Source organism: Moraxella osloensis (genome assembly GCF_001553955.1).
GTDB classification, from domain to species: domain Bacteria; phylum Pseudomonadota; class Gammaproteobacteria; order Pseudomonadales; family Moraxellaceae; genus Faucicola; species Faucicola osloensis.
Genome location: NZ_CP014234.1, coordinates 1,727,388 through 1,785,058, shown reverse-complemented (window position 1 = coordinate 1,785,058; position 57,671 = coordinate 1,727,388). Strand labels below are relative to the sequence as shown.

At 42.2% G+C, this 57,671-nt stretch carries 48 protein-coding genes and 1 tRNA gene (2 of these 49 cut by a window edge); 26 read left to right on the top strand and 23 right to left on the bottom strand.

Features of this window, described 5'->3' with window-relative positions; genetic code table 11:
• From AXE82_RS07855 to AXE82_RS07845, 3 genes are all read left to right on the top strand, one after another.
• On the top strand, window positions 1-1,775 hold the 3' portion of the coding sequence (locus tag AXE82_RS07855; RefSeq protein WP_062333348.1) for a hypothetical protein. Its footprint begins 442 nt before the window's first position; only the last 1,775 of its 2,217 coding nucleotides appear in the window; its start codon lies off the left edge, out of view; its stop codon occupies window positions 1,773-1,775.
• A gap of 258 nt (window positions 1,776-2,033) precedes the next feature.
• Window positions 2,034-3,167 (top strand): protein adenylyltransferase Fic, encoded by a 1,134-nt coding sequence (fic, locus tag AXE82_RS07850; RefSeq protein ID WP_062333345.1) that lies wholly within the window; start codon window positions 2,034-2,036, stop codon window positions 3,165-3,167.
• Between the two features lie 37 nt (window positions 3,168-3,204).
• A complete protein-coding gene (locus AXE82_RS07845; protein ID WP_062333341.1) occupies window positions 3,205-6,405 on the top strand; it encodes a site-specific integrase in 3,201 nt (1,066 codons plus the stop codon).
• A 168-nt stretch (window positions 6,406-6,573) separates the two neighbouring features.
• Here AXE82_RS07845 and AXE82_RS07840 read toward each other — a convergent pair whose 3' ends face one another.
• Window positions 6,574-8,070 (bottom strand): esterase-like activity of phytase family protein, encoded by a 1,497-nt coding sequence (locus AXE82_RS07840; RefSeq protein ID WP_227713368.1) that lies wholly within the window; start codon window positions 8,068-8,070, stop codon window positions 6,574-6,576.
• Between the two features lie 485 nt (window positions 8,071-8,555).
• On the opposite strand from AXE82_RS07840, the gene AXE82_RS07830 reads away from it, so the two are divergent.
• A complete protein-coding gene (locus AXE82_RS07830) occupies window positions 8,556-9,737 on the top strand; it encodes an RNA-binding domain-containing protein (protein ID WP_062333335.1) in 1,182 nt (393 codons plus the stop codon).
• A 185-nt stretch (window positions 9,738-9,922) separates the two neighbouring features.
• Here the strand turns inward: AXE82_RS07830 and AXE82_RS07825 are convergent, their stop codons facing one another.
• Entirely contained in the window at window positions 9,923-11,224 is a 1,302-nt protein-coding gene (locus tag AXE82_RS07825; protein ID WP_062333332.1) for an ATP-binding protein, read from the bottom strand.
• 304 nt (window positions 11,225-11,528) lie between these two features.
• Here AXE82_RS07825 and AXE82_RS07820 point away from each other — a divergent pair, with 304 nt between their 5' ends.
• The 3 genes from AXE82_RS07820 (at window position 11,529) to AXE82_RS07810 (ending at window position 15,849) form a co-directional block, all read left to right on the top strand.
• Window positions 11,529-15,104 (top strand): DEAD/DEAH box helicase, encoded by a 3,576-nt coding sequence (locus AXE82_RS07820; protein WP_062333329.1) that lies wholly within the window; start codon window positions 11,529-11,531, stop codon window positions 15,102-15,104.
• A 221-nt stretch (window positions 15,105-15,325) separates the two neighbouring features.
• Complete coding sequence (locus tag AXE82_RS07815) at window positions 15,326-15,547, top strand: hypothetical protein (RefSeq protein ID WP_062333327.1); 222 nt, start codon at window positions 15,326-15,328, stop codon at window positions 15,545-15,547.
• Window positions 15,544-15,849 (top strand): helix-turn-helix domain-containing protein, encoded by a 306-nt coding sequence (locus AXE82_RS07810; RefSeq protein WP_062333324.1) that lies wholly within the window; start codon window positions 15,544-15,546, stop codon window positions 15,847-15,849. Before AXE82_RS07815 ends, AXE82_RS07810 begins: the two co-directional genes overlap by 4 nt.
• A gap of 96 nt (window positions 15,850-15,945) precedes the next feature.
• Here the strand turns inward: AXE82_RS07810 and AXE82_RS07805 are convergent, their stop codons facing one another.
• The 9 genes from AXE82_RS07805 to AXE82_RS07765 all read right to left on the bottom strand — a co-directional run bounded on the left by AXE82_RS07805 (window position 15,946) and on the right by AXE82_RS07765 (window position 23,346).
• The gene (locus AXE82_RS07805) at window positions 15,946-16,191 is read right to left on the bottom strand and encodes a hypothetical protein (RefSeq protein ID WP_062333322.1); all 246 of its coding nucleotides are present in this window, start codon (window positions 16,189-16,191) and stop codon (window positions 15,946-15,948) included.
• Window positions 16,192-16,397: 206 nt separating this feature from the next.
• On the bottom strand, window positions 16,398-17,480 hold the full coding sequence (locus tag AXE82_RS07800; RefSeq protein WP_062333319.1) for a helix-turn-helix transcriptional regulator: 1,083 nt from the start codon (window positions 17,478-17,480) through the stop codon (window positions 16,398-16,400).
• Between the two features lie 16 nt (window positions 17,481-17,496).
• Window positions 17,497-17,757, bottom strand: a complete 261-nt coding sequence (locus AXE82_RS07795) for a hypothetical protein (RefSeq protein WP_062333316.1) — start codon at window positions 17,755-17,757, stop codon at window positions 17,497-17,499.
• The gene (locus AXE82_RS07790) at window positions 17,738-18,055 is read right to left on the bottom strand and encodes a hypothetical protein (RefSeq protein ID WP_237049448.1); all 318 of its coding nucleotides are present in this window, start codon (window positions 18,053-18,055) and stop codon (window positions 17,738-17,740) included. The genes AXE82_RS07795 and AXE82_RS07790 overlap by 20 nt, the downstream gene beginning before the upstream one ends.
• A gap of 196 nt (window positions 18,056-18,251) precedes the next feature.
• Window positions 18,252-19,952: a DUF262 domain-containing protein gene (locus AXE82_RS07785; protein ID WP_062333310.1), complete on the bottom strand. Its 1,701-nt coding sequence runs from the start codon at window positions 19,950-19,952 to the stop codon at window positions 18,252-18,254.
• Window positions 19,953-20,006: 54 nt separating this feature from the next.
• Entirely contained in the window at window positions 20,007-20,867 is an 861-nt protein-coding gene (locus AXE82_RS07780; protein ID WP_062333308.1) for an SIR2 family NAD-dependent protein deacylase, read from the bottom strand.
• 10 nt (window positions 20,868-20,877) lie between these two features.
• Complete coding sequence (locus AXE82_RS07775) at window positions 20,878-21,657, bottom strand: hypothetical protein (protein ID WP_062333305.1); 780 nt, start codon at window positions 21,655-21,657, stop codon at window positions 20,878-20,880.
• Between the two features lie 46 nt (window positions 21,658-21,703).
• On the bottom strand, window positions 21,704-22,480 hold the full coding sequence (locus AXE82_RS07770) for a hypothetical protein (RefSeq protein ID WP_062333302.1): 777 nt from the start codon (window positions 22,478-22,480) through the stop codon (window positions 21,704-21,706).
• A gap of 20 nt (window positions 22,481-22,500) precedes the next feature.
• Complete coding sequence (locus tag AXE82_RS07765) at window positions 22,501-23,346, bottom strand: PP2C family protein-serine/threonine phosphatase (protein WP_065252139.1); 846 nt, start codon at window positions 23,344-23,346, stop codon at window positions 22,501-22,503.
• A gap of 292 nt (window positions 23,347-23,638) precedes the next feature.
• Here AXE82_RS07765 and AXE82_RS07760 point away from each other — a divergent pair, with 292 nt between their 5' ends.
• Both AXE82_RS07760 and AXE82_RS07755 read left to right on the top strand, forming a co-directional pair.
• Window positions 23,639-24,268 (top strand): AAA family ATPase, encoded by a 630-nt coding sequence (locus AXE82_RS07760; protein ID WP_062333297.1) that lies wholly within the window; start codon window positions 23,639-23,641, stop codon window positions 24,266-24,268.
• On the top strand, window positions 24,265-24,510 hold the full coding sequence (locus AXE82_RS07755; RefSeq protein ID WP_062333294.1) for a hypothetical protein: 246 nt from the start codon (window positions 24,265-24,267) through the stop codon (window positions 24,508-24,510). Before AXE82_RS07760 ends, AXE82_RS07755 begins: the two co-directional genes overlap by 4 nt.
• A gap of 62 nt (window positions 24,511-24,572) precedes the next feature.
• Here the strand turns inward: AXE82_RS07755 and AXE82_RS07750 are convergent, their stop codons facing one another.
• The 3 genes from AXE82_RS07750 to AXE82_RS07740 form a co-directional block, all read right to left on the bottom strand.
• A complete protein-coding gene (locus tag AXE82_RS07750) occupies window positions 24,573-25,217 on the bottom strand; it encodes a protein NO VEIN domain-containing protein (RefSeq protein WP_062333292.1) in 645 nt (214 codons plus the stop codon).
• A gap of 79 nt (window positions 25,218-25,296) precedes the next feature.
• Entirely contained in the window at window positions 25,297-25,668 is a 372-nt protein-coding gene (locus AXE82_RS07745) for a hypothetical protein (protein WP_062333290.1), read from the bottom strand.
• Between the two features lie 64 nt (window positions 25,669-25,732).
• Window positions 25,733-26,839, bottom strand: a complete 1,107-nt coding sequence (locus AXE82_RS07740) for a helix-turn-helix transcriptional regulator (protein WP_082741437.1) — start codon at window positions 26,837-26,839, stop codon at window positions 25,733-25,735.
• A 147-nt stretch (window positions 26,840-26,986) separates the two neighbouring features.
• Between AXE82_RS07740 and AXE82_RS07735 the strand changes: the two genes are divergently transcribed.
• Complete coding sequence (locus tag AXE82_RS07735) at window positions 26,987-27,304, top strand: hypothetical protein (protein ID WP_147285571.1); 318 nt, start codon at window positions 26,987-26,989, stop codon at window positions 27,302-27,304.
• Between the two features lie 40 nt (window positions 27,305-27,344).
• Complete coding sequence (locus AXE82_RS07730; protein WP_065252140.1) at window positions 27,345-29,237, top strand: FtsK/SpoIIIE domain-containing protein; 1,893 nt, start codon at window positions 27,345-27,347, stop codon at window positions 29,235-29,237.
• A 350-nt stretch (window positions 29,238-29,587) separates the two neighbouring features.
• Here the strand turns inward: AXE82_RS07730 and AXE82_RS07725 are convergent.
• Window positions 29,588-29,663: transfer RNA gene (locus AXE82_RS07725), tRNA-Gly, on the bottom strand.
• Window positions 29,664-30,019: 356 nt separating this feature from the next.
• On the opposite strand from AXE82_RS07725, the gene AXE82_RS07720 reads away from it, so the two are divergent.
• The 11 genes from AXE82_RS07720 (at window position 30,020) to AXE82_RS07670 (ending at window position 42,168) form a co-directional block, all read left to right on the top strand.
• Window positions 30,020-30,844, top strand: a complete 825-nt coding sequence (locus AXE82_RS07720) for a M48 family metallopeptidase (RefSeq protein ID WP_101964458.1) — start codon at window positions 30,020-30,022, stop codon at window positions 30,842-30,844.
• A 276-nt stretch (window positions 30,845-31,120) separates the two neighbouring features.
• Window positions 31,121-31,576, top strand: coding sequence for a DUF441 domain-containing protein (locus tag AXE82_RS07715; RefSeq protein ID WP_062333282.1), 456 nt, complete (start codon window positions 31,121-31,123; stop codon window positions 31,574-31,576).
• A 203-nt stretch (window positions 31,577-31,779) separates the two neighbouring features.
• Window positions 31,780-32,115 carry a BolA family protein gene (locus AXE82_RS07710; RefSeq protein ID WP_062333279.1) on the top strand — a complete coding sequence of 112 codons (336 nt, stop codon included), beginning with the start codon at window positions 31,780-31,782 and terminating at the stop codon, window positions 32,113-32,115.
• A gap of 100 nt (window positions 32,116-32,215) precedes the next feature.
• Window positions 32,216-32,581, top strand: coding sequence for a SirB2 family protein (locus AXE82_RS07705; RefSeq protein ID WP_062333276.1), 366 nt, complete (start codon window positions 32,216-32,218; stop codon window positions 32,579-32,581).
• A gap of 29 nt (window positions 32,582-32,610) precedes the next feature.
• The gene (locus tag AXE82_RS07700) at window positions 32,611-33,006 is read left to right on the top strand and encodes a hypothetical protein (RefSeq protein ID WP_051499432.1); all 396 of its coding nucleotides are present in this window, start codon (window positions 32,611-32,613) and stop codon (window positions 33,004-33,006) included.
• Between the two features lie 466 nt (window positions 33,007-33,472).
• Window positions 33,473-35,209: an AMP-binding protein gene (locus tag AXE82_RS07695; RefSeq protein WP_062333273.1), complete on the top strand. Its 1,737-nt coding sequence runs from the start codon at window positions 33,473-33,475 to the stop codon at window positions 35,207-35,209.
• A gap of 88 nt (window positions 35,210-35,297) precedes the next feature.
• Window positions 35,298-36,914 carry a carboxyl transferase domain-containing protein gene (locus AXE82_RS07690; protein WP_062333270.1) on the top strand — a complete coding sequence of 539 codons (1,617 nt, stop codon included), beginning with the start codon at window positions 35,298-35,300 and terminating at the stop codon, window positions 36,912-36,914.
• Between the two features lie 103 nt (window positions 36,915-37,017).
• Window positions 37,018-37,812 carry an enoyl-CoA hydratase/isomerase family protein gene (locus AXE82_RS07685; RefSeq protein ID WP_062333267.1) on the top strand — a complete coding sequence of 265 codons (795 nt, stop codon included), beginning with the start codon at window positions 37,018-37,020 and terminating at the stop codon, window positions 37,810-37,812.
• A gap of 138 nt (window positions 37,813-37,950) precedes the next feature.
• Window positions 37,951-40,047 carry an acetyl/propionyl/methylcrotonyl-CoA carboxylase subunit alpha gene (locus AXE82_RS07680; RefSeq protein WP_062333264.1) on the top strand — a complete coding sequence of 699 codons (2,097 nt, stop codon included), beginning with the start codon at window positions 37,951-37,953 and terminating at the stop codon, window positions 40,045-40,047.
• Window positions 40,044-40,976: a hydroxymethylglutaryl-CoA lyase gene (locus AXE82_RS07675; RefSeq protein WP_062333262.1), complete on the top strand. Its 933-nt coding sequence runs from the start codon at window positions 40,044-40,046 to the stop codon at window positions 40,974-40,976. Before AXE82_RS07680 ends, AXE82_RS07675 begins: the two co-directional genes overlap by 4 nt.
• Before the next feature lie 16 nt (window positions 40,977-40,992).
• Entirely contained in the window at window positions 40,993-42,168 is a 1,176-nt protein-coding gene (locus AXE82_RS07670) for an isovaleryl-CoA dehydrogenase (protein WP_062333259.1), read from the top strand.
• Window positions 42,169-42,264: 96 nt separating this feature from the next.
• Here the strand turns inward: AXE82_RS07670 and AXE82_RS07665 are convergent, their stop codons facing one another.
• The gene (locus tag AXE82_RS07665) at window positions 42,265-43,278 is read right to left on the bottom strand and encodes an adenosine kinase (protein WP_062333257.1); all 1,014 of its coding nucleotides are present in this window, start codon (window positions 43,276-43,278) and stop codon (window positions 42,265-42,267) included.
• Window positions 43,279-43,319: 41 nt separating this feature from the next.
• Window positions 43,320-43,859 (bottom strand): DinB family protein, encoded by a 540-nt coding sequence (locus tag AXE82_RS07660; RefSeq protein WP_197931435.1) that lies wholly within the window; start codon window positions 43,857-43,859, stop codon window positions 43,320-43,322.
• Window positions 43,860-44,108: 249 nt separating this feature from the next.
• On the opposite strand from AXE82_RS07660, the gene AXE82_RS07655 reads away from it, so the two are divergent.
• A complete protein-coding gene (locus AXE82_RS07655) occupies window positions 44,109-47,075 on the top strand; it encodes an insulinase family protein (RefSeq protein ID WP_062333254.1) in 2,967 nt (988 codons plus the stop codon).
• Between the two features lie 81 nt (window positions 47,076-47,156).
• On the opposite strand, the gene AXE82_RS07650 is transcribed toward AXE82_RS07655, so the two are convergent.
• Genes AXE82_RS07650 through cysM form a run of 3 tightly spaced genes read right to left on the bottom strand, consistent with a single transcriptional unit; the run spans window position 47,157 to window position 49,699 of the window.
• On the bottom strand, window positions 47,157-47,861 hold the full coding sequence (locus AXE82_RS07650; RefSeq protein WP_062333250.1) for a fumarylacetoacetate hydrolase family protein: 705 nt from the start codon (window positions 47,859-47,861) through the stop codon (window positions 47,157-47,159).
• The gene (locus AXE82_RS07645; RefSeq protein ID WP_062333247.1) at window positions 47,858-48,736 is read right to left on the bottom strand and encodes a 3'-5' exonuclease; all 879 of its coding nucleotides are present in this window, start codon (window positions 48,734-48,736) and stop codon (window positions 47,858-47,860) included. Before AXE82_RS07645 ends, AXE82_RS07650 begins: the two co-directional genes overlap by 4 nt.
• Window positions 48,737-48,775: 39 nt before the next feature.
• Window positions 48,776-49,699, bottom strand: coding sequence for a cysteine synthase CysM (gene cysM / locus AXE82_RS07640; RefSeq protein ID WP_062333244.1), 924 nt, complete (start codon window positions 49,697-49,699; stop codon window positions 48,776-48,778).
• 378 nt (window positions 49,700-50,077) lie between these two features.
• On the opposite strand from cysM, the gene AXE82_RS07635 reads away from it, so the two are divergent.
• The 3 genes from AXE82_RS07635 to AXE82_RS07625 all read left to right on the top strand — a co-directional run bounded on the left by AXE82_RS07635 (window position 50,078) and on the right by AXE82_RS07625 (window position 56,214).
• Window positions 50,078-53,419: an ATP-binding protein gene (locus tag AXE82_RS07635; RefSeq protein WP_062333240.1), complete on the top strand. Its 3,342-nt coding sequence runs from the start codon at window positions 50,078-50,080 to the stop codon at window positions 53,417-53,419.
• A gap of 192 nt (window positions 53,420-53,611) precedes the next feature.
• Entirely contained in the window at window positions 53,612-54,517 is a 906-nt protein-coding gene (locus tag AXE82_RS07630) for a crotonase/enoyl-CoA hydratase family protein (RefSeq protein ID WP_172460500.1), read from the top strand.
• Between the two features lie 38 nt (window positions 54,518-54,555).
• On the top strand, window positions 54,556-56,214 hold the full coding sequence (locus AXE82_RS07625; protein WP_147285572.1) for a phospholipase D family protein: 1,659 nt from the start codon (window positions 54,556-54,558) through the stop codon (window positions 56,212-56,214).
• A gap of 38 nt (window positions 56,215-56,252) precedes the next feature.
• Here the strand turns inward: AXE82_RS07625 and AXE82_RS07620 are convergent, their stop codons facing one another.
• The 3 genes from AXE82_RS07620 to AXE82_RS07610 all read right to left on the bottom strand — a co-directional run.
• Window positions 56,253-56,519 carry a DksA/TraR family C4-type zinc finger protein gene (locus AXE82_RS07620; protein ID WP_062333234.1) on the bottom strand — a complete coding sequence of 89 codons (267 nt, stop codon included), beginning with the start codon at window positions 56,517-56,519 and terminating at the stop codon, window positions 56,253-56,255.
• 89 nt (window positions 56,520-56,608) lie between these two features.
• Window positions 56,609-57,379, bottom strand: coding sequence for a YciK family oxidoreductase (locus AXE82_RS07615; RefSeq protein ID WP_062333231.1), 771 nt, complete (start codon window positions 57,377-57,379; stop codon window positions 56,609-56,611).
• 100 nt (window positions 57,380-57,479) lie between these two features.
• Window positions 57,480-57,671 carry the final stretch of an HAD family hydrolase gene (locus AXE82_RS07610; protein WP_062333227.1) on the bottom strand. The gene runs 531 nt beyond the window's last position, so only the last 192 of its 723 coding nucleotides appear in the window; its start codon lies off the right edge, out of view — the gene reads right to left on this strand; it ends in the stop codon at window positions 57,480-57,482.

The window sequence follows — 57,671 nt, the reverse complement described above, 5'->3', positions numbered from 1 at the left end:
ATACACTGGAACGAACCTATCGAAATGTTCATCAACAACTACAAATTTTTGAAAACGCTAATCACCCAAATTTATCAAAACTACAGTCAATTTATCGTACGCTTGAATTCGCTTATCATCATCGCCAACCCATTACTCGAAAGGCTCAAGGTAGAAAGAGCCGAGCAAAACCAAAAATTGACGAGAGCTATACCCAAACGTTGGCTGTCAATGATATTGATGATGATACCGATAAATTGGTAGAGGTTAGAGAGATTGAATCAACGCAGAATGATATTGATGCGTTGCGCGAGCGTCTTGATAATAATTTGCCTACTTACGTCGTTCTTGAGCAACGTAGCCTAAAAGCAACCGAAAAATTCTCCCCAAAACAAATTCAGCTTCGAACCAAGGCGAAAGTTTCCCATGCTAACCGCAATGAGCTATTTAGTCTGATCAACATTCGTCATTTACCGCCTTTCGTGATACAAAATGTCTGTAGTAAGCTGTGGCAATATTTTCATCAAGCAGACATCAAGAGAGATAAAAAGCGCGCTGTGGCTTATTTACTGCTTTCGTTACACACCGGTTATTCGATACAACAGTTATCCGTCGATATTAATAATAATGAGAAAAAAATTGTTGATGTTAGTAATCGAACTCAACAATTTGATTTTTTTATAAAGCTTGATATTACCCCATTGCGTATTCGGCAGGTAGGTATTGAGAATGTTCTAGCAAATCGCTTGTCATCAATAAAATTACCGCTACCTCCTGAGTTAGCGAGTTTTTTGGCATATAAAGGTGAGCCGATGGCACAATGGATTGAATCGGTCATTGGTGATTTACGTCACGAATTGGATCTACCATACCTGAGCTTAGCCCGTATCGAAAAGTCACTTTATACCTTGCTTATTTATAAAATTACGACCACACAGATTGCTAGTATTATTACAGGCAGAAATGCTCGCAAACGTGCTGACCTATCGTATACCTCTCTTAAACAAATACAAATTTTCGAGGTTTATCAACAAGCGATTGCACTGCTGAATCAACGTAGTTGTTTAGATTTAAGTTATTTCAGCACTAAGCCAGATGCTGATTTTCGTATCGGTAGCCAAAATACGCCTGAATATTTATTGGTAAGACGCTTCTTTGAGCATTTACACAAACAGCTTATTACCCAGACGCATTACATTGATAAGTTTAATGCTTATAGCTTATGGCTCTGGCATGTGTCGCTAATTCTAACTTCTGTTCGTGCGGTGGAAGGTGCACCTGGCTTTTTGAAGCAATTTAATCTAAGCCGAAAAATCGCTTGGATTCAAGACAAAGAAGAACGTGCCACCACCAATGCCCAACGTTTAGTACCAATCTGTGATTTTCTGGTTAAAGCAATACAAGATTACTTAGAATTTTTGTCAGAATTTTCTGCCAAGTTTGGACGATTAAATCCTGCATTAGCTAAACAGATTGAGCAAATTCTACAATCTAAACGTCCTTTAATTAATTGGTTAGATACTAAGGGCAACATGGAAAGTATGCGACCTGGCATTATTCAAAAACAATTAGCAGAGCATTTTAAGTTTAAAGCAGATTGGACACGCCATGTTGGACAACGATTTTTGCTAGAGCAGCAAGTTGATGAAGCCATCATTTCGGCCATATTCGCGCATGAGATGTTTGGACAAGAAACATGGCAAAAACATTCATCAATGAGTGTAGGCGATATCATCGCGGTTCGGCATGTCTACGATGATTTAGCTCGAAAACTCCAATTACAGCAGATTGCGTGATAGCTCATTGGAAGAATTAAGGTATGTGGTAAGCGAGTTTAGTTGAATTTAGGTAATAGACCATCTCCATCAGCAATAACACTCGAATATATGTCGAAATTCTATCAGGAAATCGACATAAGCAGTTTTCATGTCGATAGGATCGACACTAAAATACGATATGTCGATTTTTAGCATGAAAATCGACATATCCATTCTGATATGTTTATACTATCGACATATCAAGCTGATATGTACAAATTAAGGTGTAAAATCGACATGAATGCTTCATCATCTACGTTAAATAATACGGACACTTGGCAAGCAAATCAACCTTATAACCAGTTACCAAATTTGCCCCCAAATATCGACGTTGAAACCAAAGCGGTATTAAAGCAATGTATCGAAGCCCGAGCCAAACTTGCCGAACTTAAACAAGCCAGTATGCTGATACCCAATGACAGCATTCTGATTCATATTATTCCACTACTCGAAGCCAAAGATAGTAGTGAGATTGAGAACATTGTCACGACCACAGATGAGCTATTTCGCTACGCTGAACAATCTCAGAATGCCAATAATGCAACAAAAGAGGCTTTGCGTTATCGTAATGCTTTATATCAAGGCATCACATCGATCAAAGAGCGACCTTTTAGCACCCAAACAGCCATCGAAGTCTGCCGAACCATCAAAGGTGTCAACCTTGATATTCGCTCGATCACAGGTACCTCGTTAACTAATAGCGTAACGGGTGAAACTATCTACACACCACCTGTAGGTGAAACAGTAATTCGAGAAAAACTCGCCAATTGGGAGCAGTTTCTACACTACCATGATGAGCTTGATCCGCTTATCAAAATGGCAATAGCTCATTATCAGTTTGAAGCAATTCACCCCTTTACTGACGGCAATGGACGTACAGGGCGAATCCTTAATATGCTGTATTTGATGCACGAAAACTTGCTTAACTTACCGATTTTGTATTTAAGCCATTATATCATTCAAACCAAAGAAGACTATTACCGCTTACTACTTGGTGTGACCAAAGACCAAGACTGGATAAGCTGGGTCTTATATATCCTTAAAGGCATTATAGAGACGTGTGAATGGACCATTCACAAGATAGAGGCGATCCGGTTGCTACATGTAGATACCAGTGAATACATCAAAGCGAAAGCGCCCAATGTTTATTCTCGAGAGCTTGTCGATGCCATATTTGAACAGCCGTATATTCGTATTGGTACAGTTGTAAATAAGCAAATCGCCAAACGACAAACCGCCAGCAATTATCTAGTTAAGCTAGTTGAGCTTGGTGTGTTACAAGAAGTAGATGCTGGGCGAGAAAAATTGTTTTTACACCAACATTTGATAGATTTACTGGTCGAAAATAAACGCATTTCTTATCATCCATAATCGCACAATTGCTGAAAAACACGTGGGAAACCAACGCATGCCCAATTCTGATTTATTTGGTTATGAACGTCGACAACAAGCGCTTAAAAGCGCTCGAAAAATTGACAATAGACACGCGATGAAGGTTAGCCAAGAAATTTGCGAAAGTGAATGGCACAACTTTCTAGATGACTTGAAAGTTGAGCGTACCGAAGGCTATAGAATTCAAGTCACTGATGAACTTATTGATAAATTGTATGAGAGAATTTTAAAACAATTCAATGAGCAGCTTAAAGCTACTCAAATACCTGCAGCAATGGCTCACCGCTTAAAGTTTTTTAACAATATCAATAAACAACGTAGTAAGGCAAATCTAAAACCGTTTCCAACGCCTGTGATAGCCGACATACCGAAACGTCCCGCTAATACCAATGACCTAGACAATTTTTTATATTTGGAAACGGCCGAGCAAATCGTTAATAATGCCCTACAAATTTGGCAAGTTAAGGATAACTTTACCCTACTCGATAGTGTGACTTGGTTATTGTTTTCCCAGATCGTCTTTGGCGGTTATAACGAAGCGGTGATCATAAAGGCGGTATATCAAGCATTAAAAGACAAAATAACCATTTATCATGTCGGTAAAGAGCAGCTACTACTACCGATTGATTTAACATCAACCGAATATGCCAATCGTATTGTAAGGTTAGATAAAGACAATCCTGATGAGGTTCAGTTATATTATTCAAGATGGGTATTTTTAAATGATGTCAGTCGGCTCTGGCTAGTGTATTTAAATACTCGTTTTGTTGAAAGCAGCAGATTTCCCAGTTATGCAGAATGTATTCGCAGACTGAGCGAGTTGGTTGGAGAGAAGTTTAACGCCGATAACTTCGCAAATTCCCGTTTCCTAACTCATATCAATATCTTTTGGCAAACCCTACCCAACGTGAAGATTGACCAGCAAATGGTTGAAACCCTTGTAGGTCGTCAACGCCATACTGCTATCACCTTTGAGCAAATGCTGCGCTATTTTAGCCCCATAAAAATCGATGCACGTACCAAAGCTTCATTAGCCATCAATAGCAACGAGCGGGCTATAGCGATTGATCAGCTTATAACCTCAAACAGCAGCACTAAAATACATAGCCTAGAAGACAATTTTAAGGATGATATTGTTAAAGTCATTCGCAACATTTTAAATGGTCAGAAAAGTCAAATTCTAAGTCAATTGGAGCGGTTTTACGCTAATAGCCCGTTATTACCTAGTCAACAACGCTTGGTAAGATGGCTCATAGATTTAACTAAAAGAGGTAATAAACCGAGCACCTTACGACGCTATTTATCAGAAATTGGCAACGATTTTTTGGCAGAAACGCGTGATGCAGATTTTATTGGTTGGCAAGATTTTGAATATAAATTTATTTATGACAAGATTATAAGCACAAAAAACACCTTAAAAATAGGTTATACCCGAACTGTGCTTGCCTCATTGCACGACGTACTCGTCAGGGAGTTTAACGCACCCTATCTTAGATTAAACGGTGAAAAAGATCCCTTAGTCGTTAATAGTTGTCTAATTCCTGTCGCGCTATATCAGCATATGCTCACGCAACTAGAGAACCATCCGTCTATTAATGATAAGTTAAGAGATGTGCTAAAACTGATACTGATTCTATTGTATCGTACAGGGATGCGATTTATGGAAGTGCTATCAATTAGGCTTTCAGATATTGAGTATGATAATCAGGGGTTTATTGATTACAATATTGTCTTAAGACCACATGCACAACGCGATTTAAAATCCGATGACGCCACCCGCCGTTTTATGCTCAATGTGCTGTTGCAGCCTACTGAACTGACTGCATTCACAAATTATTTTCATCAGAAATTACAACAGAATGCCCAGTATTTATTTACTCTACCACACCATGCTCAACCTATCGATAGAAACAGTGTAGAATCACCATTTCGTCAAATTTTAACCGATCCAAGCTTAACTGATAGCTATCATGACATCAGTATGCACAGCTTTCGTCACAATGCCATTTCAAATATGGCGTTGATATTACGCTGTGATTATAGTGTTATTGAGTATTTTACCGATTATAGCCGTGAACAGGTACAAGCCATTCGACATGCTGCATTGGGTTCAAAAAGGACAGTCAGCCCAAATTTTTGGCAAGTATTGGAAGATTTTGCCGGGCACGCCGATTTGAACACCACGTTTAGTTCTTACGTTCATACCGCGGATATTATCGCCCATCATCAACTGTCAAAAGCCAAAATTCAATTACCATTAGCCACTATCATCAAATTATCAGGTAAAGCAAGGCGTAGCTTTAACCAATATCACAAGGACGCAGTAGATTTTGATAATGAAGTCGTTAATCTTTGGCATATTCGCAGCTTTATGAACAATGCACTTTCAACGCAAAAATTACAGTCTAGTGCCAAGCAAGCAATAAAATTGGATGCTGTTGATACGCCTCTTCCAACAACATTACAAGATCCGCCATCATCTTCGATTTTTGGTCAATACAAACGTCTGGTCATTGAGAAAATGCTGAGGGATATCGAATCGGGTATGGATTTATCGAGTGCCTGTCAACTTAATATTGACTTTAACGACGCGATGCTAATTTATCAAAATGCCCTAAAACTGATTACCAATGAAGATGGCTCATCCAATTATAAATTTGTCAGTCAAAAGCGGCAGCAAATATCATCCCACCCGATCATTACGCCAACGCCATTGCACTATCACCAAGAGGTTGCCCTAGCAAACCTTTGCTTTGATAATATTGAAAAATTGTGCCAGTCCAAAGCAGGTAAACGTGAATTGGCTGAATTTGTACAAATTTTTTATGAAAAAACCATACCTTCAAAACCAGAAATTCGGTTTCCATTCAAACAAACCAAGCAGTTCTATGGCTATCTTGAAACGGCATTAAAAATACTCCCAAGCGAGTATTGGCGTATCAATATTTGTAAATATACACCGACCACAGTCATTGATGAAGTAACAGGTGAAAAATCTTTTACCATGCCGATTGATAAAAAAGAAACAGGACACGCTATCAAAAAATTTAATGAAAAATTTGCTGACTTCAAAGGAGAGATTATCCAAAAGCCGATTTATAGCGGGTTTAGCCTCAGTATGATTCGCCCAAATGATAAAGGTAAGCCCACAAAAAAACAGCCCAATTCAGTGATGATAAAACACATCGTACATTGGTTAATGATCATGATGTTTTAGCCTATTTCAAGTTTTTGCTCTTAATTGGCAAAGCAACCATCAAAGTGTTGCAAGAGATGGGGACTTTTTTGGATTCGTTTTACTATTGGATTCATCAGGTAATGTGACATTTAAAAAAGGCTTGGCACACTAATTTATGCCAAGCCCTTTTCAATCAAGAGCAGAATTTTAGGGACGGTAGATATACAAGCGATCGCTGTCAATATCGCTGTTGGCTTTGTCGATGTATTTTGGCGTGATAAAGTCTTTGCTGTCTTTGACTTGCGCAGCGATGCCAAAGTCGTCATCATTGATCAGCCCCAATGTACCATTCGGGAATAGGAGCAAACCTTCAAGCTTATCATGCGGGTAGTTTAGCTTCATCACCGCATCGAGATACTCGGTTTTACTCACTGGGCGAATGCCTTTACTAGCAAGCACATTCCAACCATCGGCAGTGAGGGTCAACTGCTCCAAGGTTTTGCCACCGACCATTAAGCCAAGGTTTACATCTTGCACGATGTCGGTAGTATTGGTGATTGATTCTAAATTTGTCGCACTCGCTAGGCCAATTTTATATACTTTTTTAATCGCTGCGGCATTAAACTGTGGCAGTTCACCATCGCGCTCAATGACATAAAATGTGTCTTTATCAATGGCGACAATGCCTGAGTTAGAGTCGGTAGCAGTGTTTTGTTGTTGGTAAATAAATTGCTCGATATTACCCGTTGCCAATTCGATACGCACAATACGGGTCATGGTCGATTTTTTGGTGGTTTTATCAGGGTTATATAGAGCTGATTGCATGATACCAACCAGATATTTTTGATCTGGGGTAACTGTTAAGCCCTCCATACCGCGATTGGCTCGGCGTTTTTTAAATTCCGCCGGTAGGGTAATCAGCTTACCATTTACTTTATAAGTACTCGCACCTTCACCGGTATCAAAGGCATTGATACGGGCAATCTCTCGACCATTGGCATCAAAGTGAACGATGTGTGGGCCATACTCGTCACTCACCCAAAAGGTCCCATCTTTCATCACTGCTAAACCTTCTGGGTCAAAGCCATACGGGTCAGTTTTGGTGGGATTAGTAAGAGCATCATAAGGCTTGGTTTGGTCGACCAACATTAAGCGGTCAAAGGCAGTATCTGTAGTATTTTGTATGTAAGCGACTTCTTTGGTTGCCCCATTGACTGGGTTGGGCAAACCAGTGACTTTGGTGGTACCGTCTGGGCGTTTAAACTCTATCACTTTAACTAAGCTGATTTTGCCGTCATTGCCAAGTTGGAACAAGCCAAGATTAGGCGTATAACTAGGCACAGGGAAAGCTTTGCCTTCCCCTTTATCCAGATTAGGGTCGCCATTCACCACATCAGCATTGGGTCCACGGTCAGTTAAGGCATAAAACTGCGTTGGATTCGCAGGATTAACAAATGCGTCTGAACCATAGCCGCCTTGATAGACGTTGACGGTTTTGCCATCTGCGTCTTTGGTGGTCAGTAATACTTTGCTTGGCAGCGCAGTGCCATTTTTGAAGGTGGTAAGTAAGTTTTCATAACTTGTATTAGGAGTTGAGTTATCAAAAGACACATTAGAATTATTATCATTATTACAGCCGGCTAGCAAGCTAGCTGTAGCAACGGCTAATAGGGTTAGCTTGGTTTTGGTTAACATGGTTGACATAACCTCCCTCTGTCACAATAGTTGTCACCCCCACCTACACAAACCAAATGGAAGAAAAGAAGATAACCATGGCACGATGCAGTTAAAACAAAAATACAACCCCGACCTTGGCAAACTTGGGGCACGAAAAATCCGCCTTATTACCTTAAATGACGTTAACCTAAAATCCCTGCAACCGCAATGGTTTCAGGGATTTTTTTACGATGTCATTTAAAGTCAGTTGATATCAGTTTACTGTTTCAAACTCTGAAATTTGTCACATTAGATGAGCCATTTTTTGCCATGACTATTTTAGCATTTTTTTGGATTTTTTTAAAATTTTTGAATAATTTATCGTACAATATTCATCATAATATTAAAATTATTTAATAATATATGTAAAGATAATTACATATATTTTACTCATTGAAAAAATATCACACCCCTATTTTTTAATTGATACAATATAAAATATATGATGCTTTTAATTCGAATGAGAAGATTTCATGCAAACTGCTAACTTGTTAAACCTAATTGCGTTGGGTGAAGATAGCCAACATCAATTTAAATCCAACGTGACCCGTTCTGATGCCTTAGCTCAAGAAATGGTTGCATTTAGTAATAGTCATGGTGGATACATAATTATTGGGGTAAATGATGATGGTTCTATCGCAGGTTTGAATGCTGAAGATATTGGCCGTATCAATCAATTGGTTTCGAATGCCAGTACCGAGCATATGCGACCACCCATTGCCCCAACGACACAAAATTTTAATCTTCCAGAAGGGATGGTAATGCTCGTTCAGATCCCTGAAGGGATTAGCAAGCCTTATATGGATAAAAACTTGCATGTTTATGTAAAAAGTGGTTCAGATAAACGCAAGGTGACTGCAAGAGAAGAATTACAGCGTATTTTTCAGCAAACGGCATTGATTCATGCCGATGAGTTACCCGTTGCCTTTTCATCGATTAAAGATATCGATATGACCACTTTTTCTCAGTTTTTTGAAAATGAATATAGTGAGAGCCTTGATGAACAATCGCTAACGCCAAGTCAGCTTTTGGAGAATATGAATTTGATGAGAGTTACTCATTCATCGAATGAACCAGTTTTAAATTATGCGGGTGCTTTATTGTTTGCTAAAAAACCGCAAACCAAACTACCTGTTTTTTTGATTAAGGCAGTCGCATTTTATGGTACTGATATCACCGATGAGCAATACATCGATAGTCGAGATATTACAGGCAAATTGTCAGAGATGTTTGCTCAAGCCCTAAGTTTTTGTATGATGAACATCCGTTATCTGCAAAACGATCAAGGTTTTAATTCAATTGGCGAACCTGAAATTCCAAAGATTGTTTTTGAGGAATTGATAGCCAATGCCCTAATCCACCGTGATTACTTTGTCTCTGCCCCAATACGGTTAATTATCTTTAGTGATAGGATTGAAATTATTAGCCCTGGCCGCCTGCCCAATAATTTGACCATTAAAAATATTAAGATGGGGAATTCAAATATTAGAAACCCAATTTTGGCATCTTTTGCCAGTAAGTTATTGCCTTATCGAGGATTAGGTAGTGGCATTTTGCGAGCTTATAAGGCTTATCCAGATATTGAGCTTATCAATGATAGGCAAAATAATTTATTTAAAGCGGTAATTAAAAGAAAAATAATTCAAGTTTCATAGTAGTTCTAACATAGTTTCTTTTTAGTTCTAAAATAATGCTAAAGTATTTGTTTTAGGTTGTATTTTAACCTCATGTGTAGAAGTTGAAAAAAAAAGCTATTTTAAGCACCGGCTTGATTTCGAACCTGATTTATGGATAAAAGCAGAATCATTAGTAAAGCTTTCTAACACATCGTCTATATGTGTTATTCTAGCGACCTAAAATTTGCCAAAGCGTATAATGGCAGATTAACTAGCCAATCTTGTTTACGATAATCTGACATTGAGGTTCTAAAGACTTTATCAGGTTTAAACTTATCATAATACGACCGCAAACTTTTAGCCTTAAGGTTTTCTTCTGCTTTCACCTCTATTGGTATGATTTGACTACTATGTTGTACTACAAAATCTACTTCTGCTACCGCACGTTCAAGGCCCCAATAAAAGATAGGCTCTAAACCGCTCACTAATAACTGCTGCAACACATACTGTTCCGTCAATGCCCCTTTAAATTCAGTAAATAGCCGATTACCCGCTAATAAAACACTGACATCCAACCCTGTTTTAGCAGTCAATAATCCCACATCCACAAAATATAGTTTAAACACATTGTCTTGATAGCCACCTAATGGCAGATTCGGCTTGGTAATTCTAAAGATTTGATGGACCAATCCACTCGCTACTAACCATTGAATAGCGGATTCGAAGTCCTTTAATCTTGCCCCAGACTGTGCTTGAGTGGCGACAAACTTTTTGTTTTCCTTAGCAAGCTGCTCAGGTAAGCTTTGCCATACGGCTCGCACTTTAGAGATGATGCTATTATCCTGAATATGCTTGGAAAAATCATACTCATAAGCGAGTAGTAAATTATTTTGCACATATCTTACTGCCTCAAAATTTTGGCCGTCAACAAAGGTTTTTACCGCTTCAGGCATACCACCAACAAAATAATACTGTCGTAAACGCTCAATATATTTGCTCTTCATAGCGGTGATTAATCCCCAATCTTGGCTTTGTAGCAGTTTTACCAATTTATCATCACCCATCGCCCATAAAAACTCAATGAAATCCATCGGATAAAGGGCTAAGAACTCCACTTTTCCCACAGGAAAGGACAAACCTTGATGAATTGCGATCCCCAGCAATGACCCTGCCGACAGAATTGACATCTGAGGCATATTCTCATAAAAATATTTGAGCGATGATAAGGCTTTCGGTACTTCTTGAATTTCATCAAAAATGAGTAACGTATTTTCTGGCTCAATGTCAACACCTGACTCAATCTGTAAGCCTAGCAACAAACGATGGACATCAAAGTCACCTTCAAAAAGGACTTTCATACGTTCGTTATTATCAAAATTGATATAAGCAACTTTAGCAAAATGTTGCTCGCCAAAATGCTTCATTAGCCAAGTTTTTCCGACTTGTCTAGCACCTTGAATCACCAGAGGTTTGCGAGTGGATTTTTCATACCAAGTTTTTAATTTTGCTAAAATATGACGCTGCATAACGAACTCTAATTCTTAAATTTACTTTTTACAAATGTATTATATATTTATTCTAACATTTTACAAATGAAAAATGTTAGAATAAATATAATCTAAAGAAATTCGACGTACATATAGCCATTGAGTGTATTATCAACATGAAGGCTTTGTTAAGCTTGAAAGTGTTTCTTTGCAGTTAATTTACCCGGTGGCAAGTATTCTTAGTGGCATGATAGCTAATAAAGGTTAAATGTCGAGTGCTTTCTACCATTACTTTAATTAAAAACGCTTGCCTATTTATTTACATCTAAAAATATTCAGTCTTATGTCAAAATCTATCACCACCCTCGCCAATTTACTGCATAAATTTAATAGCCAGACTATCAGTCGTAGCCTTGAATATGTCAGCAGAATCAACCTTGAAAGCCTTGAGCGAACCGAAACGGCTCAAACCACTCAATTACAAGCCGATATTAAAGGCACGAAAAAATACCATACCCAAATTGCCTATCACAAAGCCAGTCAGCGTATCACCCAAAGTGATTGTACCTGCCCTGTCGGCAGTTTTTGTAAGCATGGGGCAGCTTTGGCACGGCTTTTTCGAGACCAAGAAGACGAAAAAAACGACCCAATGAAGAAGTTTTTGGTTCAGAATCAAGAATTTATGCAAGAGTTAATGCAGAAGATTGCTCAGTTTGATAATCCAATAGAGTATCAAGATATCACCGATACATTAGCCAAACGTTTAAATGCATCGCCTATTAATAATTTTAACAGCCCAAATGTTCATAATAGCAAACAACATGACGAAGCCAAACTTTGGCTTAAAAATTTAAACCAAAATTTAAAAGAATTGGCTAAAACCCAAAAAAACCCCAGCGCCACTAGCGAGCCCTCGCCCTTTGTCTATCTAATTGAACATAAATTTGGTCAATTACAGCTTGAGCTTATCAAAGTTCGCCGTATCAAATCAGGCGAAATCCGTGAAGCTAAAACCTATACACAGTACAGCAATGTTTACTACAGCTATTCAATTCCTATTACGACAAAAGCCTTATTTACTCAAATTTATGACCATGTCAAAGACCAAGACCGTGCCGCTTTTGCGCAGCATAGTATGATAGCGAACGACCTCCCGCTAAACTTATTACAGCAGCTTATCAACGATAAAATTTTGTATGATAAAGCCCACTGGGATAAGGATTGGCGAGCAGCGCAATTTCACCCTATCACTTGGACTGATGAGATTTTAACGCTGACCATTGAATGGCAAGAGCCCACCCAATACGGCGAAAAACTGCAATTTAGTTTGCTTGATAGCAACCAATATCGCCATGGGTTTGGGCAAACCGAAAATCTTGATATCCTATTGACTAAGCCTTTGACCTATATCCATCACGCCAACGGCAAAATCGGCTTGGTCAATAGCGAGGCGATTGGCGATATGCCCAATGACGTCTTGTACCGATTGCTGACCATGCCTGTGATTCCCAAAGCCATGGCAAATGACGTAGCAGAGGTTTTATCCAGTCATCAAATGACGCAAAAACTGCCCAAACCTAAAAACCTGCAACCGATTGAAAAAATCTATGGGACGCCACAGCCAATCATTCGCTTTGGTCATATTGATACGCAGCAATTGCCCTACAATATGCGACGAGACTACTGGCAACAGCAATGGATAGACAAACAATATGTCAAAGCCGAGCTTAGCTTTGCCTATGAAACCGGTGAAATCCCTGCCCGAATGGACGCTGAAATCCCATTTTTTACTACCCAAAAAAATGGTAAACGCTATCAGCAATACCGAGATATTAAAGCGGAAAACAAAGCCATACGGGGGTTAAAAAAACAATGTAACACCTTTGAATGGCTCAAAATCGGCTCAACTGTCAGCCGACATCAAGCCACCATTGAGCACAATCAAGCCTTAAGTACTTTATTACCCATCGATAAATTCCATGAAATCGGCTGGCAAGTCGAGCATTTAGCCGATAGCCCAATTAACGCTGACCTTTCCCAAAACCTAGAATTGCTTGTCGAACCTTTGACAGGCGAAAACGGCGATGATGGCAATCATTGGTTTGAAATCGGAGCAACAATCAGTGATAGCGAAGGGCATCGATATGATTTACTCAATATCGTGGCGTATTTGCTTGAGCAATATCCTTATCTGATGCATAAAAATATCGAGCAACTGTTTGACAAAGACCATCTATTTGCCATCAATGTCGGACAAGGTCGTCCTGCATTGGCAGTGGCTTTTAAAGATATTTTGCCAATTTTGCAAAATTTAACCCATCTGTTATCACAAAACGAGCGAAAAATTGATAGGTATGACGCTCAGCAGTTAGTTGACCTTGAACACACGCTTGGCATGGCATGGCAAATGCCAGAAAAACTTAAAACTTTTAGCGAAAAGCTTAAAGCAGGCTATCAGTCAAATTTACCTACGCCACAAGGATTTATTGGGGAATTACGACCCTATCAGCAGCAAGGCTTGGCTTGGCTGCAGTTTTTGGCACAGACTGAACATGGCGGTATATTAGCTGATGACATGGGGCTGGGCAAAACCGCCCAAACGCTGGCTCATATCCTCATGGAAAAACAAGCAGGGCATTTGACCGAGCGACCTGTACTCATCGTTGCACCCACGTCGCTCATGCACAACTGGCAAAAAGAAACCGAAAAATTCACCCCAGAGTTGTCGGTTTTGCTACTGCATGGGGCAAATCGCCATGATGATTTTGACAAAATCAAACAGCATGACATCGTCCTCACTACCTATCCGCTCGTGGTGCGAGATAAAGAGCTGTTGAAAACTCACCAATTCCACCAAATCATTCTTGATGAAGCGCAAAACATCAAAAATCCCCACAGTAAATCGGCGCAAGTGCTACGCTCACTCACCGCCAAACATCGTCTGTGTTTGACAGGCACGCCGATGGAAAATCATCTAGGCGAACTGTGGTCACTGTTTTATTTTCTGATGCCAGGGTTTTTGGGCAGTCAAGACGTGTTTAACAAACACTACCGCCATCCGATTGAGAAAAAAGGCGATAACCGAAAACGGGAACGACTGGTCAATAGAATCAAACCCTTCATGCTTCGACGTTTAAAAACCGACGTTGCGAAAGAACTACCGCCCAAAACCACCATCGAAGTCAATATTGACATGAATGACGAGCAGTCCAAGCTGTATGAAGCGGTGCGAGCCACCATGCAAGACAGTATCAAACAAATCATCGCCCAGCAAGGTTTTAAACGCAGTCAAATTCAGATTTTAGATGCCTTGCTCAAATTACGTCAAGTCTGTTGTCATCCTAGCTTGTTAAATTTAGATAGCTTGCCGAAGGGTAAAAGCGCGGTCAAATCCAAAGCCATGCACTCTGCCAAACTCGATTATCTGATAGAAACCGTCACCGATATGGTGGCTGAGGGACGGAAAGTTCTGATATTTTCTCAATTTACCAGTATGCTTGCCCTAATCGAGCAGCGACTGCAGAGTGAAAACATCGGCTTTAGCAAGCTAACCGGGCAAACCAAAAAACGTAGTGAGGCGATTGAGGCATTCCAATCGGGGCAAGTGCCTGTGTTTTTGATTAGCCTAAAAGCGGGCGGCGTGGGACTAAACTTGACCACCGCTGACACGGTGATTCATTATGACCCTTGGTGGAACCCTGCCGCCGAAGACCAAGCCTCTGATAGGGCATGGCGGATTGGGCAAGACAAACCTGTGTTTGTGTATAAACTCATCACCAACCAAAGCATTGAAGAGAAAATCTTAGATATGCAAAAAAATAAAGCCGAACTAGCTCAATCTATCCTAAGCACTGACCATGAGGGCGATATCAAGCTGAGTGAAGATGAGCTGCTAGGGTTGTTTGAGAAGTTTGTGTGATAAATATTATGTAACCTATATCTTTCATAAACGAGTGAATATTCTTATAATAAGTAATATATCACTCATTAAATTCTCTATGAAACACTCTCTAACCTTCCAGGGTTTTTTAGATCAACAATGGCAGGACATTGCTGAACTCACTTTTGACGAGTATAACTTGATTGAAATCGCTTATCTTGGTGATTACAGCTTTAAGCATTACCTAACCGATAATTGGTATGCTTTTTCAAGGTCGTTATAACTTTATCGCCATCTGTGAGAGCTTGTCAGATTTGATAGAGCCTTCAATTTTACTTGAAGAACTTAAGCAAACTGCCGAGAAATTGGTCGATTTACCGAATCGATTGCAACAACGAGGCGTCAGTGAAAAAATCTTATTGCATCCAGCGATTGCGTTTGATTATTTGCCAAAACGCTTACAAGACTGGGGATTGCTATGAATAACTTACTAAATCGTCAGCGGGCGTCTGATGCCGCACCCGATTTACAAGGATTAAGTCGCACGCAGGCCCGAGACCAAGTGATTGAGCAATTTATGCAAGGTGAATTGACCCAAGGTGAACTGCTAAAGAAACTCCGTATTGATATACTAGGGGTTAAACAAGATGCGTTTGCAACATTGGTCAAGTTCTCTCGTAAAACGATTTCTGACGTGGAAAATGACAATGGCAATTATAGTGTCAATACGATTAATCAGATTTTCCGGCCATTTGGATTAGTACTTAAATTGGGGTATCGTTGAACACTTTTTATCCTATGCGGTGAAATAAGCCTACGCATACTGCCGCTTATCTTGTGCCATCGCCTAGTCAGGCTGTTGCTTTTATTATTTAGCAATTTATTCAGCCCATTGCCAATGAATAGTCAATTGATCCAACACTTTTTCAGCTTGTTGTTGCCGTGACATATTTTGGTTTAGTTTTACCAAAACAATAAACCCATAAGTAGAATCATCTTTGCTGCTGACGGTAGGGTCGATATGATGTTGTTGCAATAACTTATTGACAGCCATCACACTCACTTGACGTTTTAATGTAGGTTTAAATACTTTAACTACCACGATTAAGGATAGTTCATCGATCACGTAGATTGCTTTAGGAATAGCAGCTTTTTCGCCAAGGTTTTGTTGGCTTTACGATTAAATTGGGTAGTTATGGATAATACTTATAAATGACATAAAAAAGCATGTTAATCTTAAATCCTTAACATAAAATTAGTTCTAATTTGGTTTTTAATTATCACTAATTTGACATTGTTTTAATTTTAATCTAAAGCTACTATTTGATAATTTTATTTGGTGTATTGATTCAGTCCATCCGTTAATCTATCAATAATTATTTCTCTAAGCTTAACAGGCTCAATGACTTCTGACATATGCGACATACTGATTAGCCAATCTTCAAGCCTTACGGTATTCATTACGGTCGCTGTAAGTAGTAAGTTTTTTTCATCCATCTTTTCTAAAGTTTGATCGTTTGACAACGGCCGCTCGGTCAGATGTTGGGCAGCAATATGATTAATTTTAAGCCTTAATATAATTGGCTTTCCTCGCTGCGTTAAATGGGTTTCAAGCACGCCTTTTCGACTTAATTCTTCCAAACTTAAATCATTCACCCAATTGGGTATTGGCTCTTCTAAAATCTGTACGGATTGGATGCGTATGATGGCGTAATTGCGGTTAGCATCTAAATAGACTTTTTCAGCCGTCGATATACTCTCCTCTACTTTGTAAAAAGCAGTTAGGTAAATCATATTATCGATAAATATCAATCCTCTGGGATAAACCCACCGCGTAACAGGCTCATTTGCCCATTTTGCTAGATAACGGATTTCTAATTTTTTGCCATCGATAATGGCTTGATGAATCTTATTGATAATAGCGTCATCGTATTTAGGCGCTTGCAATAAACTTGGTATCGTAAATAGGTGGTTTTTCCATTGCCCAAGCTGACTAATGTGATATTGCAGATTCTGATGATTTTTTACATTCGCAATCTTGGCAGTTAGGGTGTTGTGAATATCCTTCGGTAAATAGTTGGCAGTAAATTTATCGAGCATTTCCCAAAAGAATAGGTTTTCGTTGTCAAAGCTGTCTAAGGTAAAGTTGGGGTGAAGGTAATATTTTGGCGTTTTGCCTGCGATACTTTCATTCGTCCATTTTGGAATGCGGCAAATTGAGTTATCGCCAAACAGTAAATATAAAGAAATTAAGTCTTTTTCTAGCAGTTTGGCTCGGCTCTGTGCTTTTTCGCCTATAGGGTTAAAAATGGCTAGAAGCTCGCTTAAGGTTTTGGCATTTTTTTCGCCTTTGGGTAAATTCTGATATAGCAGAATTAAGCGTTCGCCACGGTTTTTTTCCATGATACTAGGCATTATTTTTCCTAAAATGCTAAAGTTTGGCTAAATCAAAATGTTGCACATTGCCATTTAAATCGACTTGATAAATCCTCATTTGACTAACTTCAATCGCTGTCAGATAACCACCGCCATGTGCGAAGGTATCGACACAAATTAAGCCATTTTGATGGTAAACTTTGCCGTTTTTTTGTGCTGAATGTCCGCAAATGATGGTTTTGCCTGAGATGTGATCTTCTTGTCCATCGTGCGGAATAAATCGCCAGCGTAAACTGTCATCGGTTTGTTTGTCCATTGGTAGGTGTGTGTGGCAAGGGTGTGGCATGGGTAAAGATAAAATCATCTGTTTGGTAATAAGGCAGACTCGTTTTTAACAGTTTGTAGTAAACATAAGGAATTTGCAGTAGCCCTTGCAAATCAATGGTTACGCCAAAGGTTACGCCAAAAGATTGTAGGGTTTCGATACCACCAAATTTTAGCCAGTATTTGAGATATTCTCGCTCGTAAACTGCACCTAGCATCATTTCTTCGTGGTTGCCCTTTATCAAAATAACATGACAAAGAATCTGATATTGCATGATAGTATCAAGCACGCCTTTACTATCTGCTCCCCTATCGATGACATCGCCTAAGAAAATCAGCGTGTCATCGGATTAGATATTTAGAGCAGATAGCAAGACGATGAGCTGTTAGTTACAGCCGTATACGTCGCCAATAGTGTAAGTTATGGATACAATGAATATTAGAGCATATATATTTTCAGTTGCTAAAATCTTAATAGCTTGACTACTAAATTTTATTCTTCAACATGTTTATGATTTTATTTTTTCTTTTATTAATTGCCTCAATATCCCAAAGCTTACCATTATCAATAAAATCTCTGATTTCAACTTGTTGATTTAAATACTTATAATCTGCAAGTTTATCTTCAAAAATACTATTGCTAATACTACAGTTATGAGATTGCGATATTAATAAATAGTTGCCGATACAATTTAAGTATTGGTTGATAAATTCTTCAGAATACTCATTATACCCATGTGGTTTTGTGTTAGGTTCAGTAATGGGGGCTATATGTTCTAAATGGGGGAACTCAATATCATCAAATCTACTAATTTTATATCCTGATTTGCCTAGCTTACTTAGTTCCACTTCATACTTCCATAGCAAAAATTTAGCTATTGAACGATGAATATTACCATTTAGTGCTTCATCAAGATTTTCATCATTCCAATATGATGACCACCAATCTTCTTTACGCTTAACATTTTTTAAATAATCAATTTGTTCAATGATTAAATCGATACTAGGCTTTTCAACTGTAAAATTCTCATACACATAACTTATCCTTGAACGTATATCTGCACGAGTACCTATAAGCTTATCTCGTAACATAATAGACTCTAATGCTTCAAATAGTTTTTCTTTATCTTGTATACTAATATTAAATTTATAAGCTTTAATGACGAAAGGTAATGCTATACCAATACCTCCAAGCGTGATTAATGAATGAAACTTCAGATTGTTCTTTTGATCTTGATGAAAAAATGCTGATAAATATTCGAAGCTCATACTAAGAGACTCTGTAAAACTTTTGATAAAGTCTACTGAGCACCCTTTACCTAAAATTTCGTTAAACCTTTTTAAGCTACCATCCTCCCATATAGAGTTAAAATGCACTCTCATCGTATAATTTAATACATCATCTTCATCAACGTAATTTTCAATGTTAGATATCTTAGTGTAAATATTAGTAAATCTCTCCTGCATATCTTCTAAAATTATCTCAACTTCATCTTTTTTAGAATACAGGTGGATATGATACATAAACATGGCTTTGATAATTTCTAAGTTTGACGGTTTCTTACCTCTATTATTTTGAAAAATAAACATCTGAATTGCTTCAGCTTCATTAGAAACTTCGTGAGTTGTGCATTTTGCATTTGTTACCACTTCAATCATGTTAGTGATATATAATTCATCTTTATATTCCAAGCATTTATTAAAATAATCGAAAGCATCGGCTAGCCTCTTACTAGATGCCGTTGTTAAAGACTCTCTGTAAAGCTCACTTTGCTTAATAATATAGGATTTAAAAAAGAAATCGTCATATGCGACAGTACTAAAATGTGCTTTATCACGACGAATAAGTATATCTTCTATTAATTCAAGCTCAGATTCATTTAATTGTCTAATTTCTTTTAACCGCTTAAATAGAGCAGAGAGGAATATAATGATTGTTGTTAATCGTTGTTGTCCATCGATAATGTGGTATTTGTCATTTTCCAAACTCTTGAAGAGAAAATGACCAAAATAGTAAGACGTATTACGACTACTCCTACTATATTCTTCCAAGTCAATTAAAAATGTTTCAACCTGTTTTTTTTCCTCCTTCTTTTTACTGATATCCCAAGAATAGGCTCTCTGATAATTAGGAACCAAGATTTTATTACCCATAATCATTTTATGAATATTAGTCAAAGGTTGCATTTTGATAATTACCTCTTTAAAATGGAATATCGAATTTTATCATTAAAATTTTGTCTATATATCAGATTTTAAAATAACTCCTAAGTTCACTAAAGCAGCCAACGCCCCCAAATCCACCCCAAAACAATTATCCTTCTCAGGCACTTGCGGTTCTCGCAAATTGACACGCAAAAAACTCACCGATTCATTAATCGGGTAACATACTAATCTTTCCCCAAACTTACGAACCGTAGGAATGGCTGTCCCTGCTCCCAGTTCGATAATCGCCAATTTTTTGACATTAAACAGCCATTGTTCAAGTTGATATTCTTTGGGTGATTGATGTTGTTCTTGCCATTTCCAGTCATCAAACATCAAAATATTGGGACGAGCGATTCCGCCGCAGTGTGGACAGCTTGGAAATTCATTGGTTAATTGGCAGTATTCTTCATCAACCATAGGTGTATAATTATCTGCTGACCAGATATCACGGATACAATTATCTAAGCATTGTAGCCAATGAATTGAGCCGTGACATTCAAAAACCTTATCATCGTCAAATCCGACCTTTTGGAACTCACCATCGACATTACTGGTAAACACAAATGAGCCGTTTTTAAGATTGAGTAATGTTTCTGACCATTTTTTAAGTAGATGAAAACCTTGATGCGGTTCTACCGCTCGATATGCATTGAGCCTGAGACCATAAAACCCCCAAGCCAATTTTGGATCGGTGTGGAACAGTTCTGGCGTCGCCATATCGACAAAGCTTTTGCCCAGATGCTTGAGCGGTGGATAGGCTTTCCAAAAGCCTTGATCGCCCCGAAAGTCAGGTAAACCTGAATCCACGCCCATCCCTGCGCCTGCGGTGATGAGTAAGCCATCAGCTTGTTTAAGGTGTTCGGCAAAATCAATTAATTTGCTTTTATTATCCATTTTTATTCCTTTACCATTGTCGTCTGAGATATTCTTTAATTGAATTACCGGTCCCTTCAGTTGGCTTAGTTGGCTGCTTTGGCATATTCTGTTCTATATTGACTGATTCAATATCATTTTCTTCATCCGAATAAACTAGGAACATACAAATACAACAACCTTGCTCACCCTGTTTCCAAGAATCAAATTCCTCAAAAAAATTAACTTGATAAAAAATATCAACCTCATCGACATCAATATTTTCTTGCACTTGATTATTAATAAATTCTTGTTGGTCAAAATTGAAACCAATATCTGTAAAAGTGTTAACCAATACAGCTTTTAACGTATAGTTAGAAGTGTAAGCCTTAAATTTTTTTAACAGTTGTTTGCAAGCAACCGCTATATAATCTTCACCAGTTGCAGAACTATGTAGAAATTGAATATTTTTTCCATATGAAAGTGCCATTTTTACGTCATACCAGTCTATACCGATAAAATTACCATATGCATTCATAAAAGACAGACCATAAATTGCCAACTCTATTTCATCTGAGTCACAATAAATAATGCTGTTTGCAATTTTTAAGCAGTCGTAACTCTTACCAGTGGTATTTAGAGCAATAAGAACTTCAGTTTTTGTGGCTTCTCGATATTGCTGGACTTGTTCGGCATCAACATCGTCATTGGCAATGAAGTAGGTGATGAGATTGAAACTATCCGCTAATTTGTTAGGCTCATATAATTTGTGTTCCCATTTCTTGCCATTGTTTTCTTTAGTAAATGAAGCAAATTTCAGATATTCGAGCATATTACCCCCTTGTTTGATTTATAACTTTTAATGATTTTCACACTGATTATGATTTTTTATTATGTTGTTGTCGTTTAAGATACTCACGAATTGGATTACCTGCTATTTGCGTTGTTTCAAGTGTTTTCTTTGGTATATTCTGTTCTATAGTAACTGGCTCAATATCATCTTCTTTATCGGCATAAACCAAAAACATACAGATGCAGCAACCCTGTTCCTCTTTTTGCCAATAATCAAATTCCTCAAACCAATACAATTGATAAAATATATTAGCTGGATCAATGTTTAAATTTTCTTGAAGGCGTTCGGTAATACACGCCATTTGGTCAAAACCAAAGCTATCGTCAGCAAACGTACTAACCATGACAGCTTTTAAGAAAAAATCACTTTTTATGGTAGGTAATTTTGCTATTAGCTTATCACAAGCGTTTGCCACATAATTTTTATCAGTGGCAAAACCTTGAATGAATTGGACATGCTTTCTCTTGTGAATGGCTGACCTTATGTCATTCCATTCAAAACCCATAAAACTATCATTAAGAACCAATGACTTAAAAGCGAACATAACAATTTCTATTTCATGGGGTAAACAAGTAATTACATTGTCCGCTAGTTTCAAGCACGCCAAATCTTTACCAGTGCCATTAATCGCAATCAAATAATCCGTTTGCGCCTGTATCCGATAGCGTTGCAAATCCGCCAAATCAACCTTATCACTTGCCACAAAAAAAGTGACTTCATTTTTGCCATTGGCAATTTTATGTGGTTCATATTTATCGACTTTTACAATGTCACTATCAAGTACTGACAAATTATTTTCCATTTCACACACGCCTTTTCGCTTTAATGCTTATCAAACCTTACTAAAATTGCTGTTGCGTTATCATAAGCACGACCTTTAGCGGCATAAATCTGCTTACGTAACTGTTTAAGCCATGCTTGTAAATCGGTATGCTTATCGATATTTTGCCATTCTTCACATGGCACTAAGTCATGTACGCCATCGGTACAAACAACCAAGCAATCGTCAGATGACACCGCCAACGTTTGACTGTCATAAGCAGGCATTGGATTGTTGTCTAAATCACTATCGGCAATCAAACAATCGGTTAATGCGTAAAGCGGGCTTGCCATGCCCTCTTGGTTGTATTTGCCAAAGTCGGCTTGGCGATTTTCTGCTGCGGCTTGCTCATCTACTATTTGATTCAGCAAATTATGATCACGAGTGATACATCGCCATGTTTTTGTCATAGCTGAAAAATGATAGACACGACTATCACCAATATGTTTGATAACCACAGATGAATTGGACTGGTTGTCCTTTGCAAACGTTCGATAGACTAAGGCAAGCGTCGCGGATGCGCCATAAAAGCGTTTTGGTAGGGTTGCGACTTTTTCATAAATCTTTGAGATATCCATAACCGGCGATTGATTTGAATTGTCTAAGTAGTTTTGCCACAGTTGTTTGACTGTTTTAACTGTCTTAAGGCTAGCATATTGCGATAGATTAGATTCTGCTACACCATCGGATACCGCAACACAAAACGCATCATCACATTGACGCACAGGTGTAATACCAAGCGCTTCTTGGTAATAATCATCGACAAAGAAAAATGCATCTTGCTGCAAGCCGTTGCTGGCATTGCCTTGAAAGGTCATCGCACAAAGCATAGTAGATAGTCTGGTCATATTACGAGTCGAATAAAAAGGTTAATCTGATTATAACCGTAAAGTTGGAAAAATATATTCTAGGTTTCTTTATTCGATATAGTCTGTATTTTGATACATTTTATAATCAACAAAATATATGAAAAAGCTTACCTGTGCCTTTCTTATTTAATTTCTACTACATGAGAAAAACTACCAAATACGCCTGATTGACTTCAATTATGAATGCACTATAATCAATACTAATAAAAAACTAGTTAACCATTGAATAAGTTATCATTTAGTTCTAAATTGATAGTAAATTAGGGTCATTATGATTATTTTGTTAGGTAGTCAAAAAGGTGGCTGTGGCAAATCCACCATCGCCATTAACATTGCTTGTAGCTTAGCAAACCTTGGCAAAGATGTGGTTTTGGTGGATGCTGATCCACAACAAAGCTCCGCCAATTGGGTCCGAGATCGGGATGAAACTAGTCTAGCAAAGGTACACTGTATCCAGCGATATGGTGATATCAAAAGTACCCTTAAAGATTTAAATCAGCGCTATGCGTATGTCGTGGTCGATGTGGCAGGACATGACAGTAAAGAGCTACGCACCGCGATGTTAGTGGCTAATAAATTAATTGTGCCGTTTAAACCATCGCAGCTGGATTTAGACACCCTACCCCATTTAACCGAAGTGATTGATCAGGCACTTAGCTTTAACGAGCAATTGCAGTGTTTTGGGCTATTAACCTTAGCACCGACCAACCGGGCAAATAAAGAAGTCGTTCAAGCCAAGGAATACTTGAGTGATTTTCCGCTGTTAAACCCATTAACGACCATTATTCACGAGCGTAAAATTTACCGCGATGTACTTGCAGAGGGTAAAGGCGTGATAGAGGCAACTAACGCGAAAGCCATTACTGAGTTTAGTGAATTGATGAAGGAGTTGGCATTATGATTAAACGTCGTACCCAAGCACCCACCTTGACGGAAGATGATTTTGTCAATGGCGTAACTGCTAATTCAGCTGATGAAACGCCAAACCTAGACCCCAAAGCGCCCCGAAAATTTAAGTCACATACCTTGCCTTTAAATGAGTATGAGTATAACTTATTGGTGGCACTGGCGGATAAATATGGGCAGACGCATAGTGGTATCATACGCTATGCGTTGAAGCAGCTAGCATTAAAAGATAACTAAATTAGAACCACATGAGTCTAATTTAGTTTTTTTTAAAATTTAGAGCTATTAATTAATTAAATTTAATTAATTGAGATAATTGCTGCAGTTTTTGGAATAATATCTAGATTATAATCATTATTACCTTCAACTATCCAGTTATCAACCTCTTTACTAAAACGACAAATAGTCATAATTGGTTCAACTAAAGCATTATTTATAATTATGAGTCGATAATTTTCATTCTTTAACTGAAAATAATTATATTCATTAGGTGATAAGCCTATCTGTTTAGTAGTACCAGAAAGTCCTTTAACTTCGATTAATAAATTAATTTTCTTATTAGTAGCAATTAAGTCATATCCTAAATTATCCTTTTCAACACTTTCAACCATATATCCTAGATTTCTATAATAAGCACATACTAGGTTTATTGCAATTTCTTCCACTTTTAATTTGGCAATTGTATCAATATTTTTTCTAATCTTAGGTTTATTATCTAATTCATCCTTAGTTTGTGAAATATATTTTTTAACAGTCTGTTTAAACTCTTGACCTAGAGGTTGATCAGCATACCAAATATTACTTTGACCAATACCTCCTTTTTCACCTCTTGGTAATTTGAATACTCTTTCATCTACCTCAAGAAGATGAGCGTCTTCATATTTGGCTGTTATATAATATCCATCGATTTCATTATATAGTGAAAACTGAATTATATCGAACATGGTCGTTCGTGGTAGGCCTGTCGAACCATAACGACCGTTACCCTTAGACAAGCTCAGGGCAAACGGTGCTTACTATAATTTAGGATTGACTATAGGTATGTTGATCTGATTCTCCTTTGAATTCTTGAAAATAACGATAGACCCTAGCATTGTTATACCATCCCACAATAACTGTACCTAATCCATCTCTGTTAGCTACCCAGACTACAGTAACTCCATCAATATAATCGGTGTTCACATTTTCTTTAATTCTTTCTAAATTTACTGTTTTACTTCCGGCAGTAGGTTGAACATAGCCAAAAACCCTACCATCTGAGCTTTGACTAAAGTTACATATCTCGAACCCCCTTTCGTTTTCAGTTATAAAACTGCCGCCATTCTTTATTTCATCACCTAGATGCAATCCGTCATATTTTTCCATCCAACCAATATTACAAAAAAGCATTGTCATTCCTATCTCCTTAGTTATCTACTTGTGTTCATATTTTAATTCTAAATTAAAATTCTGAAAAAGATTAAACAATATTTAAAATCTCATCTTTCTCATAATTTCCATACCTATAAAGCCCACTTTCTAACTGCTCAACCACTCGGTCTCGCAACTCTTCAGGCTCAGCCACATAAATTAAATCTGCATGCGCAATCAAATAATTAAGCACTGAGTATGAAACAAATACTTTTGATATGCTAAATTCAACTTCCTCATCTTCAATAGAAACCTGTGATTTTTCATAATTAGCGAAGACAGGTGCATCTTCAATCAGATATCTCTCATGCTCTGCTATATGCAATTTTAAATCTAATGGCTGACGACTAAACATTGATTCTGTATGCTTAGGTAATTCCTTTTCGATCTTATCTAAATTTAACCTTACTCTATCTGGGAACTCATTGAAATTTTTGATAATTTCCGCGTGTTTAATCCGATGGAATAAAAAAGTCATCGTGTCTCCATGTGTCGGATTTTCAAGTATCAGTAAACGGCAATGTGGCTCAATCACAATCTTGACAGGATAAGCTCGATATTCTCGCTCTTCATCATGCTGTTGGCTGTGATAAATAATTTTCAATGGTTCATCTTGCTGTAATGCTTGATAGATCGTTAATTCATCTTCTGGCTTAATACCTTTAAACTCATCTTGAAGTGGTTTGAAGTAAATACGCTTTCGCCAGTTTTTGACTTTTTTGCTTGCTTCTAATTGATTATTAGCACCATCAAACAACCATTTAGCATTTTCAAGCAAATCTTTTGGCGCAACTTTTTTAAGAAAACTTTCTGCCAATAACAATAGCATTGCTGTGCTGCTATCAGTTGTATCCATATTCGCTGACGCCGGTAAATAATACTTTTTTGGCTTTTTATCTATTTCTGATTTTAATGCTTGTTTTAATGCATCGCTCAGACTATCCAAATCACGCTGTATTTGGCACCTTTGGGAGTCATTAGGTTCACCTTGCAACTCGTAAGCTTGTATGACATTTTCATGCTTTGCTAATTCGATTAAAGTTTTTGCTTGAGACTCTATCCTAGGCAACGCTTGATACAAGGCGAATAGTCTTTCTATCTGTGATTTCATAAATTGTCTCAATCCATTAATTGGACGCCAGTTTAAGAAAATCATAGCATAACGATCCAAAAATTTAATGACATTTAAATAACTTTAAAAAGCTTTTTAAACATCATGAGCGATTATAACCAACCAATCGGACATCTGATGTCCAATATCATTGTTATACTTTTCCAATATTAATGGCTACTGGATATAAATATGAAACGATTTACTATTACCGATGTCGAATGGAAAGAATTCCCCATGCACCCTGAAAAATTTGATGGCTATCAGTTAGGTCTCAAATGTAACGTGGTCTTTGAAGAGCCAATTGAAAGAAATGAAGGATATGGCTATGGCGATGATAAGTTTTGTCTTACTTTAATTGCCTTAGATGATGAAGGATTTGCCATTTTTGAAGTTGAGTTCTGGGATTACAGTTTGCCTGCGATTGGCAAGACAAGCCGCGTCATATCAAAACGCTTTAGCTGTGAACAAGAAGAATACGATCTTATCCATAGCTGGGTACTTAAATAAATGATTTATCATTGTCATAGCGACTACAGGATTATCAATCATGGACAACTTAATGACTAACTATTACCCAAAGACTGACCTACCTGTGACTGCCATCTTATACCAACAAGATAGTAACTTTAACGGCGTTGAAGCACATTTTGCTTTTTTTACTGTAAATGCCCACTTTGATAGCGAAAAATTACTAGATTTTAAACAACAAGTCGGTGCTGAATTATTAGTTGGTATCGTAACTAATAAAGATGATATGAGTGACGACAGTGTAAAGGTCGCTGACAAAATTATGTGGTGTGAACCTGATGATGTTGATATTTTGGTGCCAACAATCAACCATGTAACCAGCGATGATAATTTTATACGCATTGATAAAAATGATTTTTTGATTTGTTTTGAAAATACTAATACCGCAAGGTTTATTTCTTATCGCACTACCAATGATAATTTCAATGATTTATCTAGGTATGCTAATAAATTTCAGGTTGTAGCAGATTTATCACCAAAATATGAAGCACTTATTATGCATATTAGTGCAACTGACAACTTTGACTTTGGTAACCAAGAAAAAATTAGTAAGCCGATGGAAATATTTATCGCAGAGCAAAGCAGTATTTTTTATGGTATTTCATTTACAGCTAAGGATAATCGCTGTGATATTGCGACATTCGCTTTTTGGTCTGATGATACTAGACCAAAGGTATTGCCGACACAATTGCAAAATCAATTATCGTTAGCTGAAGAGCCGTTGGCTATCAACTTACTGTCGCTACTAGCAAGTAAGCAATCTGCAATTGATAACAAAGCTATTCATTTATTCATGGGGTATCAATACCCAAAACAGGCAACTTATTTAAACCTTACTAAAGCGCCACATCTATTAATGGCGGGCCGCTCAAAAGAGACGATTACTAAAATGTTGCACACCTTAATGGTGAGTATATTGATGCAATATAGCCCTGAGCACGTTAGACTTATGCTCATTGATAGTGAAAAACCCGTGTTTACGGATTATCAAAACTTACCACATCTGATAGCCCCAATTAATGATAGGAAAAATGCCGCTCAAAATTTGGCTTGGTGTCAGTTAGAAATGGAACGTCGTTATCGATTAATTAGTCTAACCAAAACAAGAAACTTGGTGGACTTCAATCAAAAGATGGAAGAAACTAACGAACTTAGCAAATTAATAGCTCGTTACCGAGTGGTTGGTAATCCCATTATTGATTTTGAGCAGATTTCAGCCCTATTTCAACCCTTACCAAGAATTGTGGTCATCGTCAGTGAGTTAAAAGAGCTGATGCTAGATGGTACATTATTGAATGAAAAAATGATAATCAACATTGCGCAGAAAGCCTGTGCAGCGGGAATTCATTTGATTTTATCAACTAATTATCCTTCTGTGGATGTGATTACAGAATTAATAAGAGCCAATATCCCAACTCGGCTAAGCTTTGAAGTTAATACTAAATCTGATTCACAAACCATTTTAGATAGTTCGGGTGCAGAACTGCTAACCAGTGAGGATATGCTATTTTTACCTTCTGGTAGTGATGAATCAAAATATCTACAACCTATTTTTGCAACACAATTTGAAATCAATCAAGCTTGTGAAAAATGGCAACTCGATGAAAGGCAAAATTATGTGGTGACTCAGTCGCAGGAAATTAATGAACTGATTGAATCGTATATGCAGGAAATACCCATGCGGTTTTATGACCCATCTCAACCAGATCCACTATATGATGAAGTGGTAAGGTTTATCCGAGAAGGTGGTAAGGTTTCAGCATCGAGTATTCAGCGCAAATTTAGTATCGGCTATAACCGTGCTGCTCGGTTAATCGATAGAATGGAAGCGGAAGGCATTGTAAGTAGTGTGGATAGAAGTGGCAGAAGGGTGATATTGCAAATGCTTACAAATTTTGAAAGAAAAAATTAAGACAGTGATTGTTTATAAAATTTTTAGTTTTCTTATTACGGCAAAACCCAAACATTTAAACAAACTTTGTTTGCTATCGAACAAATTCAAAACTTAGATTAACTTAAATTATTATTAAATTCATTTGAAACCCTGATTTCACGGTCGGGGTCAGTTTAAAAATTTGTAAAAAAAGCGTGGTCACAAAATGGTCACGTTTTGGTCACGGTCTAAAAATTTGCAAAAAATTGATTAGTTAAATTAACAAAGCATTTTTAGTAAAAAAAGGGGCACAAAGATTGAAAGCCTTGATACTGGCGGATTTGTAGACAATAAAAAAGCCTAACTATTAAGTTAGGCTTTCTTGAATTTGGAGCGGGAAACGAGATTCGAACTCGCGACCCCGACCTTGGCAAGGTCGTGCTCTACCAACTGAGCTATTCCCGCATTAGGTAGTCAACTAGCAATTTTGAATGTTTGTTGCGTTGTTGTGGATGCGTATTATAAGGATTTTTGACACCGCGTCAAGCGTTTTTGTAAAAAAAATTTAAAAAAATACGTTTTTTTAATTTTAACTATTTTTTTATTGCAAAGTAGCTTTTTTATCTGTCTATTCTCTATTAATTTTTTCCTTTCTATCCATAGTTATTAGCTTGTTTTATCACACTCTGAAACACACTACGTATCTATCGTTACGCAATTACTGCAAATCTCAGCAAATAGTTTTTTAATGACTTCGCTATAATGCGTTTAATCTTCCTACTTTCTTGGTCCTTTTTGCTGTATTTGGAGATAACGATAAGATGAAAATTTCAAAAAAACTCATGATGTCAAGTTTGGCGGCATCGGTCATTGCAGTAGGTGCCACCGGTTGCTCAACCACTACTGATACGGGGGCGATTGGCGTTGACCGTAATCAGTTGTTGGTAGTATCCGACCAACAAGTGCAACAACTTTCTAATCAAGCTTTTCAACAAGAAATTGCCGCTGCCCGTGCCAAAGGTCTGCTTGATACCAATCCGGCACAGTTGGCACGTTTACAGAAAATTTCTCAGCGTTTGATTGCACAGACAGGTGCCTATCGCAGCGATGCAAGACAATGGCCGTGGGAAGTGCATGTCATTAAAAGTAATGAGCTTAATGCGCACGTATTCCCCGGCGGTAAAATTGTCTTTTACTCAGGGATTATCGATCGTTTGAGTCTAACCGATGCTGAGATTGCTGCCATTATGGGTCATGAGATGGCGCATGCATTACGTGAGCATACCCGTGAGCGTCTATCGCGTGAGGTGGCGACCCAGACAGGGATTGGTATTGCCGCGAGTGTCTTAGGATTATCTCAAGGTCAGACACAATTAGCAGGCTTAGCTGGGGATTTGGGTATTTCACGTCCCCATAGCCGTACCCAAGAAACGGAAGCTGATTTGATGGGGCTAGAGTTGATGGCACGGGCAGGTTACGACCCTAATGCAGCAATTAGCCTATGGCGTAAAATGCAGAGTGCGAGTGGTCGCGGCGAGCCACCTCAGTTTTTAAGTACTCACCCGGTGAGCTCAACACGTATCGCCACCATTCAATCATTATTGCCACGTGTGATGCCATTGTACCAACAAAGCCGTTACCGTTAATTTTAACTTTGTATTTTATAAGCCAATATTCAGTTGATATTGGCTTTTTTAGTGAGCAAATTTAGTGGGTAAAATATGGGGTTGATTAAAAAGTTACTTATCCACTTATCCATTGTCCATCAATTTACCCAACAATTTACCTACCCATCAATTTATCTAGCAAGCCTAACAAGTTGTCAAAAAAAACAATTGATTGAAGTTTTTTAACTATCTCAACAGCACAGTGGCTTTGTCAGTGGCATAATAAGCGTTTGGTCAAAGTTATAGGGTAAATTCATGAATCAGCTTGATATTAATTTGCTAGTCTTGTTCGTCATTTTGGGCTGCGGTGTTTTTGTGCACAATCCCACGATTTGGGTCAGTGCGACTGCGCTGATTATCATCAAATTTTTACCCCACAACCAACCTATCTTTTCTTATATCCAGCAATATGGACTCAACTTGGGTATTTTGCTGCTCACCATTGCCGTCATTGCGCCCATCGCCTCCGAGCAAGTCAGTAGCAAAGCCTTGATGACCTCTTTTGCTAGTTGGCGCTCATTATTGGCCATCGCCGTGGGATTGCTGGTGACTTGGCTGGGCGCAAGAGGGGTGAATTTAATGAAAGTTGACCCCAATGTGGTCACTGGGCTGATGATTGGCACAGTAGCAGGGGTGGTATTGTTTCGCGGGGTGGCGGTCGGTCCGTTAATTGCCGCCGGGATTTTATCCTTGCTATATTGGTCTAAGTGAATCATAGCAGCTAGTGAGTCATCAAACATAGAGAAAATTTGAGCGGTATTAACACAAGATTATTTTTGCCAGTCGCACCAATTTGATAGATTAGGCTACCTTAAAACTGTGCTAAAATGGCTAAAAAGCGGTAAGTGGTGACCAATTAGGTTTGTCATTGGCTACCCATTTTTGATGAATAAAATCAGTGAACCGAGGACGACATGAGTCAACTTGCTACCCCGATTGCCGATGCCGTGACGGCGCGTTTGCAAACGTTACAGCCCAGTGTCTATCAGCTAGAAAACGAGTCGATGCGCCATGCTGGCTATTTTGAAGGCAAAGAAACCCATTTTAAACTGACCATTGTCAGTGAGGCATTTGCAGGCAAACGCTTGATACAGCGTCATCAGTTGGTGTATGGACTTATCCATGCGTTACTGTCACAAGGCGGTGGGCAAATTCACGCGTTTTCAATTCATGCTTATACACAAGCAGAATGGCAAGCGATTGGGCAATCTCCCGAAAGTCCCAATTGCGCGGGACAAAACGCAGGGTAACATGATAAAAGTAACATGATAAAAAAGAGTGTCAAAATAAGCTAAACCCACAGACCCGTTGCGTTAATTTACGCTATATTATGATAAAAAAGGTTGATGTATGAAACACGCACATATGCTGATGGCATTGATTTTAATTGCCTTATTCTTGTGGCAAGCTGTGTTGGTATTTACCGCACCAAAAGGACAAGGCTTGCCAAAATCTGCCAAAATCGGCGCCCACGTGATGTATGCCTTGGTGATTTTGACAGGCGCGGTGACAGCGATGCCATTATTTGGCGCAGGTATAGTACCGCATTGGTTGATTGCCAAGATAGTGTTACTCATTGTTGCCATATCAGCGACTGTCAAAGCCACGCGCCAGACCACTACGCCCAATCAAGCCAAAATAGGTATGTTGATTGCTTTTATTGCCTATATGGGTATTTTGACGTTGGCATTTGTGAAACCGCTCAACCTATTTTAAGGCTAAAGCAATTAGGATAAGGGAGTAGGATGATGAAAAAATTAGCTATCTCAATACTTTTAGCGACTGCCACTACGGCAGGTTTGACAGGGTGTATGACCACGCCTACCCCTGAATACGTATCCGCCAACAATTACCAAAGCTATGACTGTGTTGCGCTTGCCAATGAGTACACGCGCGTCAATCAATACATTGATGCCAATGCCAACCAGCGCACCGGTTTGCAGGCTTCAGGCATTGGGATTGGTGTATCGGGCAATCGCCATGGTATTTATCCTACCGTGAGTGTCGGTTTAGGCTCAATCAATGGCGGCAACCGTCATAATCTATCGATTGCTATGGGACAACGTGATGCGATGCTACAAGCCGCTCGCCTAAAACAATGCCCCTTTGCTACCGGCATCAAACTCTATAGCGAAAAATAATTTATCCCATTTTTCCCTGTTGAGTATAGAACCCATCTTTCATAGTGAGACATAGTGAGATGGGTTTTTTTATGGTCAGCCAAATCATCGGCTAGGTTAGCGCTAGTAAGTGTCATTGAGTATTTATGGAATATTTATTGAATATTTTTTTAGCCTAAAGATAATTTTTATTTCGATAAAGATTGTCTCGTTTTAGATTGACAAGTTCATAATTTATTGATTAATATGTCACATATTGATGGTTAAACACGGTAAAAATTTTAAAAAAATGCATTAAAACAAGTGTTATAACAATACTTTAAGTCAAGGAATACTTGGGTATTAATCAGTGGGTAAAATTTTTTACTCAGGTAAGCACGAGGTTTTCCCTAGCTTTCGTCAATACCTTTAGTAAACACCCCAAAAAAACGATAGAAAAACACGCTAAAAAAACACGATAAAAAGACACGATAGTAAGGATGCTACCATGACCAAAGACGTGCTAACCCTGCCACGCATCGTAATGGGTGCGAAGTCTGCCAACGCCCCACTCACCCAAAGCTATGATAAAGGACCGGTCACACCACTGATAGAATTGACCATTGGTGATTTTTTCGATCAGATGGTGGAACAACACCCCGATAAAGACGCCTTAATTTCTGCTCATCAAAACATTCGTCTCACCTACCGCCAGCTACAGCGTAAAGTCAATCAGCTAGCCAGCAGCATGATTCGTATGGGTCTGCAAAAAGGTGATCGCGTGGGTATTTGGTCACACAACAATGTTGAATGGGTCATCATGCAATTGGCGACTGCCAAAGCCGGTATCATACTGGTCAACATCAACCCCGCTTATCGTATCTTCGAGCTTGAATACGCCATTAACAAAGTCGACTGCCAAGTGCTGGTATTGATGCGTCACTTCAGATCTAGCGACTATGCCGTGATGCTTCAAGAGCTTGCCCCTGAAGCGCGTCACCAAAGTTACCACAATTTAGAGCTCGTGCAATTACCCAATCTCAAACGGGTCATCTGGATTGATAGCCCAGAGTCCACTGAGGATTTTAGCTATATGCAAAAATTCTCAGCATGGATTGCTGAAGGCGATGCCGATGATCCGGCAGTGGCGGAACGTGCCAAAAAGCTCAACCCCAATAACCCCATCAATATCCAATTTACCAGTGGCACCACAGGCACGCCCAAAGGCGCGACGCTTACCCACCGCAATATTTTAAACAACGGTTATTTCATCGGTGAAGCCATGAACCTCACTGCCGATGACCGTTTGTGTATCCCCGTACCGCTCTACCACTGTTTTGGCATGGTACTGGGCAACCTTGCTATCTTGACCCACGGTGGCACCATTGTGTATCCCAATGATGGCTTTGACCCCATCACCGTACTTGAAACCGTGCAAAAAGAACAATGCACAGGTCTGCATGGGGTACCGACCATGTTTATCGCCGAGCTTGACCACCCAGACTTTGCCAATTATGACTTATCGACTTTGCGTACCGGCATCATGGCAGGCTCAAGTTGTCCGATTGAGGTCATGCGCCGCGTGATTGACCAAATGCACATGAAAGAAGTCACCATTGCCTATGGCATGACTGAAACATCGCCGGTATCCTGTCAAACCAACCAGCACACGCCACTTGAAAAACAAGTCTCAACCGTAGGTCTGGTACAGCCTAACCTAGAAGTCAAAATCGTCAACCCAGAAACAGGTGAAACGCTTGGCATCGGTGAGACAGGTGAGCTGTGTACCAAAGGTTACTCAATCATGCTCGGCTATTGGAATGACACCAATAAAACGGCGGAAGCCATTGTCGATGGCTGGATGTATACCGGTGACTTGGCAACCATGGATGAAGAAGGCTACGTCAAAATCGTCGGACGTAGTAAAGACATGGTGATTCGCGGTGGTGAAAACATTTACCCTGTTGAAATCGAAAACTACCTATATCGCCACCCAAAAATCCGTGACGTCCAAATCGTGGGCGTACCCGACAAGAAATTTGGTGAAGTCCTTGCCGCTTGGATTATCCCCAAAAAAGACAGCAACTTAACCGAACAAGACATCCGTGATTTTTGTAAAGATCACATCGCACACTATAAAGTACCGACTTATATGAAGTTTGTCGACGAGTTCCCAATGACCGTCACGGGTAAAATTCAAAAGTTCAAAATCGTGGAAGCCATGACACAAGAATTGGGACTCTAAATTTTCAACTTCATCAAAAACTTAACATAAATACAGGGGGCATCTGATAGCAATTTAGCTGCACCCTTTGACAGAATTAGGATTTACAATGACGGTTATCCAAAGTAAATTAAGCCCAAATGGCGCGGAGTTTCAAGCCAATGCCGCTGCCATGCAAACTATCGTTGATGACCTCAAAGCCAAACTTGCGGTCATTGCTCAGGGCGGCTCTAAGTCTGCACGCGCCAAACATGTGGCTCGGGGTAAGCTATTGCCACGTGAACGTGTCGAGCGCTTGCTAGATGCTGGTACGCCATTTTTAGAAGTCTCACCGATGGCAGCGTACGGCATGTATGATGCCGATATCCCTGCCGCAGGGGTGATTGCTGGCATTGGTCGTGTCGCTGGTATTGACTGTATGATTGTGTGTAACGATGCCACCGTCAAAGGCGGCACTTACTACCCGATGACGGTCAAAAAACATTTACGGGCGCAAGAAATCGCGCGAGAAAACCGCTTGCCATGTATCTATTTGGTGGACTCTGGCGGCGCAAACTTACCCAACCAAGATGAAGTATTCCCAGATAAAGACCACTTTGGTCGTATCTTTTTTAACCAAGCCAATATGAGCGCCGAAGGCATACCCCAAATCGCCGTTGTCATGGGTAGCTGTACTGCAGGTGGTGCCTATGTGCCCGCCATGAGTGACGAGTCGATTATCGTCAAAGATCAAGGGACGATTTTTTTGGGTGGTCCGCCGCTGGTCAAAGCTGCCACAGGTGAAGAAGTGACCGCCGAAGACTTAGGCGGTGGCGATGTGCATACCCGTCTGTCAGGCGTGGTTGACCACCTTGCCCAGAACGATTTACACGCGTTATCACTAGCGCGCAACATCATCGGTAATTTAAACCAACAAAAAACACCCATCCACCACGCTACCGCGCAAAAAACCCCGCGTCCACCCAAATACGACGCCAAAGAATTGTACGGTATCATCCCAACTGACACCCGTAAGCCCTTTGATATCCGCGAAATTATCGCTCGCATTGTCGATGGCAGTGAGTTTGATGAGTTTAAAGCACGCTTTGGCACGACGCTGGTGTGTGGTTTTGCCCATATTGAAGGTATGCCAGTGGGTATTATCGCTAACAACGGTATTTTATTTAGCGAATCAGCGCAAAAAGCCACCCATTTTATCGAGCTATGCTGCAAACGTAAAATTCCGCTGGTGTTTCTGCAAAATATCACAGGCTTTATGGTGGGGCGCAAATACGAAAATGAAGGGATTGCCCGTCATGGTGCCAAAATGGTCATGGCAGTTGCCAATGCCAAAGTGCCGAAGTTTACCGTGATTGTCGGCGGCTCATTCGGCGCGGGTAACTACGGTATGTGTGGTCGTGCGTATAGTCCACGTTTCTTGTGGATGTGGCCTAATGCACGTATCTCGGTGATGGGTGGCGAGCAAGCCGCGTCGGTATTAGCAACGGTCAAACGCAGCCAATACCATGCTAAAGGTGAGCACTGGTCAAGCGAGGACGAAGAAGCGTTCAAAGCGCCAGTACGTCAGCAATTTGATGAGCAAGGTCATCCGTATTATGCCTCGGCTAGACTGTGGGATGATGGCGTGATTGACCCAGCCGATACCCGTCAAGTATTGGCACTCGGATTAAGTGCGGCCTACAACGCACCGATTGAAGACACCACCTTTGGTGTATTTAGAATGTAATTTTCAGCGTGTAAAATCGGAAGTCTTGGTTATTTGTTCTATCTTAATTGAGCAAGCATCAAAAATACTCCCACATTACCCAACAAAAAAAAGGAAAAACACGATGAAATTACCAACTTATGACAGCCTACTGTTAGACATTGACCAGCACGTAGCGACCATTACCCTCAACCGCCCAGACAAACGCAATGCCTTTAATGACGATGTCATCCAAGAACTGACCGATGTGTTTCAATTTTGCGCTGAGCAAGACGAGGTGCGTGCGGTGGTATTGACTGCCAATGGCAAAGCCTTCTGTGCCGGGGCAGACCTAAACTGGATGCGCGCGATGGCGGATTATAGCCACGATGAAAACTTGGCAGATGCTGGCAAGCTTGCGCAAATGCTAGCGACCATCTATCACTGCCCAAAACCCACCGTCGCTGCCATTCAAGGCGATGTGTATGCCGGTGGTATGGGTCTGGTTGCGGCTTGTGATATCGCCATTAGCGTCAAAAACGCCAATTTTTGCTTAAGTGAAGTCAAACTTGGCTTGATTCCTGCGACCATTAGCCCGTATGTGATTCGTGCGATGGGTGCAAGAGCCGCGCATCGGTACTTCTTAACCGCTGAAGTATTTGATGCCAAAGAAGCCAAAAAAATCGGTTTTATCCATGAGCGAGTGGATGAAGAAGAGTTTACACAAAGCCTTGATAATTTGGTCAAACACTTGGTTAACGCCAGCCCAAATGCTGTCAAGGTGTGTAAAAAACTGGTGCAAGATGTGGCATATGCCGAGATTAACGAGCAGTTAATCAAAGATACTGTTGCAGGCATTGCCGATATTCGTGCATCCGCCGAGGGTAAAGAAGGCGTACAGTCATTCTTGCAAAAACGTCAACCAAGCTGGCTTGAATGACTGAGCCAAAATAACTGGGCTAAAATAACTGAGCCCAAATGACTGGGGTAAAAAGCTAGGTTTTATAAGTTAAATTATATCAGAATACCAAGTTAGATCCGCGGTGATGCGGTGTTGAAAAAATAAAAAGGGACGATTATGTTTTCAAAAATCTTAATAGCCAACCGTGGTGAGATTGCTTGCCGCGTGGCAGCCACCGCCAAAAAACTGGGCGTGCGTACCGTTGCGGTATATTCAGATGCTGACCGCTTTGCCAAGCACGTAGCCGTGTGTGATGAAGCCGTTTATATAGGCGGCTCTGCGCCCAAAGACAGCTACCTGCGTTGGGAGCGCATTTTGGAGGCTGCCAAGCAGACAGGCGCACAAGCGATTCACCCAGGCTACGGGTTTTTGAGTGAAAACGACGAATTTGCCCAAGCGTGCGTGGATGCGGGTTTGGTGTTTATCGGTCCCCCTGCGTCTGCCATCACCGCCATGGGTCTGAAAGCCGAGTCCAAACGCTTGATGGAAGCTGCCAATGTACCACTCATTCCAGGGTATCATGGCACCAACCAAGACCCTGAGTTTTTGCATAGCGAGGCCGACAAAATTGGCTACCCTGTGCTAATCAAAGCCAGCTCTGGTGGTGGCGGCAAAGGCATGCGGTTAGTTGAAAAAACCGAAGACTTTATTGACGCCTTGGGCTCATGTCAACGTGAAGCCATTAGCAGCTTTGGCAATGATAGCGTATTGATTGAAAAATACGCCCTGCGTCCGCGTCATATTGAAATTCAAGTCTTTGGCGACAGCCACGGCAACTATGTGTATTTATTTGAGCGTGATTGTTCGGTACAGCGCCGCCACCAAAAAGTGCTCGAAGAAGCCCCTGCCCCCGGTGTCAGCGTGGCAATGCGTGAAGCGATGGGCGCGGCAGCGATCGCGGCGGCAAAAGCGGTCAATTATGTGGGGGCGGGTACGGTTGAATTTATCGTAGAGCAACGTGAGTGTTCGCCCGAAGATAAATTTGGCGGCATGAATTTCTACTTTATGGAAATGAACACGCGCCTGCAAGTTGAGCATCCCGTCACTGAAGCCATTACCGGTACTGACCTGGTCGAGTGGCAACTGCGTGTTGCCAGCGGCGAGCCGTTGCCAAAACAACAAGCAGACTTGACCATCAACGGTCATGCGATTGAAGCACGTATCAATGCTGAAAACCCAGACAACAATTTCTTGCCCGCCACAGGTACGCTAAACGTTTACCGCACGCCAACTCACAGCGAGTTTAGGGTGTCAGATGTGCGTATAGATGATGGTGTACGCGAAGGCGATGTCATCAGTCCTTACTATGACTCGATGATTGCCAAACTCATCGTCCATGCACCAACCCGTGAGCAAGCGCTTGCCAAGCTAGACCAAGCCTTGGCAGAAACCCGTATTGTCGGTCTGCCTAACAACGTGGCGTTTTTGCGTCACGTGGTGCAATCAGATTCGTTCAAACATGCCAATCTTGATACCGCATTGATTGAACGTGAAAAAGACGTACTGTTTGGTCAGCTGCGTGGTGAACTACCTTGGCTGGTAGCCACCGCGATTGTCAACGAGCTTGCCCAAGAAGCGCAAACCCAAAACCACGACCCATTTAGCAAAACTGACGCATGGCGCGCGTATAGCCAGTATGCGCGTCCGTTTGAGTTGGTGTATCACGATAAGCCATTGCGTGCGGTTATCAGCCAACTTAACGAGCAAGCCAAGGAACAAGCATTTCATCTAACGATTAACACCATTGCCAAAACCGAAAAACAAGGCGCGGACGTTGTCACGCCCATCTATCAAGGCGATGTTCGTTATTTGCCCACTGTCGATGATACTTTTACGCTATGGCTAAGTGACGGAGAAACAGCCGGTAAGCGCCAACAGATGCAGGCATGGCGACAACATGAGCAAGTATATGTGTTCTCAAATCATGCCAGCGATACTATTACCTTGGTGGATAGCATGGCGCATGTGGGTGAGGAAGCCCAAGATGGCGGCAGCCTAAAATCGCCCATGCCAGGTCAAGTGGTGGCGTTTCGGGTCAATGTGGGCGATGAAGTGAAAAAAGGTCAAGCCTTGGCAGTGATTGAAGCGATGAAAATTGAGCATACCATCAATGCCCCGGCTGATGGTACGGTGGCAGAGTTACTGTTCAAAGCAGGTGATTTGGTATCCGATGGCGATGAACTGTTAAAACTTGATACGGGCAGCCAATCATGAATTACCCAAATTTTGTCAAAATCATCGACGTGGGCGCAAGAGACGGACTACAAAACGAAAAACAAACCGTGCCAAGCGACGTCAAAATCGAGTTGATTAATGGCTTGATTGATGCAGGGGTGCGCAAGCTTGAAGCCACCAGTTTTGTGTCGCCAAAGTGGGTACCACAAATGGCGGACAATGATACCGTATTAAATGGCATTGTTAAACGCGATGACGTGGTCTATTCGGTACTCACGCCTAATATGAAAGGCTTTGATGCCGCCCTTGCCCACCGTGACCAATTTGCCAATTATGAAGTGGTGATTTTTGGCTCAGCGAGTGAAGCCTTTAGCCAAAAAAATATCAACTGTAGCATCGCTGAGAGTATCGAGCGTTTTGCCCCCGTGGCTGACGCCGCTAAAGCGCATGGCATCAAGGTGCGCGGTGTCATCTCTTGTACCGTGGGCTGCCCGTATGAAGGCGATATTTCACCCGATAAAGTCGCCTATGTGACAGAAAAACTCGTTGCCATTGGCGCTCAGCATATTGGCATTGCTGACACCATCGGCGTGGGCACGCCTATCAAGGTGCAAAAAGCGTTGGATGCTGCCTTGCGTTATATTGATATTGACAATATTTCTGGGCATTTTCATGACACCTATGGTCAAGCTCTTAGCAATACCTTAGCGGCATTACAAATGGGGGTATGGCAGTTTGATACCTCGGTGGCAGGGCTTGGCGGCTGTCCGTATGCCAAAGGCGCAACCGGCAGTGTTGCCACCGAAGATGTGGTATATCTGCTACATGGCATGGGTATTGAAACGGGCATTGACCTCGACAAACTGGTCGATGTCGGACAAAAAATCAGCGCGTTTTTGGGCAGGCAAGATGGCTCAAAGGTGGCAACAGCGATTTTAAATAAACGTAAATCTTTAACAGTCAGTTAATAAACAAGGAATGACTATGAACCTAGGACTCGATTACCAACTTGGCGATGACATCAACGCCCTACGCGAAACCGTCAAAGCCTTTGCCGATGCCGAAATCGCCCCACGCGCTGCCGAGCTTGACCGCACCGACCAATTCCCAATGGACTTGTGGCAAAAAATGGGCGAGCTTGGGCTACACGGTATCACCGTACCCGAAACTTACGGCGGCGTGGACATGGGCTATGTGGCGCACATGGTCGCCATGGAAGAAATCAGCCGCGCATCAGGCTCAGTGGCGCTAAGCTATGGCGCACACTCCAACTTATGTATCAACCAAATCAAACGCAACGGTACAGACGCCCAAAAACAAAAATACTTGCCAAAACTCATTAGCGGTGAATTCATTGGTGCCTTAGCCATGAGTGAGCCCGGTGCAGGATCAGACGTGACCAGCATGAAACTACGCGCCGAAGACAAAGGTGGCGTATATGTACTAAATGGCTCAAAAATGTGGATTACCAATGGACCGGATGCCGATGTGATGGTAGTGTATGCCAAAACCAACCCAGAGCTTGGGGCAAAAGGCATCACCGCGTTTTTGGTAGAAAAAGGCATGAAAGGCTTTTATACCGCGCAAAAACTCGACAAACTCGGTATGCGCGGCAGTCACACAGGCGAGATGGTGTTTGACAATGTCGAAGTGCCAAGCGACAACATTTTGGGCGGTCTTAACAACGGCGTTAAAGTATTGATGAGTGGCTTGGACTACGAGCGTGCGGTACTTGCCGCAGGTCCCATCGGGCTGATGCAAGCGGTGATGGACAACGTCATTCCCTACATCCACGACCGCAAGCAATTTGGTCAAGCCATCGGTGAATTTCAATTAATTCAAGGTAAAGTGGCGGACATGTATACCACTTTACAGGCAGGGCGCAGCTTTCTTTACACCGTGGGCAAAAACTTAGATATGCTAGGCTCAGACCATGTGCGCCAAGTACGCAAAGACTGCGCCAGCGTGATTTTGTGGACAGCGGAAAAAGCCACTTGGATGGCAGGAGAAGGTATCCAAATCTTTGGCGGCAATGGCTATACCAACGAGTACCCACTGGGTCGTATTTGGCGTGATGCCAAGCTATATGAGATTGGCGCAGGTACTAGCGAAGTACGGCGTATGCTGATTGGTCGTGAGCTGTTCAACGAAACCGCCTAATTGATTAGGTTTTTCAGCAAAAGCCCTAGCTAAAACTAGGGCTTTTTTATTAGATTGTCAAAATAGGTTGTCAAAATCCGGCTTATTAGCCGTGCGCTATGTTAAGGTTGATTGTAAAATCGCTTGGTATTGCGCCGGTTTGAGACGGGGTCCGAACTGCTGAATGATTTGGCTTGCGACGCTACTGGCTAATTTGCCACAATCTGCCAACGCATGACCGTGCGATAGCGCGTATAAAAAACTGCCCGCAAAATTATCCCCTGCGCCATTGGTATCTAGCACTTGATCAACGGCTAGCGATGCCACATCAATCAATTTTGTTTCACGTGAAACATCGTCTCGCACTGCAATGATTGACCCTGCTGCGCCATTGGTCACCACTGCCATATTGGCGACTGACAATAACGCTGTTGCCGCTTGCGAATGACTGCTTTGGTTGGTAAATAGCTGCGCTTCATCACAGTTACAAAACACCGCATCCACGCCACCCTCTAGCATGGCATCAAGTCCTTCACGACCAAACTTGACCACGGCAGGGTCGGCAAAACTGACCGCGATTTTAGCCCCGTTGTCTTTGGCTTGTTGTTTTAGCTGAGCAATCGCCTGTTGTACCGAGGGTGACATGGCAAGATAACCTTCAAGGTACAACCAATCAGCATCATTGAGCGCATCAAACTCAATATCGGTTTCGCTGATTTCTGCTGAAGTGCCCAAATGCGTTTGCATGGTGCGCTCACCATCTGGGGTCACCATCACCATACAGCTACCTGTGGTACCATCAGCGAATGACTTGGTAGATGTCTTGATACCCGCGGCATTTAAATCCGCCAAATAAAAACGCCCTGCATCGTCTTTACCCACTCGGCAAGCGTAAAAAGTATCGCTGCCAAGGCTTGCGGCAGCATAGATACTGTTGGCAGCCGAGCCACCGCCGGCTTGTTTGGTCGCGGTGATGTTTTGCGTGGTGAGCGAGGCGATGAGATCAGCTTGCTCACTGTGACTGGCTAGGGTCATGTTACCTTTGGTCAATCCTGTGGCGTGAAGCTGTGCATCGGTGACGACAAATTCACTGTCAACTAACGCATTGCCGATGGCGACGATTTTTGCCATGTGGTTTTTCCTTTTTGAGATAAATTGGTTAGGGTGTTTTTTTATGTACTTGATGGTTCATTAGGCATGACTATTAAAAAATCTGTCATACCAATGTCAACACCTTGTTGAGATAATAGCGTTGTGGTTTGCCCACGATGGTGTGTTTGGTGATTAAAAAAGTGACTGAGTAACAAACCAAATTCTCGGTTAAATGTCTGTCCTTTGGTATTGTGATAAATCATTGGCTGTTGCAATTGGCTTTCAGTCACTTCTTCCACCAAAGCTATAATGATATTGTCAAGCTCAGTTCTTGCAGCTGCATAGGCTGTTAAGTTGTCAAACAATAACGTATCTAAAGCAGTCGGCTTTGGAAAATTGGCTAAAATCTGTAAACTTTTAAAATTAAAGAACTGGTTGAAACGATTTAACCAAATTAAATCCCCTACCATCAAATGATTCATGGTACCTAAAATTGAGCCAAAAAATGCGTGCTGATTTTTAAGTAAACTATCGGTATCAAGTTGTTTCATCGCTTGAATCATTGCTTGATTCAAGTTTTGATTATAGTTTGCAAATAGTTGAAACATGGGCTTTCGCATGATTTTTCCATTTTTATTCTAAGGCTGGTTTATCATAGCAGACTTTATTGTCCAAATCCGTAGCAGCATTTTACTGTAAAAATTGAAACTTTACTTGATAACAATAAGTCATTTTCTCTTTAATAAAACGATTTTGACCCCCATTTCTCAAAAATAAATCCGACAAAACTGCTATACTTTCCGTCTATTTCACGATTCATTGTCAGCGATAAATTTTGACAAGTATTATTATTCATAACAGGTAACTTCATGCCCGCAACTTCTCACGACACTACTTTAGATTTGACCCTGCACCCTGCTTTTACCCTACGCTCTCATGAGCGCATCGATGCGTTATCGCTTGATGTGCTGGTGAGTGAACATAACGCCACGGGGTTGATTCATTATCACCTAGCCCACCCGAGTGATGAAAATGCCTTTATGATTGGCTTTCGCACCCAGCCGATGACGGACCGCGGTGAAGCGCATATTTTGGAGCATACCAGTCTATGTGGCTCTGAAAAATATCCCGTGCGCGACCCGTTTTTTAGCATGATTAAGCGCTCGCTCAATACGTTTATGAATGCGTTTACCGCGGCAGATTGGACGGCGTATCCGTTTGCCACCCAAAACCGTCAAGATTATTTTAACTTGTTGTCGGTGTATTTAGATGCGACATTTTTCCCAAGTTTAAATCCGCTCGATTTTGCCCAAGAAGGGATTCGTGTGGAGCTTGATGATGATGGCAAACCGCAGTATAAAGGCATTGTGTTTAATGAAATGAAAGGCGCGATGAGTGGCGAGATTGACCAGTTGTATCACACGCTGGCGCGTCATTTATTCCCCACAACCACTTATCACTACAATTCTGGCGGTGAGCCTGCTGCTATTACTGAGCTGACTCATGCTGATTTGGTCAAATTTCATCAAAGTCACTATCACCCAAGCAATGCGGTGGTGATGAGCTTTGGCAATATCCCTGTGGCAGAGACCCAAGCCCGTATCCACGAGGATGCATTGGCGGTGGCAGGCAAAGCGTTTGCTAAAGGGCAAAAACACGCCTCACGACTCGAAAAACCATTGACCGCGCCAATCAGCGTGACGGACACTTACAGTGTCGATACGGTGAAACCCAAACAAACCCATCACGTCATGGCATGGTTATTACCATCGATTTTAGACGGCAAACAGCGCCTGGCTATGCGATTACTTGAAGGCGTATTGGTTGAACATGCAGGTTCGCCGCTGCGGGCATATCTCGATAGCCATCCGCTGGCATCTGCCCCAACGCCGCTACTGGGCTTGGATGACAGCCATTATCAGATGGTGTTTTATGCGGGTGTCCGTGGCTCTGAGCCTGAGCATGGCGATGCTATTGAGCAAGGGATTTTGGACTTACTCAAACAAGTGGCGGACCAGCCTGTGGACAGTGAAGCGATTGAAACCATTTTGCACCAAATCGAAATCGACCAACGTCATATCGGTGGCGATAGTATGCCATATGGTCTAAATTTGATGCTAGAAGGCTTTAGTACTGCTATCCACGACGGCGACCCCATGCATGTGTGGGACATCGATGAAAACCTAAACTGGCTACGTGAGCAAGTAAAAAACCCGGATTTTATCGCCGATTTGATTCGCAAATTTTTGCTCGACAATCCGCACCGCGTGCGCTTGACACTCATCCCTGATGCCAGTAAATCTGAGCAACAAGCTAAGGATGAGCAAGCCAAACTTGACACCATCGAAGCGGCACTGACCGATGACACGCGTAATGCGCTCATCGCCCAAGCCAAAGCCCTTGCCGAGCGCCAAGCTACGCCTGATGATGTGGATTTGCTACCCAAAGTGGGATTGGCGGATATTCCTGCCCAAATTCAATTTAAAACAGGTACAAAACGCGATATCACTTTAAGTGGTGTGCCAAGTACGTTGTATGAATATGAAGCAGGCACCAATGGTCTGTACTATTATCAAGTGATTATACCCCTAGAAGGTCATGAAGCGCTCATCAATCACCCAGATTTACCAACCTATCTGAGCTTGATTAGTGAAGTAGGCACGCGCAAACACGATGCCTTGGCATTTCAAGCGCGGCAAGCACGCCATTCAAGCGGTGTGACTGTCAGAATCAGCCAGCGCACGTCACCTGACAACCCCGAAAAAATGGATAGCTTCTTGGTGTTCGCTACCCGTTCATTGTCACGTAAATTTGAAGCGATTGAGCTGGTTAAAGAAGTACTCAACGACACTATTTTTACTGAATATGCGCGAATGGAAGAGCTACTGACCCAAAAACAAATGGGCTGGCAATCGCGCCTTGCCAATGCAGGTCATGCGTATGCCATGCAAACAGCGAGCCGTAACACCAGTAAAATCGCCCGTCTTGAATATGTACGCGGTGGTTTGCCTGCATTAAATAGCTTAACTGAATTTTTGCAGCAAGCAGAGCAAGATAGCAGTGCGTGGCAAAAGCTCGGAGAGCGCTTAGCCAATTTACACAGCTACATCAAAGCCCTGCCAAAACAAGCACTTATCATCGCCGAAGCAGAGGTATTACCGACGCTGCAGCAAGCGATTAGTGAGAGCTGGCAAACGCCTGTTGAAGAGCCTACCGCTACTTTAATCGAATCGCCCATTACCACTGACGGTAGCGATATCGCGTGGCTTGCGCAAACCAATGTATTTCATCATGCGCTTGTCTTTGATGCCGTACCGACCAACCATCCCGATGCCCCTGCCTTGATGGTGCTCTCAAGTGTGCTACGCAACAACTATCTGCATCGTACCATTCGTGAGCAAGGCGGGGCGTATGGCGGCGGCGCGAGCTATGATAGCAATGCTTGCTCTTTCAAGTTTTATAGCTACCGTGACCCGCGTGACCAAGCCACGTTTGATGACTTCTTGGGTAGTATTGATTGGTTACTCGCGCAGACCACAGGCGAAAAAACCGATGCTTGGATTGAAGAAGCGATTTTAGGATTGATGGCAGGCATGGATAAGCCCGCAAGTCCTGCGGGTGAAGCGGTCAAGGCGCTGTTTGCCGAGTTGCATGGTCGCGGCAAAGACTGGCAACAAGCGATGCGTGCCAAAATCTTGGCGGTAACTTTGGAAGACTTACAGCGGGTGACAAGAACTTATCTTAAAGACAAGCCTTACACACGCGCAAGCCTTGCACCGTTTGATAAAGCAGAACTCATGCAAAACATGGGTTTTCAGATTGAAAAAGTGCTATAACAAACGTCACAATAAAATTCATCATCTTAATAATTAAGGCGCTATCAATAGCGCCTTTTTTCATCTTTTACACCACCCGTTTTACACAACCAGCAATTCAATGTTACCCAGTCCGTCAATTTGCGCCAGTATGGTATCGCCTTTCACCACCGCACCCACGCCCGCTGGCGTGCCTGTAAAAATCAAATCCCCTGCTTTGAGCTCAAAAAACTCGGATAAATTGGCAATGGTCTCTGCCACATTCCAAATCAACTGATTGATATTGCCTTGTTGTTTGGGCTCCCCATTCACCGCCAATGAAATATTTGCTTGTTGTATCTCAGCAACGCTAGCAACGGGATAAATTTCGCCAATGGGTGCCGAATAATCAAACGCCTTGCCAATCTCCCACGGACGACCCGATTTTTTCATTTCGTTTTGCAAGTCACGGCGCGTCATGTCGAGCCCCACGGCATAGCCAAAAATCAAGTTATGAGCCTGTGCTACACTCACATTGGCACCCGCTTTGCCAATCGCAACCACCAATTCTACTTCATAATGTAGCGCTTGCGTTTTAGTCGGATAAGGCAATTGGGCAACGCTATCGGGTCGAACCGCAATAATCGACTCGCTGTCACCGGCTTTACAAAAGAAAAATGGCGGTTCACGGTCAGGGTCACTACCCATCTCTCGGGCGTGGTCGGCATAGTTGCGCCCCACGCAATACACGCGGCGGACAGGAAAGGTTTGCTCAGATTGATGGATGGGCAGTGCCACCACTTGGCCGGGTGGAAAAATCGTATTCATGGTGATTCTACTTGGGTGGTTGGGGTATCAGATGATGGCTGGGTGATGGCGATATCAGTGACATGAGTGACATGCTGGTCAGCTGCTAAATTGCTAGCAGGTTGCCACGCTTGCAAAAATTTATCATGGCGCAGGCTATTGTCTTGATTGGTGAACGATTGCAGATGGTCTCGGGTGGTAGATTCCCATTGCTCGCTTTGCTCAGCTGAAAATTGTCCCGTCAGTCGTTGGTAGCGCAAAAAAATCAGCCAAGTATTGAGCACATCACTTTCACAATAAGTGGTGAGCTTATCCCATGCCTCTGCTTGCACCATAGGCACCACATCATAGCCGTCCAACGCTTGCTTGCCTGCAAAGCCGCATAAGGATGCGACGACATCGAGTTTTTGCGACGTGCTATTCATGGCAAGTTTCACCATCAAATCGGTGTGACGGTCATGATAGCGGTTGATATAGTTGTTGTATCTCATCTCACCGGTTTGGCTAAACAGCTTGGGCGCAGTCAAGCCATGCTGCAACGCCCGATACACCATAACCGGTATATCAAAGCCCTTGCCATTCCAGCTCACCAACAACGGATTTTTTTCAATAGCATTAAAAAAGGTTTGAATTATTTGCGCTTCGCTATGGTCAGCCAGCGACAGCGATTTGAGGGTCATTTTGCCACCCGCCACCCACAACACCGAAAGACAAGCGATTTGGTGCAAAGGCAGTGGCATAAAAGGATGCCCAACATCTTGCTCACGCAGTGCCATAAGCTTGGTCATGGCATCGTTATCCGATAACCCAGCCAACTCAGGGTATAGCCGCTTGCCTGTGGCAACATCGGGTATGGTTTCGATATCAAATACTAAAATCGGCGCTGGCGTAGCCATAATACCTCCTTGTTAATTTCTGCTTTATGTTATTAGGTATTAAGCGTCATCTTTAACACCAAACAACCCTGTTGATAGATAACGATCGCCACGGTCACAGACGATAAATGCAATCACCGCCTCTGGGTGTTCTTGAGCGATTTGGTACGCTGCCCACGCCGCACCACCTGATGATACCCCCGCAAAAATCCCTTCTTCACGGGCAAGCTTACGCATAAACACTTCCGCATCGTGCTGCTCGATGTCCATCACCCTATCCACCAAACTTGGCTCAAAAATTTTGGGTAGGTACGCTGGTTCCCAACGTCGAATCCCTGCGATATTAGCGCCTTCAGCGGGCTGTAAACCGATAATTTGCACGTTTGGGTTTTGTTCTTTTAGGTATTTGGACGCCCCCATGATGGTGCCTGTGGTCCCCATTGAGCTAATAAAATGGGTAATCGTGCCATTTGTTTGCTGCCAAATCTCAGGACCTGTGGTCAGATAATGCGCTTGTTTGTTGTCAGGGTTGTTAAACTGGTCAAGTACGATGCCTTTGCCTTCTGCCTGCATTTGCTGGGCAAGGTCGCGTGCTGACTCCATGTTATCGACTTCAATCAATGTCGCCCCATACGCTGCCATCGCGTCTTTACGCTCTTGGGTAGAGTTGCTAGGCATAATCAGCGTCATGGCATAGCCGCGCATTGCCGCGACCATGGCAAGGGCGATGCCTGTATTGCCACTGGTGGCCTCAATGATGGTGTCGCCTGGCTTGATAGTGCCACGTAGTTGCGCTTGATAAAACATGTTATAGGCAGGGCGGTCTTTCACTGAGCCCGCTGGATTGTTGCCTTCAAGTTTGGCAAGCAGGGTGGCTGTACCTTGGTCGGTTTGCGGTGCAAATCGCGCCAGCTTGACCAGTGGCGTATGTCCAATGCAGTCATTGAGCGTGCTGGTTTCAGTGATGAAATTATTGTGGGTCATAAGACAACCTTAGTTTTTGGCCATGAAGTTTTGATAATACGAGTTTTGAGTAGACGAAATTTAGTATAGCTTATAGATTAGCTAGCGTTGATTAGTTTTTTTAACAGTAATTTTTTTGATTGCGCGCGTAGTTTAGCAAAATTCGTATCACCCGTCAGTGGCGAATCATGATTATTGTGCAAGTCATTTTTCAACCGCTATCCCATCTGATTTTATCTCGATTTTTTGCTAGGGTATAGACTTGTCAAAAATTTACTTGCGACAAAAACCCTAGCCGCGCAAGCAAAATTGGCTAAAATCCTATAAAATGAAACGCTATACCCCAAAACCCTGATAAAAAATCTGATGCCTAAATTAGGCTGATGCAAGGCTAGCAATGTGAGCAAACGATTTCACTTGGATTTTTCCACCGCTTATGGACAGTTGATACTGTTGGTGTTTTTGCCGATTAGCGCACTCGCGTTGACGGGTGGTTTTTTGGTGTTATCGGATACTAGCCGTGCTGCGCGTGCCATTCAGCAATCAACCGCCGATAATTTGCTGGTGACGCTGCAGCCTGTCGCCGCTTCTATGCAGACGAATCTGATTAAAATCAACCAAGCGCTATCGACAACTAGCACTCAGCCTAATAGCAATAATCGCTCAAATGACGATGGCTCAAGTAAAGATGGCTTAAATAAAGATAGCATAAACAAACACAGCGCAAATAAAGCTGAGCTGTCGCCCAAAGAATTGGCGGCGCTACAAGCCAATGTGAAATTTGCCTTACAAAATGCCATCAACGACAAGCACTTGCAAGGCGTAGCGATTGTCAACGAACAAAATAAAGTGTTGGTCAGTTTTGGTGATTTGTCGCAACAGCCCAATCCGCGCTTATTGCCTTTTTTGGGACGCCACCTTGAAGCGCAAAGCAATACGCAGCAAACTTATTTGCTAACGCAGCTCAACACCCAATCCAACAGCCTGTTTAATAGCAAAGGTAGTAGCTTATTTGGTCGAAAATTGGTACTAAGCCCGCCCGCCAATGCCACCGCCCCACTACCGACCTTGTGGCTTATTGTCAATATTGATAATGAGCCGCTACAAGTGGCTCGCTATCAAGTGATGTTGGCGTTAGCGATTACCGGACTTTTTACCATTTTGCTGCTGCTATTAACCACCCACATATATGCCAGACGTTGGATTGCGCCGATTTATGAGATGCGGTTACATTTGCAGCGCACCAACGCCAATAACCTGTATAAACCGATGACCATCAACGCCAGCGGTGAAATCAACCAACTGCAACAGGACTTGGTCAAGACCTTAAGACGTCTGCATAAAAGTTTCCAAGAACTCAAAAATCACGCCGAACAGACCGAAGATGATTTGCGATTGGCTTTTGACGAGATGGAAATGCAAAACATCTCAATTCGCAATGCGCGTGATGCCGCGGTTTCAGCCAGTCAAACCAAATCGGCATTTTTAGCCAATATCAGTCATGAATTACGCACCCCACTTAACAGTATTGATGGGTTTATCAACCTATTATCCCGTCATGGCGGCTTAAACGCCGAGCAAGACTTGTACGTGCAAACGATTCGTAAGTCTTCAGCGCACCTATTAGCACTGGTCAATGACGTGCTTGATTTTTCTAAGATTGAAGCCGGTAAATTGGTACTGGATAGTCATGAATTTGACCTGTATGCCAGTATCTACGATGTGGTGGATATGTTATCGCCACTCGCGGCAGAGAAAGACTTGCGCCTGGCGGTGTTCTTCTATGACGATGTGCCGCATTATCTGGTGGGGGATGCGTTACGCACCAAGCAAGTGTTGACCAATCTTGTTAACAACGCCATCAAATTTACCGATGATGGCGAGGTCATTGTGCGGGTCAGTCTGGATGAGGACATCGATGATTTAATTCATATCAGTGTGCAAGACACAGGGCGCGGGATTTCGCCTGAGCATCAAAAAGTGCTGTTCCAAAGTTTTTCGCAAGGCGATCCGTCGATTACTCGCCAGTACGGCGGTACGGGGTTGGGGTTGGTGATTTCAAAACAGCTCACCTATCTGATGGGCGGCAATATTGGTTTTTATGACAACGCCACTGAGCAAGCGGGTGATGCAAGCCAATCGCACAAAATCAAAGGCACGACCTTTTGGTTTACTTTGCCGATGAGCATCAGTAACCAAGAACAGCAGCGGCTGCTTATCCATGACCCCATTTGGCAGTTACCCGCCATTGTCGCGCCAAAAAGCGATGCCGGTTATGTGGCGGCTGATACCACTACTGCGGTAAATATTTTGGTTTGGATTGACCATCTTGCAAGCTTACAGGTGTTAAAAGGCTCGCTGCGTGAATTGCCGATTGCCATTACTACCGCAAGTACGCTAGCCAGCCTACTTGAATCGCTCAAAGAAACAGGCAATCATTGGGATTGGGTCATCGTGGACAATGGCACCACTGAGGATACCACGTCGCTGCTCAAACAAGTACGCTTACATTATGCCGGTAAATTGCTACTATTTGGCTATCAAGTCAATCTTGAGCCAGAATTGTTGTCGCGTTACCAAGCCCAAGCCTTGTATCAGCCGCTCGATCGTCGCCAGCTTTATCAGCTGCTCGATAGCAATTCTGCCAGCAGCCAAGAGCCCACACTGCCGCAGTGGCATGGCTTTACTGTGCTTGCCGTGGATGACCATCTGCCCAATTTGTTGGTACTAGAAGCGTTATTGGCTGAACTAAGCATTAATGTGGTGACGGTCAACAGTGGGTTTGATGCCATTGAATACATCACCACCCACCAGTCACAAAGCGATACCGCCGTGGATTTGATCTTTATGGACATTCAAATGCCAAGAATGTCAGGCAGTGAAGCCGCCATCCAAATCCGTAAGGTTGAAACGCAAGCAGGACATCAACATATTCCGATTATTGCCCTGACCGCGCATAGTCTATCGGATGAACGCGATAAATTATTGGCATCTGGGATTGATGACTATGTGGGCAAACCAATCAGTCAAGCCCAGTTATTGCAAATCCTGCAACGCTGGTTGGGTAAACACAGCACCTCCGTGTCCGCTGATGTGACTTTTGACTCAACCGCTGATGTGGCTTCTGACAAATCTGCTATCAACTCACCCATCTCGGCGCGGCCGATAGCGTCTGGGGCAAATAACCCGCGTACTGCACCTGCAACCCCCAAAGAGAGTGGCGTATTTGCTCATACGCCATTAGCCGCCTCAGCGACTACCACCGATGACAACACTAATCTGCCAAGCCTACCATCGGTCAGCAGCCAGCATAGCGCTGAGTCACTAGCAAGTCTTGCTGTTATTGATTGGGATGATGCGGTGATGCGGGTAGCAGGTAAGCCTGATTTGGCAGCCAACTTGATTACCCTGCTGATTGAATCAATTGAGCAGGAAAAAAGTGACTTACAGCAGGCTTGGCAGCGCCACGACAGGCAAGCCTTGTCCCACGTCGCGCATCGCATTTTAGGCGCGAGTCGTTATACGGGCGTACCACAGCTACGCCAAGCCAGCCAAAATCTTGAAGACAAGTGCTTGCTAAATATCAACAATAGCTCGCCTGCGCAATTTGCCATTTTGGCGCCTTATTATGAGCAAATGCTACAAGCGCTCGATAACTTGGCACAGGCTGATTTGAGTCAATTCCCTGCACTCAAATATGCCCAGCTCAAAGAAAACGATATGACTTGGAAGATGATTTGATGCCCATCACCACAATACCGCCTAGGTTTGGCATACTTGCTATTCCACGTTACCTTTCTTAAACGTATCGTCCGATATCGCCTCTTGTGCCCAATCAACAAAATCAGTAAAGTGAGATTAATGATTGCAAACCATTGCGTTCTTGCAACATTTTTTTAAGTGGATTGGGTTGGTCAAATTTTAAGGATGCGTATGTCGGTTTTGTCGGTATCAAAAATATTGCCGGGTGTAGGGTTTTTGCCATTTTCTCAGCGTGCTACTGCTTCATCTTTAGCGCAGCGTATCAAAGCGGCAAACGATAACCTTGCACCCGATGTGCGGTTGGAACTTAGCGGTGATGATAGCGTCATTGTTTGGCTGACACGGATTGACAAGCGCAATGCGTTAAGTTTTGCGTTGATGGATAAACTCATTGATTTAGCCCACCTGCTCACCACATGGACGGACGTGCGGGCGGTGATTTTGGCAGGTGAAGGTAAAAGCTTTTCTACCGGCATTGATTTGGCGGATTTAAACAACCCAAAAAATCTAAAACAGGTCGCTTGGGAGCTTATCAAACCCTTTCAAAGTAAATTTCAAAAAGTGTGCCTTGTGTGGCGAGAACTGCCGATGCCCGTCATCAGTGTATTGCATGGACATTGCCTTGGCGCAGGGCTACAGTTGGCACTGGCGACCGATATTCGTATCGCCACAGCGGATTGCCAATTTGCCATTATGGAAGCCAAATGGGGACTGGTACCGGATATGGGACTGACCCAGTCTGCGATGGGGGTGCTACGCGCCGATATCGTCAAGGAATTAGCGATGACGGCACGGATTTTTGATGGGCAGCAAGCCTTTGACTACGGTGTGGTCAGCTATCTAAGCGATACACCGATGGCAGTTGCGAAGGATTTGGTCGCAGAATTAAGCAATTGCTCCCCCGATGCCGTCTTGGCGAGCAAACGCATCATCAATGCCATGTATCACACGCCTGCAACAACCTTGTATCAAGAAAAACTGTGGCAAATCAAATTACTACTGGGAAAAAACCGCAAACTTGCCGTCAAAAAAGCCAAGGATGAAACCGTCAAATTTATTGGGCGTCAATTTAACTAATTTAACCCATGGCTTAATTGACCCTGGTGAGTGCCATCATGCTAAGACCCCTGTTCAAACGTCGTCTTATTTTTTTAGCCAGCCTGTTTTTGGTATGTATGGCGATTTTGTTTTTTATCGCCTGGTGGGGTCGCCTGCCTGCCAACACGGGTAAATCCAGCACCTATCAAACCGCTGTCATTACCAAAGACCATCAAAAAACGGTGGCAACGGATATGCCACCGGATGAGCCCTCCAGCCGTTTTCGCCAATTTGGCTCGCAAAGCATGGCTGATGGCATCGCAGAGCTGGTTAAAAGCAATCCACAAAAAACGGGCGTTTATCCCTTGCCAGATGGCATGGATGCGTTTGCCGCACGTATGCTGCTCATTAGTACCGCAGAAAAAACGCTAGATGTGCAGTATTATATTTGGAATAACGATATCACTGGCAATCTAATGTTTCAAGCCATCAAAGAAGCGGCAGAGCGCGGTGTGCGCGTGCGATTATTGATAGATGATAACAATACTCGTGGTCTCGACCCAACGCTGTGGGTACTTAATGAACACCCCAATATTGAAGTAAGATTGATGAACCCCAACCGTTTTCGCTCGTGGCGCTGGCTAGGGTTTGTGGGCGATTTTGAGCGGCTCAATCATCGTATGCACAATAAATCCATCACCGCTGATAGCCAAATCACCATCACAGGCGGGCGCAATATCGGAGATGAGTATTTTTCTTTAAACCAAGAGATGGTATTTTCTGACCTAGATGTGCTGATGGTTGGGCATATTGTGCCGCAGATGTCACAAGCGTTTGACCAATATTGGAACCATAAACTGGCTTTTCCTATCACCGATTTGGTCAAAAAACCTGAGGCATCCGCCCTAAACCAAGTGTTTATTCCAAAAACCCAAAAAGCCGATAAACCTGCGTCGCAACAACTCGACCCTGTGCTAAAGCTGAAAAACGACTATCTAAAGCGCTTGGTGGCAATCGACTTTGTCAATCAAATCAAACAACAAAAATTGCCGCTCTACTGGGCAAGCGTGCAGCTATTGACGGACAATCCCGACAAACTGGGCAGCAAAGCCAATACCCAAGGGTTAGACATCAACCAAAGCTTAGGCAAAATCAGCCGTGAACTCAATTTAATCTCTGCGTATTTTGTACCCACGGAGCAAGGCAAAGACTACTTTATCAACCTTGCAAAAAAAGGCGTAGCGGTGAATATTTTGACCAATGCCATGAGCGCCACCGATGTCAAGCTTGTGCATTCTGGCTATGCCAAACACCGCAAAGACTTACTCAAAGCTGGGGTCAAGCTATATGAGCTCAAGCCCAATGCCATTAAAGACAATCTGCGTGATTCATATTTGACGGGAAGCTCTGCAACCAGCTTGCATGCCAAAACGTTTGAAAGCGATGGTGAAAAGGTGTATATCGGCTCATTCAACTTTGATCCACGTTCAGCATTGACCAATACCGAACTTGGCGTTGCCATCGCCCACCCTGTACTTGCCAACAAAATCCGCAATGAATTTTTGCAAGCCTTGCCAACAACTAGCTACACCTTGTCGCTCAAAGATGACAACATTCAGTGGTCAACGCTCGAGAACGGTCAAACCGTCACGTATGATGAAGAGCCACAAACCAAGCCTTGGCAGCGTACCCTAGTATGGATGCTATCGCACCTGCCGCTTGAAAAATTTTTATAAGCTGTAATTGTTATGAACTGTAGCATTAGCCAATACGCTTAGCGCAACTGGCTATCCTTACTACCACGGCGATTAAATAGCTCGACTTTTTGCTGATGCTGTTCTAGCGATTGTTGACAGCGCACGCACAAGTGCACCCCTGGCATCGCAAGACGCCGTGCTTCGGGGATTGGGGCATCGCACTCCTCGCAATGAGTTAGACTCTCACCCTGTGGCAATGCGCGTTTTGCCCGTGCAATCGCATCATTAATAGTCGCTTCGATTTGCTCGTTTTCTGCGCCATCTGCAGCCCAACCACTTGCCATATTTTTCCTTATATTTTAATAGGTTAATTATAATATGGTAGTGATTTTGTCAAATTTCAATAGCGTATTAAAGCCATCATCGCGCCATTTTATTGTGGCTGTAAATCAATTACCTGACCTTTGATACCTGCCGCCTCATCACTCATCAAGGCAACATACGCACTCATCAAGTCTTCGGGCGCAAGCAAGGTGTTGGGGTTTTCGCTCGGATAGGCAGCAGCCCTCATTTGGGTACGCGTGGCACCGGGATTGATGCAGTTAAAGCGCAGGGTGGTGGTTTTTTGGGTTTCTTGGGTGAAAATATCGCTCATCCCCTCTACCGCCAATTTTGACAGCGCATACGCCCCCCAAAATGCGCGTGGACGGCTGCCTACACTGCTAGAGGTAAACACCACTGAGCCACTTTGCGCAGATTTGAGTAGTGGTAGCAAAGCTTGGGTAAGGGTAAAGGTGGCATTAAAATTGACTTTCATCACTTGCTCAAAAATAATCGGGTCATACATCTCAAGTGGGGTTAATACACCGAGCAACCCTGCATTGTGTAAAACACCGTCTAAATGCCCGACTTCACGCTCAATCAAAATCGCCAATTGCTGCATTTCTGTGTAGCTGGCGCTCTCTAGATTCATCAGTAACATGGCAGGCTGTGCACCGCCTTCTGCTTCAATTAGGTCATATACAGCTTCAAGCTTGCTCGCGGTTTTGCCGAGTAGTAGCACGGTCGCGCCATATTTTGCATAGCTTAGCGCGGCTGCTTTACCGATGCCATCACCTGCCCCTGTGACCAAAATATTTTTACCTTTTAGACAATCGGCAGGTGGGATAAAGTTACGGATATCATCATGGGTTGCTAAAGTCATAGTTTCCTCAAAATTTTTCTCAAAAGCTCGCTAAAAAATTCCCTAAAAATCGGGCAAATTGTTAACACCTTGTCTATGCATCAAGCGCCTAGTTGCTTGTTTAAGTGTCCGCTAAAGCATCCGTCCAATCGCCCAGCAAAGCGGTCAATTCAGCGACGCTATGGATTATGTTATCTGCACCCCAACTGCCCAAATCCGCTTGGTCTTCAGGGGGAATGTAGCCATAAGCTGCCAAAATCGTGCGCATATTCGCCGCATTGCCCGCTTGAATGTCACGGATATGGTCACCGAC

Bases quoted from the DNA above. Each gene is read 5' to 3' on its own strand.
- fic (WP_062333345.1), top strand. From the start codon at position 2,034: ATGAATGCTTCATCATCTACGTTAAATAATACGGACACTTGGCAAGCA.
- AXE82_RS07845 (WP_062333341.1), top strand. From the start codon at position 3,205: ATGCCCAATTCTGATTTATTTGGTTATGAACGTCGACAACAAGCGCTT.
- AXE82_RS07840 (WP_227713368.1), bottom strand. From the start codon at position 8,070: ATGTCAACCATGTTAACCAAAACCAAGCTAACCCTATTAGCCGTTGCT.
- AXE82_RS07830 (WP_062333335.1), top strand. From the start codon at position 8,556: ATGCAAACTGCTAACTTGTTAAACCTAATTGCGTTGGGTGAAGATAGC.
- AXE82_RS07825 (WP_062333332.1), bottom strand. From the start codon at position 11,224: ATGCAGCGTCATATTTTAGCAAAATTAAAAACTTGGTATGAAAAATCC.
- AXE82_RS07820 (WP_062333329.1), top strand. From the start codon at position 11,529: ATGTCAAAATCTATCACCACCCTCGCCAATTTACTGCATAAATTTAAT.
- AXE82_RS07815 (WP_062333327.1), top strand. From the start codon at position 15,326: ATGCTTTTTCAAGGTCGTTATAACTTTATCGCCATCTGTGAGAGCTTG.
- AXE82_RS07810 (WP_062333324.1), top strand. From the start codon at position 15,544: ATGAATAACTTACTAAATCGTCAGCGGGCGTCTGATGCCGCACCCGAT.
- AXE82_RS07800 (WP_062333319.1), bottom strand. From the start codon at position 17,480: ATGCCTAGTATCATGGAAAAAAACCGTGGCGAACGCTTAATTCTGCTA.
- AXE82_RS07795 (WP_062333316.1), bottom strand. From the start codon at position 17,757: ATGGACAAACAAACCGATGACAGTTTACGCTGGCGATTTATTCCGCAC.
- AXE82_RS07785 (WP_062333310.1), bottom strand. From the start codon at position 19,952: ATGCAACCTTTGACTAATATTCATAAAATGATTATGGGTAATAAAATC.
- AXE82_RS07780 (WP_062333308.1), bottom strand. From the start codon at position 20,867: ATGGATAATAAAAGCAAATTAATTGATTTTGCCGAACACCTTAAACAA.
- AXE82_RS07775 (WP_062333305.1), bottom strand. From the start codon at position 21,657: ATGCTCGAATATCTGAAATTTGCTTCATTTACTAAAGAAAACAATGGC.
- AXE82_RS07770 (WP_062333302.1), bottom strand. From the start codon at position 22,480: ATGGAAAATAATTTGTCAGTACTTGATAGTGACATTGTAAAAGTCGAT.
- AXE82_RS07765 (WP_065252139.1), bottom strand. From the start codon at position 23,346: ATGACCAGACTATCTACTATGCTTTGTGCGATGACCTTTCAAGGCAAT.
- AXE82_RS07760 (WP_062333297.1), top strand. From the start codon at position 23,639: ATGATTATTTTGTTAGGTAGTCAAAAAGGTGGCTGTGGCAAATCCACC.
- AXE82_RS07755 (WP_062333294.1), top strand. From the start codon at position 24,265: ATGATTAAACGTCGTACCCAAGCACCCACCTTGACGGAAGATGATTTT.
- AXE82_RS07750 (WP_062333292.1), bottom strand. From the start codon at position 25,217: ATGTTCGATATAATTCAGTTTTCACTATATAATGAAATCGATGGATAT.
- AXE82_RS07745 (WP_062333290.1), bottom strand. From the start codon at position 25,668: ATGACAATGCTTTTTTGTAATATTGGTTGGATGGAAAAATATGACGGA.
- AXE82_RS07740 (WP_082741437.1), bottom strand. From the start codon at position 26,839: ATGATTTTCTTAAACTGGCGTCCAATTAATGGATTGAGACAATTTATG.
- AXE82_RS07735 (WP_147285571.1), top strand. From the start codon at position 26,987: ATGAAACGATTTACTATTACCGATGTCGAATGGAAAGAATTCCCCATG.
- AXE82_RS07730 (WP_065252140.1), top strand. From the start codon at position 27,345: ATGGACAACTTAATGACTAACTATTACCCAAAGACTGACCTACCTGTG.
- AXE82_RS07720 (WP_101964458.1), top strand. From the start codon at position 30,020: ATGAAAATTTCAAAAAAACTCATGATGTCAAGTTTGGCGGCATCGGTC.
- AXE82_RS07715 (WP_062333282.1), top strand. From the start codon at position 31,121: ATGAATCAGCTTGATATTAATTTGCTAGTCTTGTTCGTCATTTTGGGC.
- AXE82_RS07710 (WP_062333279.1), top strand. From the start codon at position 31,780: ATGAGTCAACTTGCTACCCCGATTGCCGATGCCGTGACGGCGCGTTTG.
- AXE82_RS07705 (WP_062333276.1), top strand. From the start codon at position 32,216: ATGAAACACGCACATATGCTGATGGCATTGATTTTAATTGCCTTATTC.
- AXE82_RS07700 (WP_051499432.1), top strand. From the start codon at position 32,611: ATGATGAAAAAATTAGCTATCTCAATACTTTTAGCGACTGCCACTACG.
- AXE82_RS07695 (WP_062333273.1), top strand. From the start codon at position 33,473: ATGACCAAAGACGTGCTAACCCTGCCACGCATCGTAATGGGTGCGAAG.
- AXE82_RS07690 (WP_062333270.1), top strand. From the start codon at position 35,298: ATGACGGTTATCCAAAGTAAATTAAGCCCAAATGGCGCGGAGTTTCAA.
- AXE82_RS07685 (WP_062333267.1), top strand. From the start codon at position 37,018: ATGAAATTACCAACTTATGACAGCCTACTGTTAGACATTGACCAGCAC.
- AXE82_RS07680 (WP_062333264.1), top strand. From the start codon at position 37,951: ATGTTTTCAAAAATCTTAATAGCCAACCGTGGTGAGATTGCTTGCCGC.
- AXE82_RS07675 (WP_062333262.1), top strand. From the start codon at position 40,044: ATGAATTACCCAAATTTTGTCAAAATCATCGACGTGGGCGCAAGAGAC.
- AXE82_RS07670 (WP_062333259.1), top strand. From the start codon at position 40,993: ATGAACCTAGGACTCGATTACCAACTTGGCGATGACATCAACGCCCTA.
- AXE82_RS07665 (WP_062333257.1), bottom strand. From the start codon at position 43,278: ATGGCAAAAATCGTCGCCATCGGCAATGCGTTAGTTGACAGTGAATTT.
- AXE82_RS07660 (WP_197931435.1), bottom strand. From the start codon at position 43,859: ATGCGAAAGCCCATGTTTCAACTATTTGCAAACTATAATCAAAACTTG.
- AXE82_RS07655 (WP_062333254.1), top strand. From the start codon at position 44,109: ATGCCCGCAACTTCTCACGACACTACTTTAGATTTGACCCTGCACCCT.
- AXE82_RS07650 (WP_062333250.1), bottom strand. From the start codon at position 47,861: ATGAATACGATTTTTCCACCCGGCCAAGTGGTGGCACTGCCCATCCAT.
- AXE82_RS07645 (WP_062333247.1), bottom strand. From the start codon at position 48,736: ATGGCTACGCCAGCGCCGATTTTAGTATTTGATATCGAAACCATACCC.
- cysM (WP_062333244.1), bottom strand. From the start codon at position 49,699: ATGACCCACAATAATTTCATCACTGAAACCAGCACGCTCAATGACTGC.
- AXE82_RS07630 (WP_172460500.1), top strand. From the start codon at position 53,612: ATGTCGGTTTTGTCGGTATCAAAAATATTGCCGGGTGTAGGGTTTTTG.
- AXE82_RS07625 (WP_147285572.1), top strand. From the start codon at position 54,556: ATGCTAAGACCCCTGTTCAAACGTCGTCTTATTTTTTTAGCCAGCCTG.
- AXE82_RS07620 (WP_062333234.1), bottom strand. From the start codon at position 56,519: ATGGCAAGTGGTTGGGCTGCAGATGGCGCAGAAAACGAGCAAATCGAA.
- AXE82_RS07615 (WP_062333231.1), bottom strand. From the start codon at position 57,379: ATGACTTTAGCAACCCATGATGATATCCGTAACTTTATCCCACCTGCC.